The organism is Cryobacterium adonitolivorans, from assembly GCF_004402695.1.
GTDB lineage: Bacteria > Actinomycetota > Actinomycetes > Actinomycetales > Microbacteriaceae > Cryobacterium > Cryobacterium adonitolivorans.
Genome location: NZ_SOFL01000022.1, coordinates 1 through 57,369, shown reverse-complemented (window position 1 = coordinate 57,369; position 57,369 = coordinate 1). Strand labels below are relative to the sequence as shown.

General features: G+C 68.8%; 48 protein-coding genes and 1 riboswitch. Of the genes, 19 read left to right on the top strand and 29 right to left on the bottom strand.

What is annotated here, in order from left to right; all coding sequences use genetic code 11:
• Positions 1 to 8 precede the first annotated feature (8 nt).
• From E3O42_RS06535 to E3O42_RS06520, 4 genes are all read right to left on the bottom strand, one after another.
• A complete protein-coding gene (locus E3O42_RS06535; protein WP_241984679.1) occupies positions 9 to 347 on the bottom strand; it encodes a DUF6804 family protein in 339 nt (112 codons plus the stop codon).
• Complete coding sequence (locus E3O42_RS06530) at positions 347 to 2,254, bottom strand: DUF2207 domain-containing protein (protein WP_134453165.1); 1,908 nt, start codon at positions 2,252 to 2,254, stop codon at positions 347 to 349. The genes E3O42_RS06535 and E3O42_RS06530 overlap by 1 nt, the downstream gene beginning before the upstream one ends.
• Before the next feature lie 107 nt (positions 2,255 to 2,361).
• Complete coding sequence (locus tag E3O42_RS06525; RefSeq protein ID WP_134453164.1) at positions 2,362 to 2,922, bottom strand: GDSL-type esterase/lipase family protein; 561 nt, start codon at positions 2,920 to 2,922, stop codon at positions 2,362 to 2,364.
• Between the two features lie 9 nt (positions 2,923 to 2,931).
• Positions 2,932 to 4,533: an SDR family oxidoreductase gene (locus E3O42_RS06520; RefSeq protein WP_134453163.1), complete on the bottom strand. Its 1,602-nt coding sequence runs from the start codon at positions 4,531 to 4,533 to the stop codon at positions 2,932 to 2,934.
• A gap of 110 nt (positions 4,534 to 4,643) precedes the next feature.
• On the opposite strand from E3O42_RS06520, the gene E3O42_RS06515 reads away from it, so the two are divergent.
• Positions 4,644 to 5,549: a TOMM precursor leader peptide-binding protein gene (locus E3O42_RS06515; protein ID WP_166787912.1), complete on the top strand. Its 906-nt coding sequence runs from the start codon at positions 4,644 to 4,646 to the stop codon at positions 5,547 to 5,549.
• On the opposite strand, the gene E3O42_RS06510 is transcribed toward E3O42_RS06515, so the two are convergent.
• Positions 5,440 to 7,161, bottom strand: a complete 1,722-nt coding sequence (locus E3O42_RS06510) for an ATP-dependent helicase (protein WP_241984678.1) — start codon at positions 7,159 to 7,161, stop codon at positions 5,440 to 5,442. The genes E3O42_RS06515 and E3O42_RS06510 overlap by 110 nt on opposite strands.
• Positions 7,154 to 8,122: an NAD(+) diphosphatase gene (nudC, locus tag E3O42_RS06505; protein ID WP_134453161.1), complete on the bottom strand. Its 969-nt coding sequence runs from the start codon at positions 8,120 to 8,122 to the stop codon at positions 7,154 to 7,156. Before nudC ends, E3O42_RS06510 begins: the two co-directional genes overlap by 8 nt.
• 93 nt (positions 8,123 to 8,215) lie before the next feature.
• On the opposite strand from nudC, the gene E3O42_RS06500 reads away from it, so the two are divergent.
• Positions 8,216 to 9,451, top strand: a complete 1,236-nt coding sequence (locus tag E3O42_RS06500; protein ID WP_134453160.1) for a phosphotransferase — start codon at positions 8,216 to 8,218, stop codon at positions 9,449 to 9,451.
• Here E3O42_RS06500 and E3O42_RS06495 read toward each other — a convergent pair.
• Positions 9,343 to 12,819: an ATP-dependent DNA helicase gene (locus E3O42_RS06495; protein ID WP_134453159.1), complete on the bottom strand. Its 3,477-nt coding sequence runs from the start codon at positions 12,817 to 12,819 to the stop codon at positions 9,343 to 9,345. The two genes, E3O42_RS06500 and E3O42_RS06495, sit on opposite strands and share 109 nt — an antisense overlap.
• Positions 12,816 to 16,310, bottom strand: a complete 3,495-nt coding sequence (locus tag E3O42_RS06490; RefSeq protein ID WP_241984677.1) for an ATP-dependent helicase — start codon at positions 16,308 to 16,310, stop codon at positions 12,816 to 12,818. The genes E3O42_RS06495 and E3O42_RS06490 overlap by 4 nt, the downstream gene beginning before the upstream one ends.
• A 39-nt stretch (positions 16,311 to 16,349) precedes the next feature.
• On the opposite strand from E3O42_RS06490, the gene E3O42_RS06485 reads away from it, so the two are divergent.
• Complete coding sequence (locus E3O42_RS06485; protein ID WP_130178210.1) at positions 16,350 to 16,574, top strand: DUF3107 domain-containing protein; 225 nt, start codon at positions 16,350 to 16,352, stop codon at positions 16,572 to 16,574.
• 7 nt (positions 16,575 to 16,581) lie between these two features.
• Positions 16,582 to 16,884, top strand: coding sequence for a hypothetical protein (locus E3O42_RS06480; RefSeq protein WP_134453158.1), 303 nt, complete (start codon positions 16,582 to 16,584; stop codon positions 16,882 to 16,884).
• A 216-nt stretch (positions 16,885 to 17,100) separates the two neighbouring features.
• Here the strand turns inward: E3O42_RS06480 and E3O42_RS06475 are convergent, their stop codons facing one another.
• Complete coding sequence (locus E3O42_RS06475) at positions 17,101 to 17,802, bottom strand: ferritin-like fold-containing protein (protein WP_241984676.1); 702 nt, start codon at positions 17,800 to 17,802, stop codon at positions 17,101 to 17,103.
• Between the two features lie 183 nt (positions 17,803 to 17,985).
• Between E3O42_RS06475 and E3O42_RS06470 the strand changes: the two genes are divergently transcribed.
• Positions 17,986 to 19,476 carry a DEAD/DEAH box helicase gene (locus E3O42_RS06470; protein ID WP_134453157.1) on the top strand — a complete coding sequence of 497 codons (1,491 nt, stop codon included), beginning with the start codon at positions 17,986 to 17,988 and terminating at the stop codon, positions 19,474 to 19,476.
• Positions 19,477 to 19,653: 177 nt separating this feature from the next.
• On the opposite strand, the gene E3O42_RS06465 is transcribed toward E3O42_RS06470, so the two are convergent.
• On the bottom strand, positions 19,654 to 20,526 hold the full coding sequence (locus E3O42_RS06465; protein WP_134453156.1) for a PHP domain-containing protein: 873 nt from the start codon (positions 20,524 to 20,526) through the stop codon (positions 19,654 to 19,656).
• A 55-nt stretch (positions 20,527 to 20,581) separates the two neighbouring features.
• Between E3O42_RS06465 and E3O42_RS06460 the strand changes: the two genes are divergently transcribed.
• Positions 20,582 to 21,703, top strand: a complete 1,122-nt coding sequence (locus E3O42_RS06460; RefSeq protein ID WP_134453155.1) for an endonuclease/exonuclease/phosphatase family protein — start codon at positions 20,582 to 20,584, stop codon at positions 21,701 to 21,703.
• A 63-nt stretch (positions 21,704 to 21,766) separates the two neighbouring features.
• Positions 21,767 to 23,314 (top strand): aminopeptidase P family protein, encoded by a 1,548-nt coding sequence (locus E3O42_RS06455; protein WP_134453154.1) that lies wholly within the window; start codon positions 21,767 to 21,769, stop codon positions 23,312 to 23,314.
• A gap of 94 nt (positions 23,315 to 23,408) precedes the next feature.
• Here E3O42_RS06455 and E3O42_RS06450 read toward each other — a convergent pair whose 3' ends face one another.
• Complete coding sequence (locus E3O42_RS06450) at positions 23,409 to 24,095, bottom strand: YflT domain-containing protein (protein ID WP_134453153.1); 687 nt, start codon at positions 24,093 to 24,095, stop codon at positions 23,409 to 23,411.
• Positions 24,096 to 24,274: 179 nt separating this feature from the next.
• Here E3O42_RS06450 and E3O42_RS06445 point away from each other — a divergent pair, with 179 nt between their 5' ends.
• Genes E3O42_RS06445 through E3O42_RS06430 form a run of 4 tightly spaced genes read left to right on the top strand, consistent with a single transcriptional unit; the run spans position 24,275 to position 29,000 of the window.
• Entirely contained in the window at positions 24,275 to 25,606 is a 1,332-nt protein-coding gene (locus E3O42_RS06445) for a magnesium transporter MgtE N-terminal domain-containing protein (protein ID WP_134453152.1), read from the top strand.
• Positions 25,593 to 26,228, top strand: a complete 636-nt coding sequence (locus E3O42_RS06440; protein ID WP_134453151.1) for a DUF1003 domain-containing protein — start codon at positions 25,593 to 25,595, stop codon at positions 26,226 to 26,228. Before E3O42_RS06445 ends, E3O42_RS06440 begins: the two co-directional genes overlap by 14 nt.
• On the top strand, positions 26,221 to 27,390 hold the full coding sequence (locus E3O42_RS06435; RefSeq protein ID WP_241984675.1) for a P-loop NTPase: 1,170 nt from the start codon (positions 26,221 to 26,223) through the stop codon (positions 27,388 to 27,390). Before E3O42_RS06440 ends, E3O42_RS06435 begins: the two co-directional genes overlap by 8 nt.
• A 44-nt stretch (positions 27,391 to 27,434) precedes the next feature.
• Positions 27,435 to 29,000: a succinic semialdehyde dehydrogenase gene (locus E3O42_RS06430; RefSeq protein WP_174844228.1), complete on the top strand. Its 1,566-nt coding sequence runs from the start codon at positions 27,435 to 27,437 to the stop codon at positions 28,998 to 29,000.
• Between the two features lie 57 nt (positions 29,001 to 29,057).
• Here E3O42_RS06430 and E3O42_RS06425 read toward each other — a convergent pair whose 3' ends face one another.
• A complete protein-coding gene (locus E3O42_RS06425) occupies positions 29,058 to 29,441 on the bottom strand; it encodes a twin-arginine translocase TatA/TatE family subunit (protein WP_134453149.1) in 384 nt (127 codons plus the stop codon).
• Positions 29,442 to 29,529: 88 nt separating this feature from the next.
• Here E3O42_RS06425 and E3O42_RS06420 point away from each other — a divergent pair, with 88 nt between their 5' ends.
• On the top strand, positions 29,530 to 30,162 hold the full coding sequence (locus tag E3O42_RS06420) for an O-methyltransferase (RefSeq protein WP_134453148.1): 633 nt from the start codon (positions 29,530 to 29,532) through the stop codon (positions 30,160 to 30,162).
• A gap of 109 nt (positions 30,163 to 30,271) precedes the next feature.
• Here E3O42_RS06420 and E3O42_RS06415 read toward each other — a convergent pair whose 3' ends face one another.
• From E3O42_RS06415 to dapE, 3 genes are all read right to left on the bottom strand, one after another.
• Positions 30,272 to 30,448, bottom strand: coding sequence for a DUF3117 domain-containing protein (locus E3O42_RS06415; protein ID WP_088457918.1), 177 nt, complete (start codon positions 30,446 to 30,448; stop codon positions 30,272 to 30,274).
• Positions 30,449 to 30,510: 62 nt separating this feature from the next.
• A complete protein-coding gene (locus E3O42_RS06410) occupies positions 30,511 to 31,752 on the bottom strand; it encodes a hypothetical protein (protein WP_241984674.1) in 1,242 nt (413 codons plus the stop codon).
• Positions 31,753 to 31,754: 2 nt separating this feature from the next.
• A complete protein-coding gene (gene dapE / locus E3O42_RS06405) occupies positions 31,755 to 32,867 on the bottom strand; it encodes a succinyl-diaminopimelate desuccinylase (protein ID WP_134453147.1) in 1,113 nt (370 codons plus the stop codon).
• A 31-nt stretch (positions 32,868 to 32,898) separates the two neighbouring features.
• Between dapE and dapD the strand changes: the two genes are divergently transcribed.
• Positions 32,899 to 33,882 (top strand): 2,3,4,5-tetrahydropyridine-2,6-dicarboxylate N-succinyltransferase, encoded by a 984-nt coding sequence (gene dapD, locus E3O42_RS06400; protein WP_134453146.1) that lies wholly within the window; start codon positions 32,899 to 32,901, stop codon positions 33,880 to 33,882.
• A 69-nt stretch (positions 33,883 to 33,951) separates the two neighbouring features.
• Here dapD and E3O42_RS06395 read toward each other — a convergent pair whose 3' ends face one another.
• From E3O42_RS06395 to E3O42_RS06375, 5 genes are all read right to left on the bottom strand, one after another.
• Complete coding sequence (locus E3O42_RS06395) at positions 33,952 to 35,247, bottom strand: citrate synthase (protein WP_198414077.1); 1,296 nt, start codon at positions 35,245 to 35,247, stop codon at positions 33,952 to 33,954.
• Between the two features lie 307 nt (positions 35,248 to 35,554).
• Positions 35,555 to 35,986 carry a hypothetical protein gene (locus E3O42_RS06390; RefSeq protein ID WP_134453145.1) on the bottom strand — a complete coding sequence of 144 codons (432 nt, stop codon included), beginning with the start codon at positions 35,984 to 35,986 and terminating at the stop codon, positions 35,555 to 35,557.
• A 55-nt stretch (positions 35,987 to 36,041) separates the two neighbouring features.
• Complete coding sequence (gene dapC, locus E3O42_RS06385) at positions 36,042 to 37,154, bottom strand: succinyldiaminopimelate transaminase (RefSeq protein ID WP_134453144.1); 1,113 nt, start codon at positions 37,152 to 37,154, stop codon at positions 36,042 to 36,044.
• A gap of 3 nt (positions 37,155 to 37,157) precedes the next feature.
• Complete coding sequence (gene fdxA, locus E3O42_RS06380; protein ID WP_066594116.1) at positions 37,158 to 37,481, bottom strand: ferredoxin; 324 nt, start codon at positions 37,479 to 37,481, stop codon at positions 37,158 to 37,160.
• Between the two features lie 36 nt (positions 37,482 to 37,517).
• Positions 37,518 to 38,507 carry a hypothetical protein gene (locus E3O42_RS06375; protein ID WP_134453143.1) on the bottom strand — a complete coding sequence of 330 codons (990 nt, stop codon included), beginning with the start codon at positions 38,505 to 38,507 and terminating at the stop codon, positions 37,518 to 37,520.
• A 188-nt stretch (positions 38,508 to 38,695) separates the two neighbouring features.
• On the opposite strand from E3O42_RS06375, the gene efeU reads away from it, so the two are divergent.
• From efeU to efeB, 3 genes are read left to right on the top strand one after another with little or no spacing between them, the layout of a single operon-like run.
• Positions 38,696 to 39,553 carry an iron uptake transporter permease EfeU gene (gene efeU, locus E3O42_RS06370; RefSeq protein WP_134453142.1) on the top strand — a complete coding sequence of 286 codons (858 nt, stop codon included), beginning with the start codon at positions 38,696 to 38,698 and terminating at the stop codon, positions 39,551 to 39,553.
• 38 nt (positions 39,554 to 39,591) lie between these two features.
• The gene (gene efeO, locus E3O42_RS06365) at positions 39,592 to 40,761 is read left to right on the top strand and encodes an iron uptake system protein EfeO (RefSeq protein WP_134453141.1); all 1,170 of its coding nucleotides are present in this window, start codon (positions 39,592 to 39,594) and stop codon (positions 40,759 to 40,761) included.
• A 1-nt stretch (position 40,762) separates the two neighbouring features.
• A complete protein-coding gene (gene efeB / locus E3O42_RS06360) occupies positions 40,763 to 42,091 on the top strand; it encodes an iron uptake transporter deferrochelatase/peroxidase subunit (RefSeq protein ID WP_134453140.1) in 1,329 nt (442 codons plus the stop codon).
• Positions 42,092 to 42,188: 97 nt separating this feature from the next.
• Here the strand turns inward: efeB and E3O42_RS06355 are convergent, their stop codons facing one another.
• From E3O42_RS06355 to E3O42_RS06330, 6 genes are all read right to left on the bottom strand, one after another.
• Positions 42,189 to 42,647, bottom strand: a complete 459-nt coding sequence (locus E3O42_RS06355) for a hypothetical protein (protein ID WP_134453139.1) — start codon at positions 42,645 to 42,647, stop codon at positions 42,189 to 42,191.
• A 113-nt stretch (positions 42,648 to 42,760) separates the two neighbouring features.
• The gene (typA, locus tag E3O42_RS06350; RefSeq protein WP_134453138.1) at positions 42,761 to 44,671 is read right to left on the bottom strand and encodes a translational GTPase TypA; all 1,911 of its coding nucleotides are present in this window, start codon (positions 44,669 to 44,671) and stop codon (positions 42,761 to 42,763) included.
• A gap of 243 nt (positions 44,672 to 44,914) precedes the next feature.
• Entirely contained in the window at positions 44,915 to 46,663 is a 1,749-nt protein-coding gene (locus tag E3O42_RS06345; protein WP_134453137.1) for a dipeptide ABC transporter ATP-binding protein, read from the bottom strand.
• Positions 46,660 to 47,604 (bottom strand): ABC transporter permease, encoded by a 945-nt coding sequence (locus tag E3O42_RS06340; protein ID WP_134453136.1) that lies wholly within the window; start codon positions 47,602 to 47,604, stop codon positions 46,660 to 46,662. Before E3O42_RS06340 ends, E3O42_RS06345 begins: the two co-directional genes overlap by 4 nt.
• Complete coding sequence (locus tag E3O42_RS06335) at positions 47,594 to 48,523, bottom strand: ABC transporter permease (RefSeq protein ID WP_134453135.1); 930 nt, start codon at positions 48,521 to 48,523, stop codon at positions 47,594 to 47,596. The genes E3O42_RS06340 and E3O42_RS06335 overlap by 11 nt, the downstream gene beginning before the upstream one ends.
• A 115-nt stretch (positions 48,524 to 48,638) precedes the next feature.
• Positions 48,639 to 50,258: a peptide ABC transporter substrate-binding protein gene (locus E3O42_RS06330; protein ID WP_134453134.1), complete on the bottom strand. Its 1,620-nt coding sequence runs from the start codon at positions 50,256 to 50,258 to the stop codon at positions 48,639 to 48,641.
• A 311-nt stretch (positions 50,259 to 50,569) separates the two neighbouring features.
• Between E3O42_RS06330 and E3O42_RS06325 the strand changes: the two genes are divergently transcribed.
• Positions 50,570 to 50,962, top strand: coding sequence for a thiol-disulfide oxidoreductase DCC family protein (locus E3O42_RS06325; protein WP_198414076.1), 393 nt, complete (start codon positions 50,570 to 50,572; stop codon positions 50,960 to 50,962).
• Entirely contained in the window at positions 50,959 to 51,801 is an 843-nt protein-coding gene (locus E3O42_RS06320; protein WP_134453133.1) for a CPBP family intramembrane glutamic endopeptidase, read from the top strand. The genes E3O42_RS06325 and E3O42_RS06320 overlap by 4 nt, the downstream gene beginning before the upstream one ends.
• A gap of 73 nt (positions 51,802 to 51,874) precedes the next feature.
• On the opposite strand, the gene gcvP is transcribed toward E3O42_RS06320, so the two are convergent.
• The 3 genes from gcvP to gcvT all read right to left on the bottom strand — a co-directional run bounded on the left by gcvP (position 51,875) and on the right by gcvT (position 56,479).
• On the bottom strand, positions 51,875 to 54,772 hold the full coding sequence (gcvP, locus tag E3O42_RS06315; protein ID WP_134453132.1) for an aminomethyl-transferring glycine dehydrogenase: 2,898 nt from the start codon (positions 54,770 to 54,772) through the stop codon (positions 51,875 to 51,877).
• A gap of 39 nt (positions 54,773 to 54,811) precedes the next feature.
• Complete coding sequence (gene gcvH, locus E3O42_RS06310) at positions 54,812 to 55,183, bottom strand: glycine cleavage system protein GcvH (protein ID WP_134453131.1); 372 nt, start codon at positions 55,181 to 55,183, stop codon at positions 54,812 to 54,814.
• A gap of 132 nt (positions 55,184 to 55,315) precedes the next feature.
• Positions 55,316 to 56,479, bottom strand: a complete 1,164-nt coding sequence (gene gcvT / locus E3O42_RS06305) for a glycine cleavage system aminomethyltransferase GcvT (protein WP_134453130.1) — start codon at positions 56,477 to 56,479, stop codon at positions 55,316 to 55,318.
• Positions 56,480 to 56,690: 211 nt separating this feature from the next.
• Positions 56,691 to 56,788: riboswitch (glycine riboswitch) on the bottom strand.
• Between the two features lie 349 nt (positions 56,789 to 57,137).
• Between gcvT and E3O42_RS06300 the strand changes: the two genes are divergently transcribed.
• A partial coding sequence (locus E3O42_RS06300; protein ID WP_134453129.1) for a hypothetical protein occupies positions 57,138 to 57,369 on the top strand: 232 nt, incomplete at its 3' end.

Below are 57,369 nucleotides of genomic sequence, written 5' to 3'. Positions count from 1 at the left end.
CCCCGGAATTAGCGGTGCACCGCGGTCGGGACCTTGGTTCGGATTCCGACGATGATGAAGATCAGGGCGGCGATGAATTGCGCGGATACCCAGCCCTGGCCGTGCAGCTCGATCACGACGATCGGATTCCACAGCACCGCGATGGGCACCAGGCCGATGAGCCACCACCACGACTTGGCCTGGATGACGAAGACGCACATGATGAGGGCCAGGATGCTGACGATGTAGCGGATGATCACGAAGCTGTCGACATCGAGCAGGGCCAGTCCGGCCAGGAGTGCGATGGCGCCGAGCAGGCCGGGTGCCAGAGCCGAGCGGGTGTAGGTAGGTTCTGCCGGGGTGCCCATCAGACGCCCCCTCCCCCGCCGCCGCCTCCGCCGCCGCCGACGGAGCCTCCACCGCTCGAGCCTGAACCGGCCGAACTCGATGCGACGCCCGTCGATGCGGACGAGGCAAACGCTGAGACGCCGGTGGCGAAGTACGCGGCGCTGAACGGCGCGGTGCCGACGTACCAGTCCGGCTGCTGGTGGGCATCGGCGTAGTAGTCGCCGAGCACCGTGGACCATTCCTTCTCTTGACCGGTGAGCACGGCGAGCGGCAGCAGCCGTTCATAGAGCTTGAGCACCTGCACGGGTTCGGTCACCACCGCACCGGTCGATTCGGGCCGGTACGGCGTGCGCAGGGCGCCCGAAGGGCTCTGCAGCACCCGAAGTCGGTCGGCTTCGGCAAGCGAGATGTACACGGATACGCCCTTCAGGTAGTCGCGCAATTCGGCGCCGCGAGCGGTGAGCGGTCGCACGTCGGCGATCACGGTAACCGTAACAATCGCCGCGGCCAGGCCAACGATCAGGAACAGTGCCGGCCACGCCCCGGCGATCTCCGTGGCGAACGAGATGATGCTCGCGATCATCGCGACGAAGCCGGCGACGACGGCCACGCCCAACAGCCAGCCTCTGAGGGCGCCGCCCTTCTTCTCGCGCAGCCCGTCGGCGAGCAGTTGCTTACGGGCGGCACTCCGCGCTGCGGTGAGGGCGGTACCCATTTTCGCATCCGTCTTCCTGAAATCACGGATCGTGCCGATGTCCTGGTGGGCGGAGAACAGCGCGTCGAGTACCGCGCGTTCGGTGGGGTCCAGGCCCGCCCGGGAGCGCAGTTCGAGGAGGTAATGGTTCTTACCCGCACCCTCAAGGACCCGAAGATTGCCGTTCACGGCGAACTGCAGGAACTGGGCGGTGAGGGACTTGCCACTGGCCTTGGCGCCGAGCACACCGCCGGCCTGTAGCAGGTTCACGCCCGCCGGCGGCAGGTATTCCGCGATGATGGTGGGCCGGCCAGGCTGGTTGCGCCACCGTGTGTTGCGCGCGACGACGCCGATCACGGCCGTGGCCAACGCCGCCAGCGACGCGAGGAGCGCGATCGTGGGGAACACGTTTGCCGTGAACGAATCGTCCCGGGGCACGAACGTTCCCTCGTCGAAACCCACGGCCAGGGCCAGGCCCTCGCGCGGTGCCAGGTCGCGTGCGGTGGCTTCGATAACCCATTCGTCACCGTCGGCGGCGCTGCCGAGCGCGTCGCAGGTCGCACCGGATGTCGACGCGCCCTGGTAGCAGGCGGTCTGTCCGGTGAGGGCGGGAACCAGGTCGGCTGCCACGTGCACTGTCGCTGAGACGGTGCCGAACGGCTGGGACCATCCGGTGCCGTTCACCTCCCAGAAGAACTCCTCATCCGGGGTGTCGTCGGGGAAGTGGGCTATGTTCTTCTGGCTGTAGCTGATGACGTACGTCTGTTCGCCGTGCACGAAGCCGTCGTCCGCGATGGTGACCATGAGGTACTCATCATTCGAGTCGTCACTGTCGGTGTCGGTCTCGTAGTCCCGCTCTCTGCCGGTCTCGTCGGTGACACTGACAATGGACAGCGCGGTGGGCTGACCCCGGTAGTGGGTGGGTATCTGCCGCCGTATCCCGTGGTTCTGGTCAGTCTCCGGGAAACTCGCCACAAGAGTCTCAGTGGTGGCCAGGGTGGAGTGGCCCTCGTCGTCACGGCCGAGCCGGTAGTCGGCGTGCATGGAAGCGAAACTGAAATCGTCAACACCGGTCGCCACGGCGTGGGCAACCGACTGAGGCGCGGATCGCGCGGCCACAGCGCCAGACGGGGCGGCCAGGGCCCCCGCGAGGCTCACGGAGAAGAGGGTGAGCCCGGCGAGAATCGTCGCTGTCAACGACAGTCGCAGGCGGGAACTGACGGGTTGTTGCATGCTCTCATGGTAGCGAGGGCAGTCCGGCACCGGTCACCGGCGGCGGGCCGCCGAGGCGGGGCTCGTCAGGCGGGGTTGGTCAGGCGGGGTTCGTCAGGCGGGGTTGGTCAGGCGGGGTGCCGGCTGACGGACATTGATTCCGGCGGGCGCTCGAGAAGGTCGACCAGCGCCGGTCGAAGCTCGTTGAGCCATACGACGTAGCCGGCTTCGATGAGGTGCAGGCGGTCGGCTGACCATTCGACACTGAGCGTGCCGTCTTCAGCGGCCAACACCGGCCACAGGTCCAGGTAGCGAGCCTTGACCGTCGGCGCGAACTGACGCAAATGCCGGTTGACCGACCGGATCACATGCACGAACTCCTTCTCGCGCGGGGGCACCGACTGGATCAGCAGCCGACTGCCGGGAAGCCGCTTGCGCACGGTGCACAGGATGGTCTCGATGTTGCGCACGATGTACTCGTCCGAGCGGTTCCAGCCCACATCGTTGGTACCCACCTGCAGGACGACGGCGTCGGGATCGACATCGACGACCTGATCGAGCCGGCCCAGGACCTCATCGGTCGTGTCCCCGCTCACGCCGAGGTTGCGCACCTCCAGCTCGGGGAACCTTTCCTCCCATCGAGCACCCGCACTGAGGCCGTCGCCGACGAACACCACCACAGCGGACATCTGCACTCCTCAACGTTTGCTACCATGATGCGCTCCCCGGTGGACGCTGGCTAGGGTCGAAATTGGCAAGGTTCCGTCAGCCGCCGGCTGCTCCCGGGCGCTCACCGGGTTCGCGGGTTCGGCGTCGAGGGTGGCGGCCTCTGTTTCGGCGGCGGCGGTGATGCGGTTGGCCATGCCGCTGAAGATCACGCCGTGGAAGGGCAGGATCAAGAACCAGTAGAGCCGGCCGCCCAGTCCGCGCGGGAAGAACACCGCGCGCTGGCGGTAGATCGAGCCGCCGCCATCCGTCGGTTCGGCACGCATTTCGAGCCAGGCCCGTCCGGGCACGCGCATCTCGGCGCGCAACCGCAGGAAGCTGCCCCGCTCGATGCGTTCGACACGCCAGAAGTCGAGCACGTCACCGGTCTGCAGGCGGTCGGGATGCCGGCGGCCGCGGCGCAGTCCCACTCCCCCGACGATCTTGTCCATCCAGCCACGCACCGCCCAGGCCAGCGGGAAGGAGTACCAGCCGTTCGCCCCGCCGATGCTCTCGATGACCCGCCACAGGTCGGCCGGCTTGGCCGAGGTGCGCTTCTCCTTGAGGTCGGTGTAGACGAGGTGGCCGGCCCAGTCGGGGTCACTGGGCAGCGGGTTGCTCGACGCCCCCTCCGTCGCAGCGTTCTGCCAGCTGGTCTCCACGTCGCCGTCGCGCATCCTGCCCAGCGCCAGGCGCACGGCCCGGCGGTAGGTGGTGAGGCCACCGGCAGGTGGTGGGATCACGGCGTCGATGTCGTGCTCGTGCACTACGCAGTCGTATTGCAGGGACGCGATTATCGGCACGGCAAGGCTGCGCGGGATGGGAGTGACCAGGTTGACCCACTGTGAAGCGAGCCACGGGGTGAGCACGGGCAGCGGCGCGATGGGGCGCTGGTGGAGGCCGGCTTCGACGGCGTAACCGTTCATCATCTGGCCGTACCGCAGCACGTCGGGACCACCGATATCGAAGGTGCGGTTGACGTCGGCGGGCACATCCGCGGCAGCGACCAGGTAGTGCAAAACGTCCCGCACCGCGATGGGCTGGATGAAGTTGCGTACCCAGCGGGGCGCCGGCATGTACGGCAGCACATCGGTCAGGTGCCGGATCATCTCGAACGACGTCGAACCGGAGCCGATGACGACCCCGGCCTGGAATGCGACAGTGGGCACGCCGGAGTCCAGCAGGATGCGGCCGACCTCGGCGCGGGAACGCAGGTGCGGCGAGAGGGTCTGGCTGGCGGGGTGCAGGCCGCCGAGGTAGACGATGCGCGAGACCTGCGCCTCGGCCGCGGCGCCGGCCACGTTCCGGGCCGCCGTGCGTTCGGTCTCTTCGAAGTCGCCCCTTGCGCCCATCGAGTGCACCAGGTAGTACAACACGTCGATGCCGACGCTGGCCCTGGCGACCGAGGACCGGTCACCGAGGTCGCCTTCGACGATCTCGACGTCGTTGGCCCACGGCACGTCGGTGAGTTTCTGGGGCGAACGCACGAGTACCCGCACGCTGTGGCCGGCCTCGAGCAGCTTGGGAACCAGCCGGCCTCCGATGTAGCCGGTGGCGCCGGTGACCAGTACGCGGTGGGCGGTCTTCTCAGTCATTGCGTCAGCCTAGGGCCGGAGTCTGGGCTGGACCTGCACATTCGCGTGCGGCAGCCGGGGCCCTGTGGATGGATCCGGCGGCGGCGCCGCGTCTGGGGGAAGATCGCCGGATGATCCTTCGACTCGACCCGCGATATCCGCTCGTCTGGCGCACCCCGGACACCATCCAGCTGGGCATCGACCGGCCGCTGGCGATCGTGCCCGGTGTGACCGCCCCGCTTGAGGGCGTCATCGCCGCACTGCGGGTGGGGGTTCCCCGGTCGGGTGCGCTGATGCTCGGGCGCCAGGCCGGCGCGACGGATGCGGCGATTGACGCGTTGCTTCGCGCCCTGGCCCCCGCGCTGGTCGGCCTCGACTCCCAGCCGACAGTGCCCGGCGCCGAAACTGCGCCCATCACCGCTACCTGGTTCGGCAGCAGGACGGCCGCCCCATTGCACCGCGGCGACCGCCCGGTCGTTTGCGTCGACGGCGCCGGCGCCACGGCCGACCGGATCCGGAGCTTGCTGGCCGATCTGGGGATCACGGTCGCGACGCCCGGGCAGCTGCCCGACCTGGCCGTGATCGTGGACCACTTCGTGCTCTCCCCGGAGCGGCACGGCCACTGGTTGAGGCGGGACGTGCCGCACTTGCCGGTGCTTTTCAGCGACACCGAGGTGAGGGTGGGCCCGCTCGTCGAGCCCGGCGCCGGCCCGTGCCTGACCTGCCTGGAACTCGAGCACGTCGACGACGACCCGGCCTGGCCCGCGATCGCCAGCCAGTTGCTGCACCGCAGGGCGCCCACCGAAACGCCCCGGCTGGGCATCGAGGTGGCGGCAACGGCGGCCGGGATCGTGCACGATCGGGTGTTCGCGTCCTCGAATGAGTTCGCGGCGGCGTCGCTGGCGATCGACGCGGAGACGCTGATGGTCAGGCGCCGCGCGCACCGGCCGCACGAGCGGTGCGGATGCCGATTTCTGCCAGAAAGCGTGATCGTTCTCGCGGGGAACGCTGCTGGCTTCCGGCCGCAGACCAGCTGAGCGCCAGGCGTCTACGCGCCCGGGTGACACCCACGTAGAGCAGCCGGCGTTCCTCGTCGACCTGCTCGAAGGTGCCGGCGTAGCTGATCGGCACCAGCCCCTCGGAGAGCCCGACCACGAACACGGTGTCCCACTCCAGGCCCTTGGCCGAGTGCAGGGTGGCCAGGGTCACCGCCGACACGGTGGGCTCGTGCTGGCCGGCCTGGCGCTCCATCAGTTCGTCGGTGAACTGGCGGAAGGTGGTGTCGGGGGCGGCCTGGTCGACGAGTCCCATGATCGCGTTCAGTGCCTCCCAGCGGTCGCGAACGGCGCCACGGGTGTCCGGCGCGGTCTGGCTCCAGCCCAGCCCCCGCAGCACGTCGCTGACCGATTTGAACAGCGGTTCGCCCATGATCGACACGGATGCCGCACGCAGAGACATCACCGCCTGCTTCACCTCAGGCAGGTCGAAGAACCGCTTCGACCCGCGGATCTGGAAGCTCACGCCGACGTCGCCGAGCGCGGTCTCGAGCAGCGCGGCCTGCACGTTCACCCGGTACAACACGGCGATGTTTTCCGGCGCCACCCCGGATTCGACGAGTTCGAAGATGCTCTGGGCAACCCCGCGAGCCTCGGCCATGTCGTTGGGGTACTCCCGCACGGCGGGCTCCACCCCGGTCTCGGCGACGGCGGCGTGCAGCGACAGCGCACCGGGCCGGCCGCGCATCAGCTGGTTGGCGGTGGCGACGATGGCGGCCGTGGAGCGGTAGTTCTGTTCCAGGCGCACCACGGTGGCGTCCTCGTAATGCTTGGGGAAGTCGAGCAGGTAGTCGCTGCGGGCGCCGGCGAACGAGTAGATGGTCTGGCTGGCGTCGCCGACCACGCAGAGGTCGCGCCGGTCGCCGAGCCAGAGTTTGAGCAGGTCGTACTGCAGCGGGGAGACGTCCTGGAATTCGTCGACGACGAAGAACCGGTACTGCTCGCGCACCTGCAGCGCCACGGAGGGTTCGGCTTCGATCATGCCGGCCATGGCCAGCAGCACGTCTTCGAAGTCGATCTGCTTGCGGTCGTCTTTGAGTCGTTCATAGCCGGCCTGCATATCGAGGGTCTGGTCGATGTCGAGCCGTCCCGGCAGGGCGCGGCCGGCGGTGGCGTAATGGTCGAGGCTGAGGCCGGAGGTCTTGCGCCATTCGATCTCGCCGGCCAGGTCGCGCAGGGTGGCGGTGTCGAGCTTGAGTTTGAGGACCTCGGCGGCGTGGCCGAGCAGCCGCCCCTTGCCCTCGAGGATGCGCGGCGCCTGGCCGCCGACGACGTGCGGCCAGAAGTAGTTAAGTTGCGACAGCGCGGCCGCGTGGAAGGTGCGCGCGGCGACGCCGCCGGCGCCGAGTTGCCGGAGCCGGCCGCGCAATTCGGCGGCGGAACGGGCGGTGAAGGTGAGCGCCATCACCCGGTTCGGCGAGTAGGCGCCGCTCATCACGCCGTAGGCGATCCGGTGGGTGATCGCACGGGTCTTGCCTGTCCCGGCGCCGGCGAGCATGCAGACCGGCCCGATCAGGGCCTCGGCTGCGACGCGCTGTTGCTCGTCGAGTCCGGTGAGCAGCGACTCGGCCGTGGGGGTCAGCCGGTCAGACACCCGGCTGCTCCGGCTGGGCCAGCCAGTGGTCGAGAAGCGCGCGGGCGATCGACGACGTTCCGGGCAGCATGATGCCGTTCTCCGGGTCGGCGAGCTCGGCGCGGCTGAACCAGCGCAGGTCGAGGATCTCAGTGCCGTCGGGCACCAGCGAACCGGCGTGCTGGCCGTCGGCCAGTCGTGCGGTGAAGCCGACCATGATCGACGCCGGGAACGGCCACGGCTGCGAGCCGCGGTACATCGGGTCGGTGACCCGCATGCCGGATTCCTCGAACACCTCGCGCACGACGGCCGACTCGAAGGATTCACCGGGTTCGACGAAACCGGCCAGCAGCGAGTACCGGTTCGCCTCCCACATGGCGTTGGAGCCGAGCAGCACCCGGTCACGGTCGTCGGTGATCAGGACGATCACGGCCGCGTCGGTGCGCGGGAATACCTGGCTGCCGTCGACGGGGCAGTGCCGCACCCAGCCGCCGGTGGTGACGTCCGTCGGGGTTCCGCAGCGCGGGCAGTGCGGATGGGAGTCGTGCCAGTGCAGGATGCCGAGGGACTCGGTGAGGATGCCGGTGTCCCGGTCGGAGAGCCGCGTGGCGTATTCGCGGAGGCCCACCCACCTGGACTCGTCGGGTTGCAGTGCCGCGGCCTGTTCGTCGGTCAACGGCACGGCCACGATCGGGGTGCCGGCCGGTTCGGCGGCGTCGGCGTCGAGCGACAGGCCGAGGTACACCCGCAGAGCGGAGGCCGGGTCAACGGCGAGATCCGCCGGCGCAAACAAGAGCAGTCTCGGTCGGTCCTCGGAGGTGACAGCGGCGGCGAGCAGCACGGTGCCGCGCCAGAGCGGCAGAACCCTGGTGCCGGCATCCGCCCAGAGCCGCTCGAACAGGTCGGGTTCGGCGCGGGCGTCGTTGTCGCGATCGACGGCGTGCCGGGAGAGCGGCAGCGTAGCCGTGAAGCTGAACGACATGAGACCCCTCAAAGATCGGGCAACACGTGCCGAAGTTGTCTGCAGGCGTGGCGAATAGCCTCACCGGGAGGAACTCGACCTAACCTATAAGGCATGGCCAGATCCCACCTCACTCTAGCCGCGTTGGCCACCAATGCAGTGCCGGAGCTCGACGTTGCCCACGCCCGAAACCACAGTCTCGCAGGCGGCGGGTTGTTCGACTCTGCCCTGCTGGTCACCCGCGATGAGAAGGAGTTGATCATCAGGGTTCCCACGTCGCAGGCCGCCGAAACCGAGCAGTCAGCCGACCTCGTGGCGCTGCGCGCGCTCACGACGGGTAACCGCAGCCGGCTGCCGTTCGACGTGCCGGTGTTCGTGGGCCAGGCGCCGTTCGAGGGCACCAGGGCCGTGGTCTACGAGCGCCTGCCCGGCGCCTCCTACGATGCAGATGCCCTCACCGGCCACGAGGGTGTGTCCGGGTCGATCGGTCGCGCGATCGCCGCCATCCACGGCCTGCCGTCGGCATTCATCGGCGACGCCGGCCTCGTGCAGCAGAGCGCTCAGGATTGCCGCACCGCCACCATCGACCTGATCGACCGGGCCGCGAACACCGGCAGGCTGCCGGCGGCGCTGCTGCGGCGCTGGGAACTGGCCACCGACGACGACGCGCTCTGGCAGTTCGCGCCGACGGTGATCCACGGGTCGCTCGCCGCGGAGTCGTTCCTGATCAGCGACGACGCCGTGTGCGCGGTGCTCGGCTGGTCCGGTCTCTCCGTCGGCGACCCGGCCCGCGACCTCAACTGGCTGCTCGCCGCCCGCGGTGACGCCGCCGAGACGGCCGTGGCCACCTACGCCGCGGCCCGGCAGGGCAACGACCCGCTGATCACCCAACGGGCGATGCTCTACGCCGAGCTGGAACTGGCCCGCTGGTTGCTGCACGGCGTCGACAGCCACGATGAGGTCATCGTCGACGACGCGGTGTCGATGCTCGACGGCCTGGTCGACAACGTGCACAGCCACACCATGAACTCGCTCTCCCCCGACACCGGGCCGATCCTCAGCGTCTCCGATGTCGAGTCGATGCTCAAGGACACACCGCGCACCCGGGCGACCGGTTCCGCCGGCCGCAACAGCGACGACAGCTCCGAATACGGCACCAGCGAGTTCGCGGACACCGGCTCGTTCGCCAGGGTCACGAGCTTCGACGGCACCGGTTTCGACACCGCCGGCTACGACACCGGCTACGGCGACGACTCGACGGGCCCGATCCCCACGGAAGACGCCGCGGATGGCACCTCAGGTGACACGGCCACCGACGACCACGCCGCCAAGAGGTCGTCCTCGGAGTAGAGCCGTTCGGGGGCGACGATGCGGTCGTCGGCGACGAAGTAGAAGATCGCATCGACGCTGGCAGGGTCGATGCCCTTCCATCGTGCGTAGGCGAGCCTGTACAGGGCCAGCTGGGTCTGCTTGAGTTCGAGGTCTGCGGCGTCCTTGGGCGCCTTGCCGGTCTTCCAGTCGACCACCTGGTAGCCGGTGGCGGTCTTGTAGACGGCGTCGAGCTTGCAGATGAAGACCTGGTCGCCCAGTACGTGGTGGATTTCGATCTCCACCTCTTCGGGCGCCAATGTGGCCCACGGCGACCTCTCGAAGGTGGCCTTGAACCGGTCCAGCTGTTCCAGTTCGAGCGGCATTCCGTCGACCGCGTCGGTATCGGTATCGGCGTCGAGGTCGAGGTCGAGGTCGAACTCGTCGACCCCGGCGTCGATGAGGTCGCCGGACGACGCCCCGGTGGAGCGCTGCTCCACCCAGGAGTGAAACAGGGTGCCCAGGCGGGTGGCCCGGTAGGGCCGTTCCGGCATCGGCCGGCGCAGCCTGGCCAGCACCGCGGCGGGATCGTCGACGTAGTCCTTGAACCTGGATGCCGGGATGCGGGTGGGCACGTCGAGGGTGCCGGGGCCGGCCAGGCGCTGGGCGCGTTCGGCCAGCAGCAGGGTCACCTCCCTCGACCAGGGCGTCTCGAGAACGGTGGGCTCAGGGTCGTCGTGCGCCCGCACCAGGGCGCCGGCGGCCTCGACGACGGGGCGGCGGGTGCCGAGCGGGTCGAACGGCCACACCTCGGTGGCGTCCTCATCGGTCTGGGGCTTCTCGTCGAACGCGCTACCCTCGGGCAGCTCGGCGATGAGCCCGGCCTCGGCCAGTTCGAGCAGGTAGCGGCTGGGCTTCCGCACGGTGGTGCCGCCGCCCCAGAACGCCCCGGTGAGCAGCAGCTGTTGCTGGGCGCGGGTGGTGGCCACGTAGATCAGCCGGCGTTCCTCGGCGTCGTGCCGGTCGGCGAGTTCCTCTTTGTACAGCTCGTAGTCGATATCGAACGACAGCTGGGTCTCGTGGCCGAGGCGTTTGAGTTCCGGCAGCTCGGCCCGGTCGCCCCGGCAAGGGTAGGGCAGTTCGCCGAAGCGCAACCAGCCGGAGACCTCGCGGGACGGGGCGGGCAGGTTCTTCTCGGTCAGCCCGGGGATGGCAACGTAGTCCCACTCCAGGCCCTTGGAGCCGTGGATGGTGAGCAACTGCACCGTGCCGGGTTCGGCGGCCTCGCCGCGCGGGCCGAGGTCGTCCTGGCGTTCGGCGCGGGCCAGCCAACGCAGGAAGCTTGCCAGGGTGCCCTGCTCGTCGCTGTCGAGGAAAGCCGAGACGGCGTCGTGGAAGGCGTAGAGGTTGGCCAGGGCCCGGCCGTGGCTCTCGTTGGCGACAAGTTCCAGGTCGAGCAGGGTCTCCTGTTCGATCAGCCGCACGAAGTCGAGCAGCCCCAGGCCGGCCCGGCTGCGCAGCCAGGCCAGCTGCCGGCCGGCCTGGCGCAGGCGCTGCCGGCCGTCGTCGCTGAAGGCCGCCAGCTGGCCGTGCGTTTCGGGGGCGGAGGCGACGAAGTCGAGCGCGTCGACGAGTGACCGGCTCTCTTCTGTGGCCACGGAGGCGCGCAGCTTGGTCTTGAGCTCGTCGGTCACGGCCTTCTGCGCCCAGTCGTGCGTGGCCAGCCAGCCGGCCACGCCGGAGAGGGCCTGCAGGTCGCGCACGCCGATGCGCCAACGGCCGCCGGTGAGCAGCCGGATCAGGTCGCTGCCGGCGGACGGGTCGTGCACCACGCGCAGCACGGCGAGCACGTCGGCCACCTCGGGGGTCGACAGCAGGCCGCCGAGGCCGAGCACGTGCGCGGGCACGCCGTGTTCGCGCAGCACCTCAGCGTAGAACTCCATGTCCCGGCGGGCGCGGAACAGCATGGCGCCGGACTCGGGCACGGCATCCGGGGTGTCGGGCGTGGCCTCGGTGCCCCGGGCGCTGCCTACCCCGGACATGCCCGCCCCTGACGTGCCCGCCCCTGGCGTGCCGAGCCGGTCGGCGAACCAGCGGGCGATGGCGGCGGCCTCGTCGGCGATGCTCTCGTGCATCGCGGCGTGCACCTGGCCGGCGGCCTTGCCCGGCGGCACCTTGAGGGTTTCCACCTGGATGCCGTTCGGCCTGGCGCGCAGCTGGGCGCTTAGTGGAGCGACCAGCTCGTTGGCGGCGTCGAGCACGGTGACCGGGTTGCGCCAGGTGAACGAGAGCGACATCGACGGCGCCTCGGTGTTGGCGAGCTCGGCGAAGTCGGTGGAGAAGCCGAGCAGGTTGGCGGAGCTGGCGCCGCGCCAGCCGTAAATGGATTGGTGCGGGTCACCGACGGCCATCACCGGGTGGTGGGCGAACAGGGTGCGCAGCAGTTCGGTCTGCAGCACCGAGGTGTCCTGGTACTCGTCGAGCAGCACGATGCGATACTGGTCGCGGTAGCGGGCCACCACGGCCGGCACCTTGCGGCAGACCTGTAGGGCAAGGGCCACCTGGTCGGAGAATTCGATAAGGCCCTGGCGGCGTTTCTCGGCCTGGAAGGCATCCGCGAGCTCGGCCAGCACCGGTAGCGGGGCGACGGCGCTGATGGCCTCGAGAACCGAGTCGTAGGCCTTCTTCTTGCGCGGGTTGCCGTAGGGCAGGTCGGCGAGGTAGCCGAAACTGTCCGCCAGCCGTGCGAGGTCGTGCGGCACCGGCTCCTCGCCGGGCACGAACGGGGGCGGGTTCTCGGCCAGGGCGCGGCTGAGCGAGAGCACCGCGTCGGTGACGGCGTCGACGCCCTTGCCGTACTGCACGAGCCGGCCGTCGCCGTTGGCCACGACCACCCGGCGGGCGAGCAGCCAGGCGCTGGTCTCGCTGAGCAGCACCGACTCGGGTTCGCGGCCGAGCAGCAGCGCGTTATCGGTGAACAGCCGGCTGGCGAACGAGTTGTAGGTGGAGACCGCCGGGGCGTTGAACAGATCGGCGGAGTCGAGCGTGCGCACCGAGCCGGGTGCGATCGGGGTGGCATCCGCACCGGCATCCGCGCTCGTCGGCATCAGACCGGCCTCGCTGAGCTGGCGGATGCGATCGTTGATGCGTTCGGCGAGCTCGCCGGCGGCCTTTCGGGTGAAGGTGAGCCCGAGGATCTGGTCCGGCCTGGCATGTCCGTTCGCCAGCAGCCAGAGCACCCGGTTAGCCATGGTCTCGGTTTTGCCGCTGCCGGCGCCGGCCACCACGAGGGTGGGCGAGAGCGGCGCCTCGATCACGGCCTGTTGTTCGCTCGTCGGCGGAAACATGTTCAGCGCCGCGGCGATGTCGAGCGCGGAAACCGCCCGGGCTGGGCTGGTGGAATGGCTCATGAGCTGACCTGCTTGATGACGTGGATGCGGCACGAGCCGTAGGAGCGGGGATTGAGGCAGTGGTCGGCGATCTCCGCCACGAATGTCGCCCCGCCCATCCCGGCGGCGTCGTCAGTGACCCGGGTGGTGAAGGCCGCGAGCTCGTCCGGGCCGAAGGCGCTCTGCGTGGGATTGCGGTAGTTCTGCTTCTGCGTGCCAGAGGACACGATCACCAGGCGCGCGCCGGCCAGCTCCATCCCGGGTTCGAGGCCGTCGATGACCCCGGCGGAGAAGGCAAGCTGGTAGGCGCCGAGCTGCGGGTGCTCGGCGACCCCGGTGTCGCTGGTGGGGTCGCCCTTGCCTGTTTTGAGGTCCACGATCACGGCGCGGCCATCCGGCAGCCTCTCCACCCTGTCGATGGTGCCGGAGAGCACGGCGCCGTCCAGCTCCAGGGCGAACCGCCCCTCGGCGCTGAGCAACCGGGTGCCGTCGCGGGCGCCGTCGCCGAGATAGGCGGCGAGCCGGTCGGTGAGTTCGCGCGCCTGGGTCTTCTGCACCCTGGACTGCCAGTCGGCGTCGAAGACGAGCTCGTCCCAGCGGGCCTCAACGCCGGCCCACAGAGCGTCGGCGGTGATCTCTGCCGGGTCCGGCGTGCGGGCGGGGTGGGTGGCGTCCTCCATCACCTTGTGGATGATGGTGCCGAGGTTGGCCGCGGTGCTGGAATCGCCGCCGCCGATCTGGCCTATCAGCCAGTGCAGCGGACAGGTTTCGAACGCCGACATCCGCGACGGCGACACGCGCACGGGCCCGTCGCCGGCGTCGGGGTCGTTGAGCGGCCGAACCGTGCTGGCCTGACGCAGGCCGTACCAGTCGCCGGGCGACGCGCCGGGCACCTTCTCGCGGGCCAGGCGCGCGAGAGTGGCCGCGGCATCCGTGGCCCTGGCCGGCAGCACGGCGGGCAGTGCCGCGACGGGGTCGGCATCGGCCCCGTCTGCCGCGGGCTGCAGCCGGGGTCGCAGGGTCTGGGTGAGGTCGCGGCGGAGGCGTCCGACCAGCCCGCGAAGCGACAGCGGGTACCGGTTCAGTGGGGCGGGGTCGGGGTCCGGCAGCAGGCGCAGGAACGCCGAGGGCTGGTTTTCGTCGTTGTCGACCGCGGTCACCAGCAGTTCGACGCAGCTGCGGGAGGCGGCCTGGGCGAACATGCGCAGTTCGTCGTGCAGCACGCTCGTGCGGGCCCCGGCCGGGTCGGGGGTCTCCCCCGCCGCGAACAGGGCCAGGTCGCCGGCGCCGAGCAGCGAACCGCGGATGCGCAGGTCGGGCCAGACGTTCTCCTGCATCCCGGCGAGCACCACCAGGTCGAAGTCGCGGCCGATGGTGCCGCTGGGGGTGGAGACGAGCACGGACTCGGCCAGGGCGCGCGGGGCGAGGGTGTCTTCGGGAACGTCGGTGTCGACGAGGTGTTCGACGAAGAGCACCGGCGGAGCCGCCGGGGTGCGTTCGACGAAACGTTGCGCAGCGGAGAAGAGGGCCACGACGGCGTCGAGGTTGCGGTTGGCCTCGTCGGCGTCGATGCCGGTGCCGGTGGACTGCTCGGCCCAGGCCGGGGCGAGGCCGCTGCGCTGCCAGAGCCCCCAGAGCAGTTCCTCGATGGTGGCGCCCGCGGCATAGGCCGTGCGGGTCTGCCGGAGGTTCTTGGCACAGGATGCGGCGCGCCGGGCGGTGCGGTTGTCGATGCGCTCGAGCAGGGCCGGGGTGCGGAAGACCTCGACGAGCAGCTCGTCGGCGGTGCGGGCTCCGTCGTCGGTGAGGTCCTGCTGGCTGAGTTCTTCTTGGCGCAGAGCCGCACGCAGTCGGCGCAGGGTGATCGGGTCGAGGCCGCCGAGCGGGCCGCGGAGCAGGTCCACCGCCGCGTCGGCGTCGAGCGGACGGCGACCCAGGGCGATATCGAGGGCAAGGATGAAGGCGCGCACGGCCGGTTCGTCGCGGAGGGCGGTCTGCGCGGCGGCCACCTGGGTGGGCACCTCGAGCGCGGCCAGGCCCTTGGAGAGGGCGGGCACGAGCGCGCCGGTGCGCACGATCACGGCCATCCGCCCCCAGGGCAGGCCGTCGAGCACGTGGCGTTCGCGCAGACGCCGGGCGATCACGGCAAGCTGGTCTGCGGGGCTGGCGGTGACGACGGTCTGCACTGCGGTGGATGTGGGTACTGCGGTGGATGTGGGTACTGCGGTGGATGTGGGTACTGCGGTGGATGCGGGCACGGTGGATGTGGGCACGATGGGTCCAGGCACGATGGGTGCGGGAGCCGGCGCGAGCTCGGCGGTGCCGGCCGCGCGCTGGGTTCCCGCCGCGGCGGCGCCGATCCGGCCGGTGAACTCGCGGATCACCGCGCGCAACTCGGTGCCGTGCCGGTGCACGGTGTCGAGGGTGAGGGTCGCCACGTCGGGCAGCCCCAGGTAGTGACCGAGCCGGCCGAGGGCATCCGGGTGGGCGCCGCGGAACGACCCGGTGCTCAGGTCCGGGTCGCCGAACGCCACGATCGTGACGCCACGGGCGGCGAACTGAGCCAGCAACGCCAGCGTGGACTGGGTGGCCTCCTGGGCGTCGTCGAGCACGATCAGCTTCAGCGCGCCGAGCGGGCCCAGCGGGTTGCCGGGCGTCACGGCGGCCAGCGTCCTGGGCCCGGCCGTGCCCGCCCGTCGCGCGGGCAGGCGTGGGGCGTCCTGCACGATCGCCGCGGCGAATTGCACGAGCTCGGTGGAGTCGAACTGGCCGGGCCGGCTCTGGTCCTTGATGTCCTGGTAGTCGCCGATGAACGCGGCAGCGGCGGCCCACTCCGGGCGGCCATTGTCGACGGCCAGGGCGGCCAGTCTGGCGGGGGTGACCCCGTATTCCACGGCGCGCATCATCAGGTCGCGCAGTTCCGTGCGGAATCCGCGCAGGCCCCGCACCTCGGCGTCGAGCGGGCTGGGCCAGGCCGGTCCGGTGCCGGAGGCGATGTCGCCCGCCAGGATCTCGGCGATGATCTGGTCCTGCTCGCCGCCGGTGAGCAGGGTCGGGCTGGTGTGGCCGGCCGCCACTTCGGCGTCCCGCACGATCTGGAACGCCACCGAGTTCATGGTGCGGGCCAGCGGGCCGTTGGTGGGCACCCGCAGGCGCAGGGCCAGCCTGTCCCGGAGGGACGTGGCGCCGGTGCGGGTGGGCACGAGCACCAGCACCTCGCTGGGCGAGAAACCGTGGGTGAGCACCCGGTCGGCGACGAACTCGACGAGGGTGTGGGTCTTGCCGGCGCCCGGCGCGCCGATCACGGCGGCCGACCTGTCGGCGGCCAGGCGCAGAACGGCCTGCTGGGAGTCATCCAGGCCGAGGGCCCGACCGGGCGCACCGGGGCCGGCCGACAGCGCCTGAACATCGGGGACGGCGGGATCGTCGAGCAGTTCGGACACCGGGTTCATCACGGTCCAACGGTAACGGGTTGCGCCGACAGTGAACGTGGCGGGCCGAGCATGGGGCATGTCGTAATCTGAGCGGGTAGGCAACCGAAAGGCGCATCCGTGGACATTCGCATTGGCATTTTCAACTCCCCCCGGGAGATCAGCTTCGAGACGACCCAGCCCGCCAACGAGATCGAGGAGACCGTCGCTGCCGCCCTCGCTGGGCAGACCGGATACCTCAAGCTCAGTGACAAGAAGGGGCACGTGTACATCGTCCCCACCATCGGCCTCGCCTACGTCGAGCTGGGCTCCGAGTCCTCCCGCCGCGTCGGCTTCGTAGCCTAAACCTGCGATGGAGCTCCTGTTCGTCGCCCTCGGCGGCGCGCTGCTCGGTCTGGCCGCACGCTACGCCCTGCCCCGCCGCCTCACGCACGGTTCCGTGCTGGTGCCGGCCGTCGGCACGGGTGTCGCGTCGCTGGTCTGGGTCGTACTGACCTGGCTCGGCTGGGCGTGGGACGGCGGCTGGATCTGGTGGGTGTCCTTCGTGGTCGCCGCCATCGCAGCCGTTGTGGTGGATGTGCACCTGGGCCGTCGCCGCGAGGCCGCCGACCTGAAGATGCTGCACACAATCAGCCGGACCGGGCTGCCGGCGTAGCGACTCACTCGTCACTGACGACTGAGAACACCCCCATCGATCACGGTGGGGGTGTTTTTCGCGTCACCGCGAGCGGATGTGGGCGCACGCAAGTTCCCGGCCAGGAGGAACAGATCGGGTGAGTATGAAGCGGTGCGCTGCGCGGGTCGGGCACCGCTATGCGCCTGGCGCCACCGGCACGTACGTCGCCGACCCGAGGGTGTTCGCCACGCTGGGCTACGCCGTGAGGCCGAGGCCGTCCATCCGCCGGGTGTGCGCGGCGATCAGCTCGGTGAAGACCGGTTCAATGCGGGAGTCCTGCGTCACGGCCATGGCCGAGCGTGCCACGAGCAGGGTGTCGCCGACCAGGCGTCGACCCCACAGCGCCAGGCGGGATTCGAGCGCCGGCTGCGCGGCGATGGCCGCGGCGATCTCGTGCAGCAGCACGTCGGCGCCACCGTGCTCACCGAGCAGGTGGGCGATGCGCGGGCCGACATCGCCGGGCAGTGCGTCGGAGAGCCTGATGAAGAAGTCGTCCAGCAGCCCGCCGGTCAGGTAGCAGCTGAGCAGCAGCTCCTGCCAGTCCTCGCCGGCGGTGATCGCACGAAAGTTGTCCAGTGCGGGAACGAACGGTCCCATCACGCTGGCCGGCTCGCCGTCGCGGCGGCGGATCTCCTCAATGAGCCCGTGGTGTTTCGACAGTGCACGCCCGGCGGCCAGACTCAGGCCCTCCTTGGCGGCGAGGGTGGGGGCCGTGATGACCGCCGTCGACAGGCTCTCGAACATTCCCAGTTCGAAATACGCGGCCTGGCCGAGGTAGGTGAGCAGGTCCGGCACCAGTTCGGTGATGTCCACCTTCGTGGTGGCGCGCCGGTCGCCCCGAGCCGACAGCCGCGGCGTCTCTGCCCGATTCGGGCGTTCACCTAACCAGGAGATCACCTGCCAAGCATAGGTCCACGCCCCCGGCTTCGTTGCGAATAACGTGGCGGGTGCGGAGTGGCCAGGGGCTGTTGCCCAGGGGCGCACTATAGTCTGGTGTCATTCACCGGCGCAGGATCGGTGGACTTGCGCCTGAAGCAAAGACGGGCGCATCCCGCTTCGAGCTAGACAGGCAGTCAAAACGTGACCTTTTCCGAACTCAGTATTGACCAGGACATGGTCGAGGCCCTCGCCGCCAAGGGCATCCTCGAGCCGTTCCCCATCCAGACCCAGACGATTCCCCTCGCCCTCAGCGGCCAGGACATCATCGGCCAGGCCAAGACCGGTACCGGCAAGACCCTCGGCTTCGGTCTGCCGCTGATCCAGCGCCTCGGCCTGAACCCCGAGCCCGGTGTGCAGGCGCTCGTCGTCGTGCCCACCCGTGAGCTGTGCGTCCAGGTCAGTGAAGACCTCGAACTCGCCGCGAGCAACCGTGGCACCACCGTCGTCTCCATCTACGGCGGCAAGGCCTACGAGGGTCAGATCGAGCAGCTCAAGGCCGGCGCGCAGATCGTCGTCGGCACCCCTGGACGCCTGCTCGACCTCGCCAGCCAGCGCCTGCTCAGCCTCGCCAACGTGCGCGAGATGGTGCTCGACGAGGCCGACAAGATGCTCGACCTCGGCTTCCTCTCCGACATCGAGAAGCTGTTCTCGCAGACGCCGTCCACCCGCCACACGATGCTGTTCTCGGCCACCATGCCCGGCCCGATCGTGGCGCTGGCCCGCCGGTTCATGACCAAGCCCATCCACATCCGCGCGAGCGACCCCGACGAGGGCCTCATGCAGGCCAACATCGAGCACCTCGTGTACCGCGCCCACAACATGGACAAGGACGAGGTGATCGGCCGCATCCTGATGGCCGAGGGCCGCGGCAAGACGGTGATCTTCACCCGCACCAAGCGTGCCGCCGCGAAGCTCGTCGAAGAACTCGGCGACCGTGGCTTCAACGCCACTGCCGTGCACGGCGACCTCAACCAGGAGCAGCGCGAGCGCGCCATGGCGTCGTTCAAGGCCGGCAAGAAAGACATCCTGATCGCCACGGATGTCGCCGCGCGCGGCATCGACGTCGACGACGTCACCCACGTGATCAACCACACCATCCCCGAAGACGAGAAGGCCTACCTGCACCGCGTGGGCCGCACCGGTCGCGCCGGCAAGACCGGCATCGCGGTCACCTTCGTGGACTGGGATGACATGCCCAAGTGGACCCTGATCAACAAGGCCCTCGACTTCGGCACCCCCGAGCCGCAGGAGACCTACTCCTCGTCGCCGCACCTCTACACAGACCTGAAGATCCCCGCCGGTTCGAAGGGCCGCCTGCGTGCGACCCCGATCAAGGAGGCCGTCGCCGGCGCACCCACCGGACGCGACTCCGGTCGCGGCGGCCGCAGCGACAGCCGTTCAGGTGGCCGATCAGACGCACGCTCCGCCGATCGCTCGGGTTCGGCTCGCTCCGCCGACCAGGCTCCGCGCACCCGCGTGCGCGTGGGTTCGAGCACCAACCCGGATGCTCCCGCGGCCACCCCGGCGGCCGGCACGCACGACGGTGGCGGCTCCGAGCACCACGACGGCAACAGCGCGCCGCGTCGCCGCAGCCGCACTCGCCGCCGCTCCCCGCAGGCCCCCACGGCCTAACTCGCGCCGCCCTCGCATCGACCCGCCGCGAACGGCCCCGTGACCGCCCGTCACGGGGCCATTTGTCTCAACTCGGCGGCGGTTGCTGCGCCGACGTGCTTGGTATCGCCCCGTGCGCGCCCGTGAAGGGTACTTCGCGGCACGTCGCGAGTGGGGCGGAGCGACTCAGAAACGGGCTCACTCGGGGTAGACGGGCTCCGAGCCGTGACCCTGGGCGACGAGGCGCTCGAGCACCTCGGGGGTTGTGGTGTTCTCGCCGAGCCGGTTGGGCTTGCCCTCGCCGTGGTAGTCGCTGGAGCCGGTGATCGCCAGGCCGTATTTCACGGCGAGCATGGTGAGCCGGGCGGTGGCCTCCGGCTTGTTCTCCCGGTGCCGAAGCTCCAGGCCGAACAGCCCGGCATCCACCAGGGCGGCCAGCCTGCTCTCGGCCATGACGTCGGCGACACCGCGGGTGGCCGGATGTGCGATCACGGGCACTCCCCCGGCCGCACGCACCAGGGTCACCGCACGCAACGGGTCCGGCGCGTAGTGCGGCTGGAAGTAGCCGGCCTCCCAGTGCAGGATGCCGGCGAAGGCCTCGCTGCGGGTGAGCGCGAGCCCGTTGGCGACCAGGGCGTCCGCGATGTGCGGGCGTCCCACGGTGCCGCCGGTGGTGGTCTGGGCGAGCACATCGTCCCAGGTGAGCTCGTAGTCGGCGCCGATGCGGGCCACCATCTGCTCGGCACGGGTGAGCCTGGCCTTCCGGATGTGCGCGGTCTCGGCGACGATTCCGGCATCCGACGGGTCGAACAGGTAGGCCAACAGGTGGATGCTGGTGTGGCCGACACGGGTACTGAACTCCATGCCGGGGATCAGGGTGATGCCCGCGGTCCGGGCGGCCACCGAGGCCTCCGACCAGCCCGCCGTGGAGTCGTGGTCGGTGATCGCCATGGTGCCGAGGCCCGCGGCCGCGGCGGCGCGCACAAGCTGCGAGGGGGTCTCCGTGCCGTCGGAGACGCTGGAGTGGGTATGTAGGTCGATCGGACCTGTGGAACGCCGTTCGACTGCCATTCCCCCATGCTAGTTGGCGCGGGAATACAGCCTGGTCGCCTACAGTGACTCATCTATGCTCTCCTTCCTCTTTCGCACCGTCGTCGTGCTCGCGACCCTGGCCTTCCTCACCGTGCTGGCCTGGCCGGAGCTGGCCGGGCTGCAGAACGCCTGGGTCGTCGCGCACGCCGTGTCCTTCCGCGGCCTGGCCGTGGCGGTGGCCATCGCCCTGCTGGCGCTGCTGGCGATTCTGCTGCTCCTCGTGCGGCCGTTACGCGCCACCACGGCCCTGCTGATGGTGCTCCTGGTGGTCTTCGGGGCCGTCAATTCCGGCATCCTGCTGCACCGCGGTCTGGGCTCGGATGCGGCGGTCGCGGCCGTTGCGGCGAAGCCCGCCGATACCGACACCGCCTCCACGGGCCGTGCCGCCGACGCCGACGGGGCGATTACGGTATTGAGCTGGAACACCCTCGGCGACGCCCCCGGTGCCGGGGCCATCGCCGACCTCGCCATCGCCGAGGAGGCCGACGTGCTCACCCTTCCCGAGACGACCGAGGAAACCGGCGTGCTCGTCGCCGAGGCCATGCGTGCCGCCGGCCGGCCGATGTGGGTGCACACCGTCTCGTTCGACCTGATCTCCAAGGCGCGGTCGACGACCCTGCTGATCAGCCCGGAGCTCGGCGACTACACGGTCAGCTCGGCCGAGGGCTCCGGCCCGCCCGGCAACACCAATGTGCTGCCAACGGTCATCGCGGAGCCCGCGGACGGTGCCGGCCCGACGATCATCGCCGTGCACGCCGTCGCCCCGATCCGGTGGGAGATGGCCAACTGGAGATCCGACCTGGACTGGCTGGCCGAGCAGTGCAACGGCGAGACCGCCGGCGCCGGCGCCGGCGGCGTTGACGTCGGCGGCGTGATCATGGCGGGCGACTTCAACGCCACGATCGATCACTTCGCCGGGCGGGCCACCTCCGACGGCGCCGTCCTCGGCGACTGCCTGGATGCCGCCGCACTCTCCGGTTCCGGCGGGGTCGGCACCTGGCCGGCCTGGGCACCCAGCCTGCTCGGCGCCCCCATCGACCACGTCCTGGCCACCCCAGACTGGCAGGTCGAGCGCATGAACGTGATCGGCACGGAGGACACCGCCGGCAGCGATCACCGGCCCATTGTGGCGACGCTCTCGGCCGTCGCCGGGTAGGTGTATTGAGCTGGCAGTCGGGGAACCGGCGGGCTCTAAGCCAGCGGGTGGGAGAATGGACGAATGGCTGACTCCACCGACACCGACACCGCGCCCACCCCTCCCGCCCGCTCGAACGAGAACCGTTCGACCACGCCCGGCTCCGAGGGGTTCAAGGAGTACATCTCCAGCGGCTGGGCCGACCGCGCCGAAACCGTGCCGCCGCCCCGCGAGCAGGCCCCGTTCGCGGCCGCCCGGCGCGAGCGCGTCTCTCAGCAGCACCGCGGACATCGCCTGATCGTGCCGGCCGGGCGCCTCAAACAGCGCGCCAACGACACCGACTACGCGTTCCGCGCCCACTCCGCTTTCGCCCACCTCACCGGCTGGGGCAGCGACTCCGAGCCCGGCGCCGTGCTCGTGTTCGAACCGACCGCCACCGGCCATGAGACCACCGTGTACTTCCGGGAACGCGCCGGCCGCGACTCCGACGAGTTCTACGCCAACTCCGAGATCGGTGAGTTCTGGATCGGCCCGCGGCCCTCCATCGCCCAGGTCGCCGGCGACCTCGGCCTGGCCGTGCGCGGCATCGACGGCTTCGCCGAGGTGCTCCGCCGCGTCGACACCGAAACCCTGCTCGTACGCGAGGCCGACCCGTTCCTCACCGGCCAGGTCGACGACGCGCGCCTCCGCAACGCCGCCGAGAAGATGATCACCGGAAACGGCTCCGACGCCCCGTTCAGCATCGAGATCAACGACGCGCACGACGCGGATGCCGGGCTCTCCCGCGACCTGTCCGAGCTGCGCCTCGTGAAGGACGCCTACGAAATCGGCCAGATGCGCCTGGCCGTCGCGGCCACCGCCCGCGGTTTCGAAGACGTCATCCGCGACCTGCCCCGCTCCAGCACGCATCAGCGCGGTGAACGTCTGGTCGAAGGCGTCTTCAACACCCGCGCCAGGGCCGACGGCAACACCGTCGGCTACGACACCATCGCGGCATCCGGCTCGCACGCCTGCATCCTGCACTGGACCCGCAACGACGGCCCGGTTCTGGCAGGCGACGTCATGTTGCTGGATGCCGGCGTCGAGGTGGACAGCTACTACACCGCCGACATCACCCGCACCCTGCCGATCGATGGCACCTTCAGCGACGTGCAGCGCCGGGTGTACGACGCCGTCCGCGAGGCCGCGGACGCCGCGTTCCTCGTCGCCCGTCCCGGGGCGATCTTCCGGGAGGTGCACGCGGCCGCGATGGCCGTGATCGCCCGGCACACCGCAGCCTGGGGCATGCTGCCCGTGACGGCGGAGGAGGCGTTGCTGCCGGAAAACGGCCAGCACCGCCGCTACATGGTGCACGGCACCAGCCACCACCTCGGTCTCGACGTGCACGACTGCGCCCAGGCCCGCCGCGACATGTACATGGATGGCGTGATCGAGGCCGGCATGGTCTTCACGATCGAGCCGGGCCTGTACTTCCAGCCGGACGACCTCACCGTGCCCGCAGAGTACCGGGGCATCGGCGTGCGTATCGAAGACGACATCCTGATCACCCCGACCGGCGCCGAGAACCTCTCGGCCGGCATCCCCCGCGAGTCCGCCGCAGTCGAAGCCTGGATGGCGGCGCTCCAGGCGTAGACCTGTTGCCCGTGCGGACATCTGCGCCCGGTATGCGGGCCGCAGAAGTCCGTTTCGGCAACAGAAGCGGCCGGGCAGGCTGAGGCGAGCCCGGTTAGCGGGTCGGGTCGATCGGGCCGGAGACCGGCGGCTGAGGGTCCGACGGCACGCCCGCGGGCGGCGCCGACACCGGCGGGGCCGGCTGACCGTACGCGGGCGGCGCGGTCGGCTGGTCAGAGGGTGTCTCAACCGGCGGCTGGGGCGCGGACCGCGGCGGGTCAGACGGGTGCGGGGCCGCGGCGCCGACGGGCTCGACGCGACCGGCCAACAGGTTGCGGGCCTTGTTCAGCAGCTCCACATTCACGATCACCTGGTAATTGCCGGCGATCACCTGCATGGTCGAGGTGAAGTCCTTGCGCCGACGGTTGACGGCGTAGCTGACCAGGCCGAAGAGCATGCCGAACCCGGCGCCCATCAGCACGGCGGCGAACACGAACGGCAGGCCGGCCGCGTCAGGGGAGAAGATGAAGAACAGCAGGCCGAAGAACACCCCGAGCCACGCACCGGATGCCGCGCCGGCCAGCGCCACCCGGCTCCAGGTGAGCTTGCCCGTTACACGCTCAACGGTCTTGAGGTCGTTGCCCAGAATCGAGAGCTGCTTCACCGGGAAGTCGGCCTTGGCGAGGACGTCGACGGCCAGCTGGGCTTCGTTGTAGGTCTCATACGTCGCCACGACCTCACCCCTGGGCAGAACGGGGTACGCGGCGGCGGCGCGACCGCCGAATGGGCTTTGATTGGTCATGGAGCCATTCTTTCACGCCCACCGGGAATCCCCGATGAGGCTGCTGTGCATCGGTTGGGAGAATGGCCCGATGACCAGCCAAACGGGTGCGCCGCCCGCGCGGGCGAGCACCGGATCGGACGTTCACCCCGCCGTATCCGGCAGGCCGTCGCCCAGCCCGCACAAGCTAAGTTATAGGTGTGGCAAACACCAGAGTCTTCGTCGCCCGGCTGGCCGGGTGCAACGTCTTCGACCCCGCGGGCGACCGCGTGGGCAAGGTTCGCGATGTGCTCGTGGTCTATCGAAAAGACGACCCGCCCCGCGTGGTCGGCCTGATCGTCGAAATTCCCGGCAAGCGCCGCGTGTTCGTCTCCATCGGCCGGGTCACCAGCATCGGCAGCGGCCAGATCATCACCACCGGACTGATCAACGTGCGCCGTTTCGAGCAGCGCGGCGGCGAGGTGCGGGTGATCGCCGAGATGCTCGGCCGCCGGGTCGCGTTCAACGACGGTTCAGGCGAAGCCTCCATCGAGGACGTGGCCATCGAGGAGTCCGCCCAGGGCGACTGGGCCATCAGCCAGCTCTTCGTGCGCCGTCCCAAGACCAGTTCGTCGCCATTCACCAAGGGGGCAACGGCGTTCGCCAACTGGGCTGAGGTCTACGAGAAGGTCACGGCCGGCGAGGCCCAGTCGGCCGAGCAACTCATCGCCACCTACTCCGACATGAAGCCCGCCGACCTCGCAAACACCCTGCTCGACCTGCCGCGCCAGCGTATGTTCGAGGTGGCCGAGGAACTGCCGGACGGCCGCCTGGCGGACGTGCTCGAGGAGATGCCCGAAAGCGAGCAGGTGGGCATCCTCACCCGGCTCGGCGACTCGCGCGCCGCCGAGGTGCTCGACCACATGCAGCCCGACGACGCGGCCGACCTCATCGCGCAGCTGCCCGAGGAGCGCGGCGAGCACCTGCTCGACCTGATGGAGCCCGAGGAAGCCGACGACGTCCGGTTCCTGCTCTCCTACGCCCCCGACACCGCCGGTGGCCTGATGACCACCGAGCCGATCATCGTCTCGGCCGACGCCACCGTGGCGGAGGGCCTGGCCCTCATCCGCCGGCACGACCTCGCGCCCGCTCTGGGCGCCGCGATCTGCGTCACCCTGCCGCCGTACGAACCGCCCACCGGCCGGTTCCTGGGCATGGTGCACTTCCAACGGATGCTGCGCTACCCGCCGCACGAGCGTCTCGGCACGCTGCTCGACCTGGGCCTGGAACCCGTCACGGCGGACACCTCGGCGGCCGAAGTCAGCCGCATCCTCGCCAGCTACGACCTGGTCTCTGTTCCCGTGGTCGACGAAAACCACCGCCTCGTCGGGGTGGTGACGATTGATGACGTGCTCGACTACCTGCTGCCGGACGACTGGCGTAGTCACGACGACGGCGATGAGGTACGTAAACGTGCCACGGCGAGAACCCAGCTGGTAACTGGAAGCATCCCGCTGCCGGGAGTACGGAGGCACGGCAATGGCACGCGCTAACAAGTCAGAGCTGCGCCTCGACACGCCCAAGGGCCTGCGCACCACCAACCTCGTCGGCCGCAAGCGCGGTGGGCGCAGCAACGACAGGTTCGGCCGGTTCACCGAGGCCATCGCCCGCGGCATGGGCACACCCTGGTTCCTGCTGGGCCTGACCGCCCTCGTCGTCTTCTGGGTCGGCTGGAACACCCTCTCCCCCGAGGGCCTCCGCTTCGACTCCATCGAGCTGGGCTTCATCGCGCTCACCCTGGTGCTGTCGCTGCAGGCTTCCTACGCGGCACCGCTGATCCTGCTCGCGCAGAACCGGCAGGACGACCGTGACCGGGTGCAGTTCGAACAGGACCGCCAGCGCGCCGAACGCAACCTGGCCGACACCGAGTACCTCGCCCGCGAGGTCGTGGCGCTGCGCCTGGGCATGAAGGACCTCGCCTCGAAAGACTTCCTGCGCGCCGAACTGCGCGCCCTGCTCGACAACCTCGACCAGCGCGACGAACAGGAACGCCGCGAACGCGAGGCCGCCAGGGACCGGGACAGCCGGGAGCTGGAAAGCCGGGAACGTGAGGCCAGTCCTCGCGACAGCCGGGGCACTGCCACCGCCCCGCGCGAGGTGCACCCGTTTGACTGAGGACCGCTCGGCCGACGACCGGGTGCATTCCGCTCTCGCGCGCGTCATCGACCCCGAGATCCGCAAACCCATCACCGAACTCGACATGGTCTCCGGCGTCACGATCGACGCCGACGGCGGCGCAACGGTGAGCATCCGCCTCACCATCGCCGGCTGCCCCGCGGCGACCCGTATAGAAACGGATGTGCGCGAGGCCGCCGAGTCCGTCGTCGGTGCGGGCCTGGCCCGGGTGGTGGTCTCGGTGATGACTCCGGAGCAGCGCCGGGCCATGACCGAGAAGCTGCGTGGCGGACAGGGTGCCCGCAGCCTGCAGTTCTCTCCCGACACGCTCACCCAGATCTACGCCATCACCAGCGGCAAGGGAGGCGTGGGCAAGTCCACCGTCACGGCCAACCTCGCCGTGGCCCTCGCCGCGCGAGGCCTGCGCGTTGGCATCGTCGACGCCGACGTGTACGGCTTCTCGATCCCCGGCCTGCTCGGCCTGGTCACCCCGCCGGCGACCCCCGGCGGCCAGCCCGGCATGGTCAAGCCCACCCAGGTGGGCGACATGATCCTGCCGCCGATCGGCTTCGACGTGAAGGTCATCTCGATCGGCATGTTCGTCGACGACACCTCGGTGGCCGTCGCCTGGCGCGGGCCGATGCTGCACCGCACCATCACCCAGTTCCTCACCGAGGTGTACTTCGGCGACCTCGACATCCTGTTGCTCGACCTGCCGCCGGGCACCGGCGACATCGCAATCTCGGTGGGCCAGCTGTTGCCGCACGCCGAGGTCATCGTGGTCACCACCCCGCAGCCGGCCGCGTCCGACATCTCCGAGCGGAGCGGCGCCGTCGCCAGGCAGACCGGCCAGAAGATCTACGGTGTGATCGAGAACATGTCGGGGCTGATGCAGCCCGACGGCACCCTGCTGGAGATCTTCGGCGCCGGCGGCGGCGTCGACGTGGCCGCCCGGCTCTCGGCGGGCCAGGACAGCTCGGTGCCCCTGCTCGGCCAGGTGCCGCTCAGCGTGGCCCTGCGCACCGGCGGTGACACCGGGCTGCCGGTGGTGCTCGGTGACCCCACCGACCCGGCCGCCGTGGCCATTCAGGCCATCGCCGCCACCCTGGCCACCAGGGGCCGCGGCCTGGCCGGGCTGAGCCTGGGCATCAGCCCGCGCTGAGCGTACCCGGCGCCCGCTCGGTAAGCCTGTCTAAACTGACCAGCATGACTGCGCCAACGCTGACCGCAACCGCCCCGGCACTCCCGTTCACCGCCGAACTGGCCCGCGACATCTGCTCGACGACGGGTGAGACCGTGAGCGTCATCGGCCCCTTCACCGGGGGGCCGCTGCACGCCCTGCCGGTGAGCAGCTCCGTCGATGTGGCGGATGCGTACGCCCGCGCCCGCCTCGCTCAGATCGGTTGGGCCCGCGCCGGTTTCGCGCACCGCCGGGCGGTGCTCCTGCGCGCCCACGACCTGCTGCTCGCCCGCCGCGAGGGGCTTCTGGACACCCTGCAGACCGAGACCGGCAAGACCCGCGGGCAGGCGTTCGAGGAGGTCTTCCAGGCCGCCGGCGTCACCCGGTACAACGCCCTGGCCGCCCGCAGGGTGCTCGGCGGTGAATCGCGCCGCTCCGGCCTGCCCGTCATGGTCACCACCCGGGTGCGCTACCGGCCCAAGGGCGTCGCCGGAGTCATCACGCCGTGGAACTTCCCGCTGAGCCTGGCCGCGATGGACGTGGTTCCCGCGCTGGCCGCCGGCTGCGGGGTCGTGCAGAAGGCCGACAACCAGGGCGCGCTGAGCATCCTGCTGCTGCGCCGCGCCTTCATCGACGCCGGCGTGCCCGCCGACCTGTGGGCCGTGGTGACCGGCGACGGCGCCGAGATCGGCGGGGCCGTCACCGCCGGGGCGGACTTCGTCTGCTTCACCGGGTCGACCGCCACCGGGCTCCGGGTGGGAGCCCAGGCGGCAAGCACCCTCACCGGGGCGTCGCTCGAGCTGGGCGGCAAGAACCCGATGATCGTGCTGGACGATGTCGACCCGCACCGCGCCGCCGCCCAGGCCGCGTACGCCTGCTTTTCCTCACTGGGTCAGCTGTGCGTGTCGATCGAGCGCATCTATGTGCAACGCGGTGTGCACGAGCAGTTCCTGCGCGAGTTCGTCACGGTCACCCGCGCCCTGCTGCTGGGCTCCGGCCTCGACTATTCGGCGGATGTGGGCTCGCTCACCTCGCAGGCTCAGCTGGAGCGGGTCACAGAGCACGTCGCCGACGCGGTCGCCCACGGTGCCACCGTGCGGGCCGGCGGGCGCGCCAGGCCCGACCTCGGACCGTATTTCTTCGAACCGACCATTCTCACCGGTGTCACGCCCGGCATGCACTGCTACGCCGGCGAGACGTTCGGCCCGGTGGTGGCGGTCTCGGTCGTCGACTCGGAGCAGGAGGCCATCCTCGCCGCCAACGACAGCGACTACGGGCTCAACGCGTCGGTGCTCAGCGGCTCCGCCCGGCGTGGCCTGCGGGTCGCCGAGGCGCTGGAGGCCGGCAGCGTGAACGTCAACGAGGGCTATCGCGGGTCATTCTCCGCCGTCGACGCCCCGATGGGCGGCGTGAAGGACTCCGGCCTCGGCCGGCGCAACGGACCGGAGGGCCTGTTGCGCTTCGTGAACCCGGTCACGATCTCCCGGGCCACGGGAGTACTCACGCTGCCCGTCACCGGGCGGCAATTCGGCCGGATGGTGACCCCGATGCTCCTCCTGGCACGCGCCCTAAAGACGGCAAGGCGGCGCTAGCCGCCCCCGCCGCGCCGAGTTGCCCTCCTGGGGACAGTGGGGCAACTCGGCAACAGGCTAGGTGGCCTCGGAGTCGAACGGCGCGGGTCCGGTCAAGGCGCCCTCGCGGGCACGCTTGCGCTGCGAATAGGCGCCGTCCGGGTCCGGGCCGGTGCGGCCGACGACGGCGGACTGGCCCTTCACCGGCTCGTCTTCGATGAGGGCTTCCCGGATGATCCGGCGCGGGTCATACTGTCGCGGGTCGAGTTTCTTCCAGTCGACGTCGTCGAATTCCGGGCCCATCTCGTCTTTCATGCGGTCCTTGGCGCCGTTGGCCATGTCGCGAAGCTGGCGCACCAGCCGGCCGAGTTGGGCCGCGTAGTGCGGCAACTTCTCGGGTCCGAGCAGGAAGACGGCGATGATCCCAATGAGCAGGAGTTTCTCGAACGTCAGACCGAACATGCCCTCAGAATATCCCCCCGGCGAGGCATCCCCGAACCACGGGCTGCACGGCCGTAGTCTTGACCTAATCATCTACTGGAGTTGCGGAATGTCTGACAAAGATCTGAATTGGAAATTCGCCGACGACTCGGTGGTGGAGAGCGACGCCCTGGCACGAGCCCGGCAGCAGTCCCTCGAGCTCGGCATCGACGCCATCGCCCCCTCGGTGGGCGCTCAGTCTGCCGTGATCGCCGCAGCGACCGGCGCCCGCAGCATCCTCGAGGTCGGCACCGGAGCCGGCGTGTCCGGCATCTGGCTGCTCACGGGCGCCCCCGGCGCCACCCTCACGTCGATCGACATCGAGGTCGATCACCTGCAGCACGCCAAGGCCAACTTCCACGAGGCGGGCATCCCCACCAACCGGGTGCGCCTCATCACCGGTCGCGCCGCCGAGGTGCTGCCGCGCATGAACGAGAATTCCTACGACATCGTGTTCGTGGATGCCGACCCGCAGTCGGTCATCGAGTACGTCGAGCACGGCCTGCGCCTGGCTCGGCCAGGCGGCACGGTCCTGGTGGCGCACGCGCTCTGGCGCGGCCGCGTGGCCGACCCCGTGCAGCGCGACGACGTTGCCACCGGCTTCCGCACCCTGCTCAACGAGATCGCCACGTCAAAGGCCGTCATCAGCGCGCTCTCCCCCGTCGGCGACGGCCTGCTGCAGATCACGAAGCTGCGCGCCTGACCGTTCCCACCGGGGTCCGCGGGTCTGCGTTGACGGCCCGCGGATACAGCGATCGGCTGTGCGGAGAACCACACAGCCGATCAGCTTAAAGACTCGTCTTACAGAATTGCTACACGGCCGGGGCGACTACACCGGCGAGCGCATCGTGAAGCTCCTTGGCTTCTGCGTCGTTCACAGAGACGACGAGCCGACCCCCACCTTCGAGCGGTACACGCACGATGATCAGGCGCCCCTCCTTTACAGCCTCCATTGGTCCGTCTCCGGTCCGTGGCTTCATGGCCGCCATGAACTCCCCTTCCATTCGTAGTCTGTACTCCTATTATCGACCATTCGGCCGTCAGACAGTAATTAGGGCGGTGTCCAATCCGCTCCGTCCACGCCCCAGCAGAGCAAAAGCCAGCCCCACTGGCCGCAGATCAGCCCCAGTGTGACCACAACGCGGTACACGACGTTGCGCGGCCGGGCGAGCGCGCCTACCAACGGGAACATCGGCATCAGCAACCTGAACACACTCGATTGCGGAAAGAACACCGCCAGCAGGTAGAGCGCGTACGAGACCACCCAGAGCCGCAGGTCCACACCGAGGCTCTTCACCGCCGGCGAGAACATCATCAGCGTGAAGGCGATGATCAGCGCGAGCACGGCGATGATGCCCAGCGGCGCCCCGAGCCACCAGACCCCGCTCTGGAACCAGGCCGCGAACGGCACCAGCTCCCGGTAGCCGATGTACGCCGACCGCCAGGACAGTTCGGTGTCGGTGTAGGCGGTGATCGACCCCGTCACCAGCCAGGCGATCCCCGGCCAGGCCAGGCCCATCACCCCACTGAAGACGGCCACGGATGACGCGGTGGCCGCTTCGCGCACCGGGAACGGGTCGCGGGTGCGGCTGTACCAGCGGTAGCCGACGTGCAGGGCTAGGAACAGGGCGAACGCCAGCCCGCTGGGCCGGGTCAGGGCCATCACGGCGATCACGGGTACCAGCACCAGGTAGCGCCGTTCCAGCACGAGCAGCAGCGCCAGGGTGAGCAGCAGAAGCTGCATCGACTCGGCGTAGCCGAACTGCAGCAGCGGTGACAGCGGGGCGACGCAGAACAGCACCACCGAGAACAGCGCCGTCGACTGCGGCTGCACCCGCCGCATCAGCCGGAAGAAGAGCAACGCGGTGCCGAGACTGCAGACCACCGACACGAACACCGCCACCGGCGCCCAGGGCGCCCCCGTGAGCACTGTGAGCAGGCGCACCACCACCGGGTAGCCCGGCATAAAGGCCCAGGCGTTCTCGCCGACGTGGCCGTCCGCGGTGAGCGGCAGCGCCGACGGGTAGCCGCCGACGCCGACGATGTTGTACCAGAGGCCGTCCCACATGGTGGCGAACGCCGCATAATCGGGCCGGGCCTGAGTCCAGGCGTTCTGACCCTGCACGCTCGCCAGCACCAATACCAGCGAGGTGGTCACCACCCGGGACACCAGCCAGATGGCGAGAACCTTCAGCCACCACGGCACCAGCCGGTACCGGGCCCGCCACCGGGCCGGCAGGGCGCCGGCGAGACCTCGGCGGACCGGCCGGGCCGGTGAGCGGGTCGGCGTCACGGTCAGCCGATGGGCGCGGTCAGCCAGGCGCGCAGGGCGTCCTCGCAGTCGGTGATCTGGGTCAGCGCCACCCGCTCGTCGTCTGCGTGCGCCTTGAGCGGGTCGCCGGGACCGTAGTTCACGGCCGGGATGCCCAGGGCCGAGAACCTGGCGACGTCGGTCCAGCCGTACTTGGGGCGCGGTTCCGCGCCCACGGCCTCGAGGAACTTCAGGGCAAGCGGGGCGTCCAGGCCGGGGCGGGCGCCCTCGGCGAGGTCGACCACGGTGATGTCGAAGCCGGCGAACAGCTCCTCCAGGTGGGCAACGGCCTCGGCGGCCGTGCGGCTGGGCGCGAACCTGTAGTTCACGTGCACCATGCACTCGTCGGGGATGACGTTGCCGGCGATGCCGCCGCTGATCCCCACGGCGTTCAGGCCCTCACGGTAGACCAGGCCCTCCACCTCCACCTCACGCGGCGTGTAGCCGGCGAGGATGTCGAGGATCGGGGCGGCCTTGTGGATAGCGTTCTCGCCCACCCAGGCGCGGGCGGAGTGTGCCCGCCTGCCGAAGGTGCGCACCTCGATGCGCACGTTGCCGTTGCAGCCGCCCTCGACCTGGCTGTTGCTCGGTTCGCCGAGGATGGCGAAGTCGCCCTCGAACAGGTCGGGACGATTCGCTGCCAGCCGGCCCAGGCCGTTGAGATCGGCGTTGACCTCTTCGTGGTCGTACCACATCCAGGTCAGGTCGACGCTGGTGTCGGTGAGCTCGGCGGCCAGCTTGAGCTGCACGGCAACACCGGCCTTCATGTCCACGGTGCCGCGGCCCCAGAGGTAGTCGACGTCGTCGACGGTCTCGAACCGGGTGGGCAGGTTGTCGTTCAGCGGCACGGTGTCGATGTGTCCGGCGATCACCACGCGCTGGGCGCGGCCCAGGTTGGTGCGGGCCACGATGGTGTCACCGTCGCGGATGACCTCCAGGTGTGCGGAGCCGGCCAGGGCGGCCTCGATCGCGTCAGCGAGCGGTGTCTCGTTGCCGGACACCGACTCGGCATCGCAGAGGGCGCGGGTCAGCTCGATCGACGACGTGGTCAGGTCGAGGGCGGGAACGGACGGGTCTACGGTTCGGTCTGAGGGCACTCTCCTAATCTACGGCTACTAATCTAGAGCCATGGTCACCGCCCCTCCCCCCGCAGAAAAGTCAGACTCCACCACGAACGCCTGGGGGTATGGCCTGGCCACTATCGCCGGTGACGGCACGGTGCTCGACACCTGGTTCCCGGCGCCGAAGCTGGGCGCGCTGCCCGCCGACCGCGACCGGTGGATCGTGCCCACCGAGCTGGAGGAGGCCGCGGGGCCCGACGCCCGCCGCAACGTGCGCCTCGAGGCCGTCACCGTGGAGATCGACCTGCAGGCGCCCCCGGCGAGCACCTCGGATGCCTACCTGCGCCTGCACCTGCTCTCCCACCTGCTGGTCAAGCCGAACACCCTCAACCTCGACGGCATCTTCGGCCACCTGCCCAACGTGGTCTGGACCAACGCCGGCCCGGTGCTGCCCGCCGACTTCGACCGCCTGCGGCCGTCGTTGCAGCGCCACGGCATCGCCGCCACTGGTCTGGACAAGTTCCCGCCGCTGCTCAACTACGTCTCGCCAGAGCGGGTGCGCATCGCCGACGCGTCCAGGGTGCGCCTGGGCGCCTACCTGTCCCCCGGCACCACCGTCATGCACGAGGGCTTCGTGAACTTCAACGCCGGCACCCTGGGCGTCTCGATGGTCGAGGGCCGGGTGTCACAGGGCGTCGTGGTGGGTGACGGCGCCGACATCGGCGGTGGCGCATCCATCATGGGCACGCTCTCCGGCGGCGGCACCCAGCGGGTCACCATCGGGCAGCGGGCCCTGCTCGGCGCCAACTCGGGCATCGGCATCTCGATCGGCGACGACTCCGTCGTTGAGGCGGGCCTGTACGTCACCGCCGGCACCAAGGTGGTGCTGCTGGATGCCGCGCGCACGGCGGACGGCGCCCCTCGCACGGCCAAGGCCAAGGACCTCTCCGGCGTGCCGAACCTGCTCTTCCGCCGCAATTCCCTCACCGGAGCGGTCGAGGTGCTCCCCCGCACGGCCGGCATCGTCCTGAACGCAGTGCTGCACGCGTAATTGGCCCCGAGCTGTGAGAAAAGCCCCTTCCCGGACGCCGGGAGGGGGCTTTTCTCACAGTTCGCGAGCCTAGGCGACCGGGTAGTCGCGGGCGACCGAACCCGTGTACAGCTGCTGCGGGCGGCCGATCTTGGTGGTCGGGTCCTGATTCATCTCACGCCAGTGCGCGATCCAGCCCGGCAGCCGGCCGATGGCGAACAGCACCGTGAACATGCGCGGCGGGAAGCCCATCGCCTTGTAGATCACGCCAGTGTAGAAGTCCACGTTGGGGTAGAGCTTGCGCTCCTTGAAGTAGTCGTCGTTCAGGGCGATGAACTCGAGTTCCTTGGCGATGTCAAGCAGATCGTCCTTCACGCCGAGGGCTTCGAGCACGGCGTCAGCGCTCTCCTTGACCAGCTTGGCGCGCGGGTCGTAGTTCTTGTAGACCCGATGGCCGAAGCCCATCAGGCGCACGCCGGCTTCCTTGTTTTTGACGCGCTCGACGTACTTCTGCACGCCCTCACCCGAGGCCTTGATCTCGTGGAGCATGGTGAGCACGGCCTCGTTGGCACCGCCGTGCAGCGGGCCGGAGAGGGCGTTGATGCCTCCGGAGACGGAGGCGAACAGGTTGGCCTCGGTGGAACCGACCAGGCGCACGGCCGAGGTGGACGCGTTCTGCTCGTGGTCTTCGTGCAGCATCAGCAGGCGTTCGAGCGCCTTGCTCACGACGGGGTTCACCACGTACGGCTCGGCGAGGGTGCCGAAGTTGAGCTTGATGAAGTTGTCCACAAAGCTCAGCGAGTTGTCCGGGTACAGGAACGCGTGGCCGATGCTCTTCTTGTGTGCGTAGGCGGCCATCACCGGCAGCTTCGCGAGCAGCCGGATCATGGACAGCTCGACCTGCTCGGGATCCTTGGGGTCCAGGGAGTCCTGATAGTAGGTCGACAGCGCCGACACGCCGGCCGAGAGCACCGACATCGGGTGCGCGTTGTGCGGCAGCGCGTCGTAGAAGCGGCGCAGGTCTTCGTGCAGCAGGGTGTGGCGACGGATGCGGGTGTCGAACCCGCTCAGTTCGCTTGCGCTGGGCAGTTCGCCGTAGATCAGCAGCCATGCGGTCTCGAGGAAGCTGGAGTTCTGGGCGATCTGCTCGATCGGGTAGCCCCGGTAACGCAGGATCCCGTGCTCACCGTCGATGTACGTGATGGCTGACTTCGTCGCCGCCGTGTTCACGAATCCGGAATCGAAGGTGGTGTAGCCGGTCTGCTTGGTCAGCGTCGCGATGTCAATGCTGGACGGGCCGTCGGTGCTGCCCAGGATCGGGAACTGCGCCGTGCCCCCCGGGTAGGTCAGAGTGGCCACCGGCGCACTCGGTACGGGCCGATCGATGAACTGCGACTCATTGGATGGTGTTCGCTGCGCGACGTCGCTCACGGCGCCTCCCTGGATTTCAAAGCCTTGCGGCTGTTGGTCTGTGGTGGTCCGCCGCAGCACGCTCGTGGTGCTTGGCAACGATAACCCGCTTACAGCCTATTCCGCCGAGGGGCATACTGTTGCATCCGCCAATATCGACCAGAGTCCATTGGCCCTTGGCCACAGCCGGCTCCTCGGTTCCAGCACCCTGTTTCCCGGCCACCGCCGCCCCGGAAACCACCAGGGCCGAAGGACCCCGATGTCCGCCGACCTGACCTTCTGCTCAGTGGGTCGGGCGGGTCAGGCCGAAACGGTAGGCCTCGTCGAGCACCGCGCTCCAGGCGCCCACCCCAACCTCGGCTGGCAGCCGCACCCACTGGCGCATCGTGCGCCGGCCCATCACGACGGGCCCGCCGGTGTGCTGGGACACCAACTCCCGCACCCGTGATTCCGGGACCTTGGCGACGAGGTCACCGTTGCGGCCGATGAACGCGAAGACCTTCTGGTGCACCTTCACGCCGTGACCGTTGAACATCTTCCCCCGCGTCACGGGCGGATGAACGGGCAGTTCGGACACGAGCGCGTACAGCGCCCCGACGCTCACCCCATAGCTGTTGTCGAGCGGAGCGCTGTCGTCGAGCGGAGCGCTGTCGTCGAGCGGAGCGCTGTCGTCGAGTGGAGCGCTGTCGTCGACCGGATTCGCAGTGTCAGCCATGGCCCCAGCCTAGGCAGGCCGACGCTCGTGTCCAGCCCTGGACCCAAGCGCGTGTTCAGGCCGTGGCGAATGCCCGCAGCCGGGCGGCGGCGGCGTTGATGCGTTCGTCGTTGGCGGTGAGCGAGAACCGCACGTGCCGGGGGTAGAAGTCGCCGTAGAACGGGCCGGGCCCGGCCAGGATGCCGAGCTCGGCGAGCTGCCGGATCGAGTCCCAGGCGTCGACGCCGGCGGTCGCCCAGAGGTAGAGGCCGGCCTCGCTATTGTCGATGCGGAAACCCGCGGCGACCAGCGCCGGCAGCAGCACCTCCCGGCGGGATCGGTACCGCTCGCGCTGCACCCTCACGTGCTCGTCGTCGCCCAGGGCGGCGATCATGGCGGCCTGCAGCGGGGCGGGCAGCATCAGGCCGGCGTGCTTGCGCACGGTGAGCAGACGGCCGAGCACCGTGGCGCTACCGGCGGCGAACGCGCCGCGGTAGCCGGCCATGTTGGATTGTTTGCTCAGCGAGTAGATCGCCACGACGTTGTCCGTGTCACCGTCGGTGACGCGGGGGTCGAGGATGCTCGGGATCGGCTCGGAGTCCCACGGCGCGGCCCAGCCGAGCTCGGCGTAACACTCGTCGTTGACGATCACGGCGCCCAGCTCGCGGGCGCGCGTCACGGCGGCGCGGAGCGCCTCGACCGACAGCACCCGCCCGTCGGGGTTGCCTGGGCTGTTCAGCCAGACCAGCCTGGTCGTCTCTGGCCAGTCGGCGGGATCATCGGAGGGGAACGCATCCGCACCGGCCATGGCCGCGCCGATCGCATAGGTGGGATACGCGGCCCGCGGGTGCACGATGGTGTCGCCCTCGCCGATGCCGATCATGAACGGCAGCAGGGCCACCAGCTCCTTCGAGCCGATGGTGGGCAGCACATTCTCCACCGTCAGCCCGGTGACACCGCGGCGGCGGGCGTACCAGTCGATGATGGCGTGCTGCAACGCCGGAGTGCCGGTGGTCTGCGGGTAGGCGTGCGCATCCGTCGCGGCGGCCAGGGCGGCCTGCACGACGGGCGGGGTGGGGTCGACCGGAGATCCGATGGAGAGATCGACGATGCCGTCAGCGTGGGTCCTGGCCTGCTGCGCGAACGGCAGCATCTGGTCCCACGGGTAGTCAGGTAGCGGCTTGAGCACCTTTTAGTGCTGGACCTGGGGCGGGAGCACCGAGATCACCGGGTGGTCCTTGGCGATGACGCCGACCTTGGCGGCGCCACCTGGCGAGCCGATGTCGTCGAAGAACTCGACGTTGGCCTTGTAATAGTCGGCCCACTGTTCTGGCAGGTCGTCTTCGTAGTAGATGGCCTCGACCGGGCAGACCGGTTCGCAGGCACCACAGTCGACGCACTCGTCGGGGTGGATATAGAGGGAACGCTCGCCCTCGTAAATGCAGTCGACGGGGCATTCGTCGACGCAGGCGCGGTCCTTGACGTCCACGCAGGGCAAGGCGATGACATACGTCACAGTGGCAGGATTCCCTTCACGAACAGAGTAATCAGTCTACGCCGTCGGCCGACGGGCGGGAATTCGGGGCCACGCGATGACGAGAGCGGCGAACAGCGCTGGAGCCATCGTCCAGACCGTGCCGAGCACTCCGGCGGGCACCAGAACCGAGCCGCCGGTGCTGCGCAGCGAGAGCAGGAACACCGTGGCGATCAGGCCGATCGCCGCGGCGAGGACGATGAGCCGGTCGTGGACCACGAGGCGCAACCCGAGCAACAGGGTGCCGCTGGCGAGCAGCGCCAGGGTCAGGCCGAGGGGAATGGTCAGGGAGCCCAGCTCGAAGGTGGTCTGGTGTGCGACGGTGCCGAGAATGCCGAAGAGTGCGCCGGCGGCGGCAGCCATCAGTGCGGCCAGCAGGCGGGAGCCGGCTGTGGGCGCCTCGAGCACGGCCGGCTGTGCGGGGCCGCTGCCGCGCGCATACGATTCGGTGCCGGTGACGAGGACCTCGCTGCCGTCATCGAGACGCACTACTCGGCCGTCCAGCTGCCAGCGACCGGGGTACGCGGCCAGGGCGGCCAGCTTCCGGTCGACGTTGTCGCTGACGTCGATCGCGGCGAGCCGCTCGCCGGGAACCGCCGAGACCCGGCTGCTGAGGAAGACCGGCACGCCCTGCTCGCCGGCCGCGTCGACGGCGGCCTGGCGAAGCGCCGGGTCGACGACGGCGGCCACGACGGCGGTGGCGTTCGCCAGGGCGAAGGCCTCAACCAACACCGCACGGCGTTCAACACCCTGCGGAGCGCCGGCCAGCACCCGCCACCGGGTCGGGTCGGTCTCGCCCAGGGCCGTGCGGGCTGCGGCGACGGCCGCTGCGCTGGCGGCTGTCGATGCGGATGCGTCGCTCTCGTTCGGCGTCGCCGACCCGAAGAGCACGGTGACCTCGGCGCCGTCATGCAGGAGCCGGGCGATGGTGCCGCCCGTGTGCAGCGATTCATCGCCGGGTGCGTCGAGCACGAAGACCACCCGTTCGCCGTTCCCGGACATAAGCATGGGTGACTCCTGAACAACGTGAACGAGCGCGGGTGGACGAGCGCGGGTGGTAAGACGTGCTGCACGGCACCGGGCCGCTGACAAATCTTAGCTGGACACATCCGGCGATCCTACGTAGAGTGGGTGGGTAAGGTAAGCCTTACCAATTGTTGGATCCCCCACCCTACTCTCAACAACCGGGAAGCACTGTGCTCGCAAACTACCTGATCGGCCTGCGCGAAGGGCTCGAAGCCGCGCTCATCGTGACGATCCTGATCGCCTACGTGGTCAAGATCGGCCGCCGCGACGTTCTACCCCGGATCTGGGCCGGCGTCGGCCTCGCCGTGCTTCTCGCCCTCCTGCTGGGCGGCATCCTCACCTTCGGCACCTACGGCCTGAGCTTCGCCGCGCAGGAAACCATCGGCGGGCTGCTCTCGATCATCGCGACGGGCCTGGTGACCTGGATGGTGTTCTGGATGCTGCGCACGGCCCGCGATCTCAAGGGACACCTGCACGGCAACATCGACAAGCACCTCACCGGCACCGGCATGGGCCTGGTTCTCGTCGCGTTCCTCGCGGTCGGCCGCGAGGGCATCGAGACGGCCCTGTTCATGTGGGCCGCGGTGCAGGCCACCGGCGAGACCACGCTTCCGCTGGTCGGGGCGAGCCTGGGTATCCTCACCGCCGTCGGCCTGGGCGCTCTGATCTACTCCGGCATGCTCAGGATCAACCTGAGCCGGTTCTTCACCTGGACCGGCGCCATCCTCATCATCGTCGCCGCCGGAGTGCTCTCCTACGGTGTGCACGACCTGCAGGAGGCCGGCCTCCTCCCCGGGCTCAACGCGCTCGCCTTCAACGTCTCAGCCGTGATCCCGCCGGACAGCTGGTACGGCACCCTGCTCAAGGGCACCCTCAACTTCTCTCCGGCCACCACCTGGCTGGAGATGTTCGCCTGGGTCGCCTACGCGGTGCCCACCCTGACTCTCTTCATCCTGAAGAGCCGCCAGACGAGGCCGTCGCCGTCCGCCGTGCAGCCTCGGACCGCGCAAGCCGTTGTCGCCCACTAAAACCCACGCCCCGCACCGCCTCCGTTCGAAGGACCCCTATGCGAGCCCGTCTCCTCCCCCTTGTAGCCGCCTCAGCCGTCGGCCTGCTGGCCCTCACCGGCTGCGTCGCCAACTCCACCGGCACCGACTCGGCCGCTGCCGGCCTCACCGTTGACAGCAGCGCGGATGCCTGCACCGTGTCGGCCGACGAGGCGCCGTCCGGCAACCTCAGCTTCAGGGTCACCAATTCCGGCGACCAGGTCACCGAGTTCTATCTGCTCGCCGAAGACGGCCTGCGCATCGTGGGCGAGGTCGAGAACATCGGCCCGGGTCTCAGCCGCGACCTGGTCGTGCAGCTGATGCCGGGTCACTACGTGACCACCTGCAAGCCCGGGATGGTGGGTGCGGGCATCGACCAGAAGGCGTTTACCGTCACCGACTCCGGCGACGACGTTGCGGTGGATGCGGACATGGACGCCCGCATCGAGGTCGCCAACACCAACTACGCCGCGTACGTGCGCGACCAGGTCGCCCAGCTCCTCACCGGCACCCAGGCCTTCGCCGACGCCTACCTGGCCGGCGACGACGACACCGCCCGCGCCCTCTACGCCCCCACCCGCGCGCACTGGGAGCGCGTGGAGACCGTGGCGGAGTCGTTCGGCGACCTCGACCCGCAGCTGGACCTCCGTGAGGCCGACCTCGAGGAGGGCCAGGACTGGACCGGCTGGCACGCGATCGAAAAGGACCTCTGGCCCGCCGAGGCCGAGGCCGGCTTCGCCGCATACACGCCGGAGCAGCGCCAGAACCTGACCGGCCTGCTCGTCGCCGACACCACCACGCTGAACGAGAAGGTCCAGGACCTGGACTTCACCCTCTCCCAGCAGACCAACGGCGCTATCGGCCTGCTCGACGAGGTTGCCACCGGCAAGGTCACCGGCGAGGAAGAGTTCTGGTCGCACACCGACCTGTGGGACTTCCAGGCCAACGTCGACGGCGCCAAGGTGCTCTACGCCGGGGTGCGCGACATCCTGCTCGAGGAAGACGCCGACCTGGCCGCCGACCTCGACAGCGAGTTCGCTGCGCTGCAGGAGCTGCTCGACGCCCAGCGTGTCGGCGAGGACTTCACCCTCTACACCGACCTCACACCCGCCGAGATCAAGGCCTTCGCCGACCAGGTGAATGCCCTCGGTGAACCGCTGAACCAGCTGACCGCTGCGCTCGTTCTCTAACATGACTGACTCCACAGCCTCCGAGCCTCCCGGCTCCGATTCCCCCGCCACCGACAGCCCTGCTGCGCCCCGTGGCCTGTCCAGGCGGGGGCTGTTCGGGCTGGCCGGGGCCGGGGTGGCCGGACTCGGGCTGGGAATCGCCGGCGACAGGGCCGCGATGGCCGTCGCGGCGTCCTCCGCCCAGACCAGCGCCAGCACCGTGTACCCGTTCTACCAGGAGCATCAGGCCGGCATCGTCACGCCGGCCCAGGACCGGCTGCACTTCGCGGCATTCGACGTCGCCGACGGCACCACCCGCGCCGACCTCATCGAGCTGCTTCAGGACTGGAGCATTGCGGCCGCCGCGATGACCGCGGGTCGGGACATCGGCGACTACGGCTCCGTCAGCGGTCCATACGACGCCCCACCGGAGGACACCGGCGAGGCCCACGGTTTACCGCCGGCCGGACTGACCATCACTTTCGGGTTCGGGCCCACCCTCTTCCAGAGCATGGCCGGCGTCGATCGTTTCGGCCTGGCCGCCCGCCGGCCGGCCGACCTGGTCGACGTGCCGCATTTCCCCGGCGACATGCTCGAGGAGACCAGGAGTGGCGGCGACCTCTGCATCCAGGCCTGCGCGGATGACCCCCAGGTGGCCGTGCACGCCATCCGCAACCTTTCCCGCATCGCGTTCGGGCGGGCGGCGATCCGCTGGTCCCAGCTCGGTTTCGGCCGCACCTCGTCCACGAGCACCAGCCAGGCCACCCCGCGCAACCTCTTCGGGTTCAAGGACGGCACCGCCAACATCAAGGCCGAGGAGCCCGCCGCACTGACCGAGCACCTCTGGGTGGGGGCGTCGGACGGACCCGCATGGCTGGCGGGCGGGTCCTATCTTGTGGCGCGACGCATCCGGATGACGATCGAGACCTGGGACCGCACCAGCCTGCGCGAGCAAGAGACGGTGATCGGCCGCAACAAGGGCGAGGGTGCGCCATTATCCGGCGGCACCGAGTTCACCGAACCCGATTTCTCGCTCGCCGGGCGGGCCGACCAGCCGCTGATCGACACCGCGGCGCACGTGCGGCTGGCGCATCCCACGCAGAACGACGGCATCCGGATGCTGCGCCGCGGCTACAACTTCGTGGACGGCAACGACGCGCTCGGCCGCCTCGACGCCGGCCTGTTCTTCATCAGCTTCCAGCGCACGCCCGCAAGCTTCACGGCCGTGCAGTTGAACCTGGCCCGCAACGATGCCCTCAACGAATACATCCGCCACGTCGGCTCGGCCCTCTTCGCCGTCCCGCCCGGGGCCGCCAAGGGCTCCTACGTCGGTGCGCCCCTCTTCGCCTGACTCCTCAGTTGGTCGAGCGTGCGGAGACCCCGCGAGCTGTGAGTTAAGCACCCAAGAGCGCGAGTTTTTGGGGCTTAAGTCACAGCTCGCGGCAGGGTCACGCGGGGGCGACCGTGTAGAGCACGCCTTCGGAGGTGCCGGCGATCGTGACGATGTAGGTGGCGTTCGTCAGGGCCACCACGCCCACGTCGCCGACGTTGGCCGAGGTGTTCGTGTCCGGCTCGAATCCGGCGTCGACGAGCTTCTGCTCCGCGTCGGCCAACGGGTCGGCGGTGCCGGAGGCAACGGTCACGACCCAGCCCTGGTCGCCGTTGGTGGTATTGCCGGCGCCGAACTTGATCTCGCCGTCGATCACCGGGATCTCCGCCGGCCAGCCGTCGGGCAGCGCCCCGCCCAGGCTCACGTCGCCGTCGGTGGCTCCCTGCACGGCGCCGTTCACGGCATCCTGCACCTGCGCGTCGGAGCAGCCCGCCAGCGCCGGCGCCAGGGCCAGCAACGCCACCAGGGCAAGGCCCATCCGAAGCGGCGACGATTTCGTCTTGAATCCAGTGGTCATGGGGTCCTCACGTTGCGTGGCGCCCGCGAAAGCGGGAACGGCTGATAAAAAACCGCAGGCACCCCGCGCCGGAAAACCGGAACAGGATGCCTGCGATCAGATAAAGCTGCGAACTAGTTCGCGTCCTGCTTCTTCAGGCGCGACACGTTGCGCTGACGAGCGGATGCGGCGAGCTCGACCTTGCGGATACGAACGACGGCGGGGGTGACCTCGACGCACTCGTCCTCGCGGGCGAATTCCAGGCACTGCTCGAGGGTGAGCTGCTTGGACGGCGTCATCGACTCGAAGGTGTCAGACGTGGACTGACGCATGTTGGTCAGTTTCTTTTCCTTGGTGATGTTGACGTCCATGTCGTCGCCGCGCGAGTTCTCGCCGATGACCATGCCCTCGTAGACCTCTTCGGTCGGGTTCACGAAGAATGACATGCGCTCCTGCAGTGCGATGATCGCAAACGGCGTGACCACACCGGAGCGGTCGGCGACGATCGAGCCGTTGGTGCGGGTATTGATCGTGCCGGCCCAGGCTTCGTAGCCATGGAAGATCGCGTTGGCGATACCGGTGCCACGGGTGTCCGTGAGGAACTCGGTGCGGAAGCCGATCAGGCCGCGCGACGGGACGATGAACTCCATGCGGACCCAGCCGGTGCCGTGGTTCGCCATGTTCTCCATGCGGCCCTTGCGGGCAGCGAGGAGCTGGGTGATCGCGCCGAGGTACTCTTCGGGCGAGTCGATGGTGAGGTGCTCGTACGGCTCGTGGATCTTGCCGTCGACGCGCTTGACAACCACCTGCGGCTTGCCGACCGTGAGCTCGAAGCCCTCACGACGCATCTGCTCGACCAGGATGGCGAGAGCGAGCTCGCCACGGCCCTGGACTTCCCAGGCATCCGGACGGCCGATGTCGAGCACGCGGAGCGAGACGTTACCGACGAGCTCCTTGTCCAGACGGTCCTTGACCATGCGGGCGGTGAGCTTGTGGCCCTTGACCTTGCCGATGAGCGGCGACGTGTTGGTGCCGATGGTCATCGAGATGGCGGGGTCGTCGACCGTGATGGTCGGCAGCGGGCGTACGTCATCGGGGTCGGCGAGGGTCTCACCGATGGTGATGTCGGGGAAACCGGCGACGGCGACGATGTCACCGGGGCCGGCGCTTTCGGCCGGGTACCGGTCGAGGGCCTTGGTGATCATGAGCTCGGTCACGCGCACGTTGGAAACGGTGCCGTCGTGCTTGACCCAGGCCACGGTCTGGCCCTTCTTGATGGTGCCCTGGAAAACGCGCAGCAGCGCGAGGCGGCCGAGGAACGGCGAGGAGTCGAGGTTGGTGACCCAGGCCTGCAGCGGGTGCTCGTCGTCGTAGACGGGAGCGGGGATGTGCTGGAGGATCGCTTCGAAGAGCGGCTCGAGGTCGTCGTTGTCGGGCAGCGAGCCGTTTTCCGGCTTGGTGAGGCTGGCTGCGCCGGCGCGGCCGGACGCGTAAACGACGGGTACGTTGAGCACCAGGTCGAGGTCCAGATCGGGCACGTCGTCGGCCATGTCCGAGGCGAGGCCGAGGAGCAGGTCCTGGCTCTCCTCGACGACCTCATCGATACGGGCGTCGGGACGGTCGGTCTTGTTGACCAGGAGGATCACGGGCAGGTGCGCCTCAAGTGCCTTGCGCAGCACGAAGCGGGTCTGCGGCAGCGGGCCCTCGGAAGCGTCGACGAGAAGCACGACGCCGTCGACCATGGACAGGCCGCGCTCGACCTCTCCACCGAAGTCGGCGTGGCCGGGGGTGTCGATGACGTTGATGGTGATGGGGCCATCCTTGGCGTGGATGCCCTTGTACGAGATCGCCGTGTTCTTGGCGAGGATGGTGATGCCCTTTTCGCGCTCGAGCTCGTTGGAGTCCATCGCACGCTCTTCGGTGTGCGAGTGCTCGGCGAACGAGTTCGTCTGCTGCAGCATCGCGTCGACCAGCGTCGTCTTGCCGTGGTCAACGTGGGCAACGATTGCAACATTCCGGAGGTTATTGCGGGTAGCAATCGCCATAAAAATAGATCCTTACGAAGAATGGATGCCGCGTAAAATCGCATGCGGCGAAGAGTGGATGAGTGGGATCACTACGGACCCAAGGGTCTATCGTACCGTATTCGGCCCCTGCCGCGTCGGATGGGTGCCCCGCACACCTATATACAGTGCCTTGCCGGTAGATGAACGGCCCGCAAACGCTCCTCGGCTGCAACGGAAAACTGCCCTCGGCCGGAGCCGAGGGCAGTCGGTTCGCGCTCGGACCTAGCGGCCGAACTGGAAGTTACCGCCGGGAATGGCGGCGAGCAGCTCCTGAGTGTAGGCCTGCTGGGGGTTGTCGAAGACGTTGTCGGTCGACGCGGCCTCCACGATCCGGCCCTTCTGCATCACGCAGACGTTGTCGGCCACCAGCCGCACCACCGCGAGGTCGTGCGTGATGAACAGGTAGGTCAGGCCGAGCTCGGTCTGCAGTTCGGTAAGCAGGTTCAGCACCTGGCCCTGCACCAGCACGTCGAGCGCCGAGACGGCCTCGTCGAGCACCAGCACGTCGGGCTTGAGCGCGAGCGCCCGCGCGATGGCGATGCGCTGACGCTGACCGCCGGAGAGTTCGCTGGGGTAGCGGAACCGGGAGGCCCACGGCAGCGAGACCTGGTCCAGCAGCTCCTTGACTCGCGCCTGTCGCTCCTTGGCGGTGCCGACGCCGTGCGCCAGCAGTGGCTCGACGATGGTGTTCCCCACGCTGTACTGCGGGTCGAGGGATCCGTACGGGTCCTGGAAGACAGGCTGCACGCGGCGGCGGAACTTCAGCAGCTCCTTGCCCTTGAGGCCGGCGACATCCTGGCCGTCGAACTCGATGGCACCGCTGGTGATGCTCTCCAGCTGCAGGATGAGCTTGGCAACGGTGGACTTGCCGGAGCCGGACTCGCCCACGAGTGCCGTGGTGGTGCCCTTCTGAATGCCGAAGGAGACGCCGTCGACGGCGCGAAGCTCGTCGGTGCGCAGGCCCTTCTTGCGGATGCGGTACACCTTGGAGATGTCCTGCACCGAGATCAGGTCCTTGGCCGGTGCCGCGTTCTCGCGGTCGGCCGCACGGGCCACGAGGGTGTCGTCGAGCGATCCCTCACCGAAGATCACGGCGTCGCCGGCGTTGGCGTGTTTGGCCGACTGGATGCGACGCGAAGCCAGGCTCGGGGCCGCCGACACGAGACGCTGCGTGTACGGGTGCTGCGGGTTGGCCAGGATCTCCTGCGACGGGCCGGACTCGACGACCTTGCCCTTGTACATCACCACGAGCTGCTCCGCGCGCTCCGCGGCGAGGCCGAGGTCGTGCGTGATGAACAGCACGCTGGTGCCGTAATCGCGGGTCAGGGTGTCCAGGTGGTCGAGGATCTGGCGCTGTACGGTGACGTCGAGCGCCGAGGTGGGCTCGTCGGCGATGAGCAGCTTGGGCCGGGCGGAGAGCCCGATGCCGATCAGCACGCGCTGGCGCATGCCGCCGGAGAACTGGTGCGGGTACTGCTTGAGGCGGTCTGCGGCGTCGCTGAGTCCGGCTTCCTGCAGAACCTGGATAGTGCGGGCGCGCGCTTCCTTGCCCTGCGCGAGGCCGTTGGCCTTAATAGCCTCCTCGACCTGGAAGCCGATGTTCCAGACCGGGTTGAGGTTGGACATCGGGTCCTGGGGCACATAGCCGATCAGGTTTCCGCGCACCGCCTGAATGTCCTTGGCGCTGAGCTTGGTGAGGTCGCGGCCCTCGAACAGCACCTGGCCGGCGGTGACCTTGCCGGCTCCGGGGAGCAGGTCGATGATCGCCTGAGCGGTGGTGGTCTTGCCGGAACCGGACTCCCCCACTATCGCGAGGGTCTGGCCGGAGTAGAGGGTGATGTCCACGCCGCGCACGGCGGGAACAAGCCCGCGCTGGGTCTGGAAGCCGACCTCGAGATTCCGAATCTGCAGCAGCGGCTGCTCATCGTACTCGATGCCCCCCGGGGTGGTGTCTGTCAGTGTCTGGCTCATCGAAGCGCCCTCGCTTTCGGGTCAAGCGCATCGCGCAGAATGTCGCCGAGCATCAGGAACGCGAGCACCGTGATGGACAGCGCGGCCGCCGGGTACAGGAGCACCTGCGGGTTGGTGACAAGGGATGTCTGGGCCTGGCTGATGTCGTTCCCCCACGACATGACGCTGGTCGGCAGCCCGATGCCCAGGAACGACAGGGTCGATTCGGCCACGATGAACGTGCCGAGCGACACCGTGGCGATCACGATGACCGGGGCGATCGAGTTGGGGATCACGTGGCGCATCAGGATCCGGAACTTCGAGACGCCGAGGGCGGTCGAGGCCATCACGTAGTCGGAGTTCGTGGCCGTCAACACCGCGCCGCGCATGATGCGGGCGATCTGGGGCCAGGCGAAGATCGCCAGCACGAATGCCACCGATGTCGGCGTCGCGGCCGGCAACACCGACATCAGCACGATGGCGCCGAGGATGGTGGGGATGGCGAAGAAGATGTCGCCGATTCGGGAGACGATAGCGTCGAGCCAACCACCGTAGTAACCCGCGAGAGAGCCGACGACGACACCGATGAGGGTGACGAGTCCGGTGGCCAGGAGGCCGACGGTGACCGAGGCCTGGGTGCCGAAGATGGTGCGCGCGTACACGTCGCAGCCTTGCCGGGTGAACCCGAACGGGTGACCGGCCTCGGGTCCGCCGTTGCTGTTCGACAGCTGGCAGTCGAGGTTCGGCGACACCGAGGTGAACAGTCCGGGGAACAGTGCGACGAGAGCGATGATCAGGATCAACACTGAGGAGATCCAGAACATCGGCCGGCGGCGCATCGAGTCCCAGGCATCCGCCCAGGTGCTGCGTGCTTTGTGCGACTCGTCGAGACGGTCGATTGCGGCTACCGGGGTGTCTTCCAGCTCCGCGACGAAGTGGGCTTGGCCACGCTTATTTGGCATAACGAATCCTTGGGTCCAGAGCTGCGTACAGCAGGTCGACGAGCAGGTTGGCGAGGACGAAGATGACCACCATGACGGCGATGAACGACACCACGGTGGTGCTCTCGCCGAGGACGATTGCCTTGTAAACGGTGCCACCGACGCCGTTGATGTTGAAGATGCCCTCGGTGATGATTGCGCCGACCATCAGCGATCCGAGGTCGACTCCCAGGAACGTCACGACGGGCACTAGAGAGTTGCGCAGTACGTGCACGGTGACCACGCGGCGGCGGGACAGGCCTTTGGCCGTTGCGGTGCGCACGAAGTCGGCGTTGAGGTTGTCGGCCACGCTGGCGCGGGTGAGGCGCACGATGTACGCGAAGGACACACTGGCCAGAACCAGGGCCGGGAGGATGAGTTCGCCCCAGGGAGCTTCACTGCTCACTGTGGTCCTGAACCAACCCAATTGAACGCCGAAGACCAGCCTGAACAGGAACCCGAGCACGAAGGTCGGAACGCTGATCAGGAGCAGGCTGACAACGAGGGCGCTGGCGTCGAACCACTTGCCCTTGCGCAGACCCGCGACGAGTCCGACGAAGATGCCGGCGAAGGCTTCAAAGACGAGGGCCAGCATGGCCAGGCGGAAGGTGATCGGGAATGCCCCGGCCATCACGTCGCTGACCGGTCGCCCGGAGTATGTGGTGCCCAGGTCGCCCTGGAAGAAGTTGCCGATGTAGATCAGGTACTGCTGGATCAGCGGCTTGTCCAGGTTGTACTGGGCCCGGATCTGTTCGATCACGCCCGGCGCTGGCGGACGATCGCCGTACAGCGCCGCAATCGGGTCGCCCGGGAGCGAGAAAACCATGAAATAGATCAAGAATGTTGCCCCGAAGAAGACGGGGATCATTTGGAGGACGCGTCTGCCTGTGTACCACAGCATCAGGTGAGCTCCGAGAATCTTTTATGCATGAGGGTCGCAATCACTGAATGAGTCTAGTCAGTGCGATGTCCGGGGCATGACGCCCCGGACATCGCACTGCGGTTGGAACTAGGAATTAATCCTTGGTGATCTGGTAGTACATCGGGACGGAGTCCCAGCCGAACACCACGTCGCTGACGGTGTCAGCCCACACGCCGTTGACATTGGAGTACCACAGCGGGATGGAGGGGAGGTCCTTGAGCAGGACTTCCTGGGCAGCCTGGTACTTGGCGGTGGCGTCCTCGACGGTTTCGGCCGCGGCGCCTTCCTTGAGGAGGGAGTCGAACTCTTCGCTGGTGTAGTCCTCGTAGTTCGAGCCTGCACCGGTCTGGTACAGCGGAGCGAGGAAGTTGTACAGCGACGGGTAGTCGCCCTGCCAGCCGGCGCGGGTTCCACCGGTCAGCGCGTTGGTCGAGCGGTCTTCGAGTGCTGCAGCGAAGGTCGGGTACGGCTTACCGGTCGCAGAGATGCCCAGCGTGTTGACGACGCTGTTGATCACGGCGTCGACCCAGGCCTGGTGGCCACCGTCGGAGTTGTACGCGATGTCGAACGTGGTGTCGCCGTACGGTGCGATCGCGTCGGCCTTGGCCCACAGCTTCACAGCTTCCTTGGGGTTGTATTCGAGAACTTCGGCGCCTTCGAGCTGGTCGGAGTAGCCGTCGATGACCGGGGAGGTGAAGTCGGTCGCCGGGGTACGGGTGCCCTGGAAGATGACGTCAGTGATTTCCTCACGGTTGATCGACATCGAGATGGCTGCACGACGCAACTGGCCCTCTTCGCCGCTCCAGTGCTCGAGGTAGTACGGCATGTTGAAGCCCTGGAAGATGGCTGCAGCCTGGTTCACCGAACGCTCGCCGAATTCGGCCTCGTAGGTTTCGAAAGCGGAATCCGGAACAGCGTCCAGAACGTCGAGGTTGCCGCCCTGCACGTCCGCGTAAGCGGCGTCTTGGGTGGAGTAGAACTTGATCTCGAGGCCGCCGTTGACGGGCTTGCGCACGCCTTCGTATGCCGGGTTGGTGACGAGGTTGATCTTTTCCTCGTGGACCCAGGCGCCTTCACCATCGAGCATGTACGGGCCGTTGCCGACCGGGTTCTCACCGAAGGCGGCCATGTCGTCGTACGCGGCGGTCGGCAGCGGCATGAAGGCCGTGTAGCCGAGGCGCAGCGGCCAGTCGGCCTCGGGCGAAGCGAGTTCGACCGTGAAGGTCGTGTCGTCGACGACCTTCAGGCCGGTCAGTTCGGAGTCAACCTCGTAGTCGAAGCCGACGATGTCGTCAAAGAAGTAGGAGGCACTCTGGGCGTTGCTGAAAAGTGCGCCGTAGTTCCAGGCATCCACGAAGGACGAAGCCGTGACGGGCTCGTCGTTGGTGAAGGTCCAACCGTCGTTGAGCGTGACGGTCCAGTTTGTGGCGTCGTCGGACTCGATCGACTTGGCGACCTCGTTCTCAATCTCGCCATCAGCGTTGTACGACACCAGACCCGCGAAGATCGACGTGGCGATCTTGCCGCCGCCGGTCTCGGTGGTGTTGGTCGGGATCAACGGGTTCTGCGGTTCGCTGCCGTTGGTGCTGACAACTGCGGACGCGTCGCCGGCCGAGGGGGCCTCGTCGTCGTTGGATGTCGCGCAACCCGCGAGCGCCAGGGCGCTCACCGAAATGAGCGCGAGGGCGCTGAGGCCCGTGCGGGATCTCTTCAAAATTCCTCCTGTGCAAAGGTGACGGCGCTGCCGTGGTACGAGACCATTGCGGCGCGCTAGTTATGAAAACCCTAGGTACCTCTTGCGCCGGGTGCAAAATCTGACGGTAAACGTTACACAGCAGCAATGAAAGACGCACGAATCTTGCGCGAGGCACCGAATTCGCGGCTTTTTCTGCGAATCCTGCGAGAATCTCTCACGAAGCTTGGGACCAAGGTCCCCCCGGCGCATGCAAACGTTTTCAAATTGCGCCGGAGGCGGTTCAATTGCCTCGTGTATGCGCCGGAGCGCCGAGGGCGCAAAATAGAGGGATGCAGACCATGCCGCCCGAACGGCCCGCCACGCTCATCTTCGACGGCGACTGTGGGTTCTGCACCACGGCCGTACTCTGGCTCCAGCGCACGATGCCCCGCGTTCCGGGCACCGCGCCGTTCCAGTGGACCGACCTCGCCGCCTTCGACCTCACCGAGGAGCAGGCCAGGAGCCGGGTCTGGTTTGTGGCCGGGGGCCGGCGTTACGGCGGCGCCGCCGCGGTTGCCGCAGTTTTGCGCGGCCAACCGACCCCCGCGCTGCGGGCGCTCGGCTGGCTGGGCACGGTGCCACCGTGGTCGTGGGCCGCAGAGGCCGGCTACAGGCTGGTGGCTCGCTACAGGTATCGCTTGCCGGGCGGCACCCCGGCGTGCCGGATGCCGAGCGCGACATGAGCAGCACATCCTCGGAACCGGCCGATCTTCCGGGCCCCTCCGCACCCACCGGACCCCCGGAACCCGCAGGTCCTCCGGCACCGTCACGGATTCGACTGAGGTGGGAGATCGCGATCGTGCTCGGGCTGTCGCTCGGTGCATCCGCGGCGTACTCGATTGTGTCAATCATTTCCCGGCTCACCGCCGAGGTCGCTCTCAGCGATCAGTCGGCAACCATCAACGGGTCGCAGTCGACACGGGAGTGGCTGGACTTCACCTATCAGTTCCTCGGCATCCTATTCGCACTGTTCCCGGTCGCCCTGGTGCTCTACCTGCTCTGGCGGCCCGGTCAGAGCGGGTTCCGTCGGCTCGGGGTCGACTTCACCGAGCCACGCCGGGACCTGCTCCGCGGCGGCGGACTGCTGCTACTCATCGGCATCCCCGGCCTCGGGCTCTACCTGGCCGGGCGGGCGCTCGGCTTCACGGTGGCCGTGGTGCCCTCGCCGCTGGACACCTTTTGGTGGACCATTCCGATCCTGGTGTTCTCGGCGCTCCGCAGTGCGTTGAGCGAGGAACTCATCGTCGTGGGCTACCTCTTCACCCGGCTGCGCGAGCTGGGCTGGAACGCCTGGACCATCATCGTCTCGGCGGCCTTGCTGCGCGGCAGCTACCACCTCTACCAGGGCATCGGTCCGTTTGTCGGAAATGCGCTGATGGGTGTCGTGTTCGGCTGGTGCTACCTGCGCTGGGGCCGGGTGATGCCCCTGGTGATCGCGCACTGGGTGCTCGACATCGCCTCGTTCGTGGGCTACCCGCTGGCTGTCCTGTGGTGGCCCGCCCTCCTCACCCCCACCTCTTAGTTCCGCGAACTGTGAGAAAAGCCCCAAGAAATCGAGATTCTCGGGGCTTTTCTCTCAGCTCGTGAGGCTGGATTTACTCGAAGGCCTCGGGCGGCGGGCAGGCGCAAACCAGATTGCGGTCGCCGTAGGCGTTGTCGATGCGACGCACCGGCGCCCAGTACTTGTTGCGGATGAGTGTGCGCACCGGATAGACCGCGGTCTCGCGGTCGTACGGATGTGTCCACTCCCCCTCGATCACCGACTGTGCGGTGTGAGGCGCGTTCCTCAGCGGGTTGTCGTCGGCCGGCCAGGTTCCGGCGGCAACGGCATCCGCCTCGGCCTTGATGCCGATCATGGCCTCGATGAACCTGTCGATCTCGCCGAGGTCTTCGCTCTCGGTGGGCTCCACCATCAGGGTGCCCGCCACCGGAAAGCTCATCGTAGGCGCGTGGAAGCCGTAGTCGACGAGGCGCTTGGCCACGTCGTCGACGGTGACCCCGGTGGCCGCGGTCAGCGGGCGCAGGTCGAGGATGCACTCGTGCGCGACGAGCCCGTTGTCTCCGGCGTAAAGCACCGGGAAGTGGCCGCTGAGCTGCTTGGCCACGTAGTTCGCGGCGAGAACCGCGGCGCCGGTGGCCTGCTTGAGGCCGTCGGCGCCCATCATGCGTACGTACGCCCACGAGATCGGCAGGATGCTCGGGCTGCCGTACGGCGCGGCAGAGACCGGTCCGCCGCCGTGCACGACGGTTTCGGTGCCTGTGCCGCCGAGCAGGTAGTGCTCGTCGTCCTGCGCGAGCGGGTGACCGGGCAGGAACGGGGCCAGGTGTGACTTGGCCGCGACCGGTCCAACGCCGGGTCCTCCCCCGCCGTGCGGGATGCAGAAGGTCTTGTGCAGGTTCAGGTGCGACACGTCGCCGCCGAAGTCACCGAACCGGGCGAAGCCGAGGAGCGCGTTGAGGTTGGCGCCGTCCACGTAAACCTGGCCGCCGGCGTCGTGCACGGCGGCGCAGATCGCGCCGACCTCGTGCTCGTAGACCCCGTGGGTGGAGGGGTAGGTGATCATCAGCGCGGCGAGAGTCTCGGCATGCAGGGTGATCTTGGCGTTCAGGTCGCCGAGGTCCACGTTGCCGAGCTCGTCGCAGGCCACAACGACGACGCGCATTCCGGCGAGCACCGCGGAAGCCGCGTTGGTGCCGTGGGCGCTGGACGGAATCAGGCAGACCGTGCGGTCAACGTCGCCGTTGGCGAGGTGGAAGCCGCGGATGGCGAGGAGCCCCGCGAGTTCGCCCTGGCTGCCGGCGTTCGGCTGCAGCGACACGGTGTCGTAGCCGGTGACATCCGTCAGCCAGGTTTCGAGCTGGCGGATGAGTTCGAGGTAGCCCTCGACGTCGGCGCGCGGCGCGAAAGGGTGCAGGCCGCCGAACTCGGGCCAGGTCACGGCCTCCATCTCGGTGGCGGCGTTGAGCTTCATCGTGCAGGAGCCCAGCGGGATCATGCCGCGGTCCAACGCGTAGTCGTAGTCGGCGAGGCGCTTGAGGTAACGCATCATGCTCGTCTCCGAGCGGTGCGTGTTGAAGACGGCGTGGGTGAGGTACTCGCTTGTACGGGCGAGGTCGTCGGGCAGACCGTGCTGGGTCGCGCCGAGATCGACGTGGCCGAAGGCGTCCCGGCCGCCGAATAAGCCCACGACGACGGCGAGGTCGGCCGCGGTGGTGGTCTCGTCGACCGAGATGCCGATGGTGGTGGCGTCCACCTGGTGCAGGTTGTAGCCCTCGGCGGCGGCCTGCGCGACGATCTCGGCGGCGCCGGCCGGAACCGACAGGCGCACGGTGTCGAAGAAGGTGCGGTTGATCACTTCGACGTCGATCGCTCGCAGGGCCGCGACCAGTGCGCCCGCGCGTTCGTGCACCTCGGTGGCCATCGCCTTCAGGCCCTGGGGCCCGTGGTACACCGCGTACATGCCCGCCATCACGGCCAGCAGCACCTGGGCGGTGCAGATGTTGGAGGTGGCCTTGTCGCGGCGGATGTGCTGTTCGCGCACCTGCAGAGACAGCCGGTAGGCGGGGTGGCCGGCGGCGTCGATGCTCACGCCCACGAGGCGGCCGGGCATCTGGCGTTCCAGGCCCTTGCGCACGGCGAGGTAGCCGGCGTGCGGTCCGCCGAAGCCCATCGGCACGCCGAAGCGCTGGCTGGTGCCAACGGCCACGTCGGCGCCGAGCTCGCCGGGCGAGGTGATCAGGGTGAGGGCAAGCAGGTCGGCGGCCACGATGGCGAGGGCCTTGTTCTCATGCGCCATCGCGATCACGGCGGCGGGGTTCCAGACGCGGCCGGATGCACCGGGATACTGCACGAAGATGCCGAAGTAGTCGCCGAGGTCCTCAGCCGTGGTGTCTTCCTCCAGGGGCAGCACGGCCAGTTCGATGCCGAGAGCGTGGGCGCGGTTGCCGAGCAGTGCGTGGGTCTGGGGCAGCGCATCCGCGTCGACGATGAACCGGTTCGACGGCGACTTCGAGGCGCGCCGGGCCAGCAGCATGCCCTCGACCACAGAGGTGGATTCGTCGAGCATCGACCCGTTGGCGGTGGCCATGCCGGTGAGGTCGGCGACCATGGTCTGGAAGTTGATGATTGCCTCGAGCCGGCCCTGGCTGATCTCGGGCTGGTAGGGCGTGTACGCCGTGTACCAGCTGGGGTTCTCGAGCACGTTGCGCTTGATCACGGCGGGCGTGATCGTGTCGTAGTAGCCGAGCCCGATCATCGAGCGCTTCACGCTGTTCTTGTCGGCCAGGGCGCGGAGCTCCTGGATGGCTTCACGTTCGGTCGCGGCCGGCGGCAGGGTGCTGTCGCCCTGGCGGCGGAACTGCTCGACCTGGATGGTGGCCGGAACGGCCGCGTGGACGAGTGACTCGACGCTGTCGTGGCCGAGTACGGCCAGCATGCGGGACTGGGCGTCGGCGTCCGTGCCGATGTGACGCTGGGTGAAGGGCTGCGACATGTGGGGGAAGGCTCTTTCCGGGGTCTGGTTCGGTCGTGCTTATTCGCCGGTGATGGCGGAGTACTCGGCGTAGCTGAGCAGCGCCGGGAGGGTCTTGAGGGTGATCTTGATGAGCCAGCCCTCGCCGAGCGGGTCGCTGTTGACGAGTTCGGGGCTGTCGACGACGGCGTCGTTGATTTCGGCGACGGTGCCGTCGATGGGGGCGAAGAGCTCGCCCACCGACTTGGTCGACTCGATCTCGCCGACGACGGTGCCGGCGGCGATGGCGCTGCCCACCGCGGGCAGTTCCACAAACACCACGTCACCGAGCTTGTCGGCGGCGTATGCGGTGATGCCGACGGTGGCGGTGTCGCCGTCGACGAGTACCCACTCGTGCTCTGCGGTGTACTGGAGCTCGGTTTTGTCTGCCATGGGGTGTCCTCTCAAGGGGGTGATCACAGGGGTTGATCAGTTCTGGGTTGATCAGTTCGGGGGCGATGCGCGGCGTGGCGACATCGGGTGAGCGGATGCCAGGGGCCGGGCCAACCGCTCGGCTCGGGTGCCCTACTTGCGCCGCTTGTAGAACGGCAGCGCGATGACCGTGGCGGGCGCACGGGTGCCGCGCACGTCGATGAACACCTCGGTATCGAGTCGTGCCAGCGCCGGCGGCAGGTACGCCATGGCGATCGGGTAGCCGAGTGTGGGCGACAGCGCGCCACTCGTGATGACGCCCTCCGCTTCGGTGGCGTCGGGGCTGCGGAAGATCTGGTAGCCGGCGCGGCCGGCGCGTTTGCCGGCCGAGACCAGGCCGACGAGGACGGGGGCGTCGCCCGCGGGGCCTTCTTCGCTGGCGGTGCGGCCCACGAAGTCGGTGGGCTTGGCGAGGTTGACGACCCTGCCCAAGCCCGCCTGGGCGGGGTAGGTGGACGTGGTCAGCTCGTGGCCGTAGAGCGGCATGCCGGCTTCGAGGCGGAGGGTATCGCGGCTGGCGAGCCCGGCGGGGACCAGCCCGTGCACGGCGCCGGCGACCACGATGGCGTCCCAGAGTGCGAGGGCCGCGGCGTTCGGCAGGTAGAGCTCGAAGCCGTCTTCGCCGGTGTAGCCGGTGCGGGCGATGAGCACCGGCGTGCCCGCGAAGGCGGCGGTGAGGGCGCGGTAGTAGCGCAGGCCCGCGAGGTCGCCGTCGGTGCTGAGGCCGGCGGTGGCCTGCACGATGGCGAGGGCGTTGGGGCCTTGAACGGCGATGAGGGCGGTGTCGTTGCTCTCGTCGGCGACGACGACGTCAAAGCGTGCGGCACGGGCGGTGAGGGCATCCAGTGCCTGGTCGTGGTTGCCGGCGTTGGCGACCACGAGGAAGTCGGTCTCGCCGGTGCGGTAGACGACGAGGTCATCGATGATGCCGCCGCGGGAGTTGAGCAGCAGGCTGTACTTGGCCTGCATCAGGTCGATGACCGAGAGCTGGCCGGCCAGTGCGTGGTCGAGGAACTCGCCGGCCTGCGGGCCGCTGACCCGGATTTCGGCCATGTGTGAGAGGTCGAAGAGGCCGGCGGCCTTGCGCACGGCGTGGTGCTCGGCGAGGTCGCTGGAGTAACGCACGGGCATCTGCCAGCCGGCGAAGTCGGTAAAGCTGGCGCCAGCGGCGACGTGGGCGGCGTGCAGCGGCGAGAAGCGTTCGGTCACGGCGTCGTCGTTCTGGGAGGAGGTGGGGTCAGGGCTGGCCGAGGTCATGAGTTCTCCGGTTCGTCGCCGGGCGCGTGCCGGTCGAGTTGCTCCGGGGCTCGTTCGAACCCCGTTGGGAACTCCCCCTCTGTCGTCTGGCCTGAGAGCTTCACCGGGGCGCATGCGCCGGCTTTCACCGTGGGCGGGACTTGGCAGTTCTGACCGGATCCCGCTCGCGCGTGGCCCGGACGCGCTGTGCTCGTCCGCTTTTCAGAGTGGCCCGTTCGATGCGGTACGAGTACCTGAGAGATTGTCGGGGAGGATTGCTCCTTCGGTGTTCGCTCGTCTCGCGACGTCGAACTCTCCCGCATCGACCGTGTGGCCCGGTGTTCAATTGAGTTTCATGCACGTGCAGTCTATCCGACCGGCGCGACTCGCGAACTGTGAGCTAAGCACCAGAATTTCGCGATTTGTGGGGCTTTTCTCACGGCTCGCGGATGTCTTGGCCCGGATGCGTCCGCGGGCGGGTGCAGTGTCAGTGGCAGGTGAGACGATCTCACTATGAGTAGCCCAGACCAGGCACCACCGCCCGCTNGACCAGGCACCACCGCCCGCTCCGGACGATGACGACTACTCTCCGGAGCCCGCTCCACCTGGATCCACCCCCTCCCGTGTCGACCCGGCCGAAGCCGGGCCAACCCAGCCCACCCCAACCGAACCCACCGCTTTGAAGCCTTACGTCCCCGACCCTGCCCTGGACGAGTTGGTCTGCTCGGAGCTGGCCCGCCGCACTGAACTGATCGCGGCCCAGGCCCGCGTCATCGCGCACGCGCAGGCCCGGCAGGCCGAATTCCTTGTCGATCTGCAGGGTTGGAGTGAGGACCCGCAGGTCTCCTCCCGCCTGCACGGCAACCCGGAAAGCATCCGGCTGGCCGACGTGAATGCGGCCACCCTGACCC

Excerpts from the sequence above, each read along its gene's own strand:
- dapD (WP_134453146.1), top strand. The coding sequence starts at position 32,899 with ATGGTCACCGCCCCTCCCCCCGCAGAAAAGTCAGACTCCACCACGAAC.
- E3O42_RS06455 (WP_134453154.1), top strand. The coding sequence starts at position 21,767 with ATGGCTGACTCCACCGACACCGACACCGCGCCCACCCCTCCCGCCCGC.
- E3O42_RS06420 (WP_134453148.1), top strand. The coding sequence starts at position 29,530 with ATGTCTGACAAAGATCTGAATTGGAAATTCGCCGACGACTCGGTGGTG.
- nudC (WP_134453161.1), bottom strand. The coding sequence starts at position 8,122 with ATGTCGTTCAGCTTCACGGCTACGCTGCCGCTCTCCCGGCACGCCGTC.
- E3O42_RS06525 (WP_134453164.1), bottom strand. The coding sequence starts at position 2,922 with ATGTCCGCTGTGGTGGTGTTCGTCGGCGACGGCCTCAGTGCGGGTGCT.
- E3O42_RS06325 (WP_198414076.1), top strand. The coding sequence starts at position 50,570 with ATGCAGACCATGCCGCCCGAACGGCCCGCCACGCTCATCTTCGACGGC.
- E3O42_RS06430 (WP_174844228.1), top strand. The coding sequence starts at position 27,435 with ATGACTGCGCCAACGCTGACCGCAACCGCCCCGGCACTCCCGTTCACC.
- efeB (WP_134453140.1), top strand. The coding sequence starts at position 40,763 with ATGACTGACTCCACAGCCTCCGAGCCTCCCGGCTCCGATTCCCCCGCC.
- E3O42_RS06515 (WP_166787912.1), top strand. The coding sequence starts at position 4,644 with ATGATCCTTCGACTCGACCCGCGATATCCGCTCGTCTGGCGCACCCCG.
- E3O42_RS06390 (WP_134453145.1), bottom strand. The coding sequence starts at position 35,986 with ATGGCTGACACTGCGAATCCGGTCGACGACAGCGCTCCACTCGACGAC.
- E3O42_RS06500 (WP_134453160.1), top strand. The coding sequence starts at position 8,216 with ATGGCCAGATCCCACCTCACTCTAGCCGCGTTGGCCACCAATGCAGTG.
- E3O42_RS06345 (WP_134453137.1), bottom strand. The coding sequence starts at position 46,663 with ATGAGCCAGACACTGACAGACACCACCCCGGGGGGCATCGAGTACGAT.
- gcvH (WP_134453131.1), bottom strand. The coding sequence starts at position 55,183 with ATGGCAGACAAAACCGAGCTCCAGTACACCGCAGAGCACGAGTGGGTA.
- E3O42_RS06375 (WP_134453143.1), bottom strand. The coding sequence starts at position 38,507 with ATGCTTATGTCCGGGAACGGCGAACGGGTGGTCTTCGTGCTCGACGCA.
- E3O42_RS06495 (WP_134453159.1), bottom strand. The coding sequence starts at position 12,819 with ATGAGCCATTCCACCAGCCCAGCCCGGGCGGTTTCCGCGCTCGACATC.
- E3O42_RS06535 (WP_241984679.1), bottom strand. The coding sequence starts at position 347 with ATGGGCACCCCGGCAGAACCTACCTACACCCGCTCGGCTCTGGCACCC.
- E3O42_RS06480 (WP_134453158.1), top strand. The coding sequence starts at position 16,582 with ATGGAGCTCCTGTTCGTCGCCCTCGGCGGCGCGCTGCTCGGTCTGGCC.
- E3O42_RS06450 (WP_134453153.1), bottom strand. The coding sequence starts at position 24,095 with ATGACCAATCAAAGCCCATTCGGCGGTCGCGCCGCCGCCGCGTACCCC.
- E3O42_RS06335 (WP_134453135.1), bottom strand. The coding sequence starts at position 48,523 with ATGCTGTGGTACACAGGCAGACGCGTCCTCCAAATGATCCCCGTCTTC.
- typA (WP_134453138.1), bottom strand. The coding sequence starts at position 44,671 with ATGGCGATTGCTACCCGCAATAACCTCCGGAATGTTGCAATCGTTGCC.
- gcvP (WP_134453132.1), bottom strand. The coding sequence starts at position 54,772 with ATGTCGCAGCCCTTCACCCAGCGTCACATCGGCACGGACGCCGACGCC.
- E3O42_RS06440 (WP_134453151.1), top strand. The coding sequence starts at position 25,593 with ATGGCACGCGCTAACAAGTCAGAGCTGCGCCTCGACACGCCCAAGGGC.
- E3O42_RS06465 (WP_134453156.1), bottom strand. The coding sequence starts at position 20,526 with ATGGCAGTCGAACGGCGTTCCACAGGTCCGATCGACCTACATACCCAC.
- E3O42_RS06490 (WP_241984677.1), bottom strand. The coding sequence starts at position 16,310 with ATGCCCCATGCTCGGCCCGCCACGTTCACTGTCGGCGCAACCCGTTAC.
- E3O42_RS06460 (WP_134453155.1), top strand. The coding sequence starts at position 20,582 with ATGCTCTCCTTCCTCTTTCGCACCGTCGTCGTGCTCGCGACCCTGGCC.
- efeO (WP_134453141.1), top strand. The coding sequence starts at position 39,592 with ATGCGAGCCCGTCTCCTCCCCCTTGTAGCCGCCTCAGCCGTCGGCCTG.
- E3O42_RS06415 (WP_088457918.1), bottom strand. The coding sequence starts at position 30,448 with ATGGCGGCCATGAAGCCACGGACCGGAGACGGACCAATGGAGGCTGTA.
- E3O42_RS06520 (WP_134453163.1), bottom strand. The coding sequence starts at position 4,533 with ATGACTGAGAAGACCGCCCACCGCGTACTGGTCACCGGCGCCACCGGC.
- gcvT (WP_134453130.1), bottom strand. The coding sequence starts at position 56,479 with ATGACCTCGGCCAGCCCTGACCCCACCTCCTCCCAGAACGACGACGCC.
- E3O42_RS06340 (WP_134453136.1), bottom strand. The coding sequence starts at position 47,604 with ATGCCAAATAAGCGTGGCCAAGCCCACTTCGTCGCGGAGCTGGAAGAC.
- E3O42_RS06320 (WP_134453133.1), top strand. The coding sequence starts at position 50,959 with ATGAGCAGCACATCCTCGGAACCGGCCGATCTTCCGGGCCCCTCCGCA.
- E3O42_RS06530 (WP_134453165.1), bottom strand. The coding sequence starts at position 2,254 with ATGCAACAACCCGTCAGTTCCCGCCTGCGACTGTCGTTGACAGCGACG.
- E3O42_RS06425 (WP_134453149.1), bottom strand. The coding sequence starts at position 29,441 with ATGTTCGGTCTGACGTTCGAGAAACTCCTGCTCATTGGGATCATCGCC.
- E3O42_RS06355 (WP_134453139.1), bottom strand. The coding sequence starts at position 42,647 with ATGACCACTGGATTCAAGACGAAATCGTCGCCGCTTCGGATGGGCCTT.